General features: G+C 41.3%; 45 protein-coding genes (1 of these 45 running past the window's edge). 9 read left to right on the top strand and 36 right to left on the bottom strand.

The window, feature by feature from the left end; genetic code table 11:
* Both NST25_RS03720 and NST25_RS03715 read left to right on the top strand, forming a co-directional pair.
* Window positions 1–1,567, top strand: the 3' portion of a protein-coding gene (locus NST25_RS03720) for an ABC transporter ATP-binding protein (RefSeq protein WP_076098706.1). It extends 209 nt beyond the left edge of the window; 1,567 of the gene's 1,776 nt are visible here — the last part of the coding sequence; the start codon falls outside the window, past its left edge; it ends in the stop codon at window positions 1,565–1,567.
* Window positions 1,554–3,329, top strand: coding sequence for an ABC transporter ATP-binding protein (locus tag NST25_RS03715; protein ID WP_036684845.1), 1,776 nt, complete (start codon window positions 1,554–1,556; stop codon window positions 3,327–3,329). The genes NST25_RS03720 and NST25_RS03715 overlap by 14 nt, the downstream gene beginning before the upstream one ends.
* A gap of 81 nt (window positions 3,330–3,410) precedes the next feature.
* Here the strand turns inward: NST25_RS03715 and NST25_RS03710 are convergent, their stop codons facing one another.
* The 7 genes from NST25_RS03710 to NST25_RS03680 form a co-directional block, all read right to left on the bottom strand.
* Window positions 3,411–6,776 carry a HEAT repeat domain-containing protein gene (locus NST25_RS03710; protein ID WP_340393345.1) on the bottom strand — a complete coding sequence of 1,122 codons (3,366 nt, stop codon included), beginning with the start codon at window positions 6,774–6,776 and terminating at the stop codon, window positions 3,411–3,413.
* A 175-nt stretch (window positions 6,777–6,951) separates the two neighbouring features.
* A complete protein-coding gene (gene yaaA, locus NST25_RS03705) occupies window positions 6,952–7,704 on the bottom strand; it encodes a peroxide stress protein YaaA (protein ID WP_340393343.1) in 753 nt (250 codons plus the stop codon).
* 96 nt (window positions 7,705–7,800) lie between these two features.
* Entirely contained in the window at window positions 7,801–8,049 is a 249-nt protein-coding gene (locus NST25_RS03700; RefSeq protein WP_076190102.1) for a hypothetical protein, read from the bottom strand.
* Window positions 8,050–8,080: 31 nt separating this feature from the next.
* The gene (locus NST25_RS03695) at window positions 8,081–9,637 is read right to left on the bottom strand and encodes a glycosyltransferase family 39 protein (RefSeq protein ID WP_340393342.1); all 1,557 of its coding nucleotides are present in this window, start codon (window positions 9,635–9,637) and stop codon (window positions 8,081–8,083) included.
* Between the two features lie 672 nt (window positions 9,638–10,309).
* The gene (locus NST25_RS03690) at window positions 10,310–11,131 is read right to left on the bottom strand and encodes an aminoglycoside phosphotransferase family protein (RefSeq protein ID WP_340393340.1); all 822 of its coding nucleotides are present in this window, start codon (window positions 11,129–11,131) and stop codon (window positions 10,310–10,312) included.
* An 82-nt stretch (window positions 11,132–11,213) separates the two neighbouring features.
* On the bottom strand, window positions 11,214–11,603 hold the full coding sequence (locus NST25_RS03685) for a VOC family protein (RefSeq protein WP_340393339.1): 390 nt from the start codon (window positions 11,601–11,603) through the stop codon (window positions 11,214–11,216).
* 141 nt (window positions 11,604–11,744) lie between these two features.
* The gene (locus tag NST25_RS03680; RefSeq protein ID WP_254847754.1) at window positions 11,745–12,632 is read right to left on the bottom strand and encodes a hypothetical protein; all 888 of its coding nucleotides are present in this window, start codon (window positions 12,630–12,632) and stop codon (window positions 11,745–11,747) included.
* Between the two features lie 484 nt (window positions 12,633–13,116).
* On the opposite strand from NST25_RS03680, the gene NST25_RS03675 reads away from it, so the two are divergent.
* The gene (locus tag NST25_RS03675) at window positions 13,117–14,640 is read left to right on the top strand and encodes a flavocytochrome c (protein ID WP_340393338.1); all 1,524 of its coding nucleotides are present in this window, start codon (window positions 13,117–13,119) and stop codon (window positions 14,638–14,640) included.
* 83 nt (window positions 14,641–14,723) lie between these two features.
* Here the strand turns inward: NST25_RS03675 and gnpA are convergent, their stop codons facing one another.
* Both gnpA and NST25_RS03665 read right to left on the bottom strand, forming a co-directional pair.
* Entirely contained in the window at window positions 14,724–16,886 is a 2,163-nt protein-coding gene (gene gnpA / locus NST25_RS03670) for a 1,3-beta-galactosyl-N-acetylhexosamine phosphorylase (RefSeq protein WP_340393336.1), read from the bottom strand.
* A gap of 12 nt (window positions 16,887–16,898) precedes the next feature.
* A complete protein-coding gene (locus NST25_RS03665) occupies window positions 16,899–17,918 on the bottom strand; it encodes a glycoside hydrolase family 88 protein (RefSeq protein ID WP_076128555.1) in 1,020 nt (339 codons plus the stop codon).
* Between the two features lie 422 nt (window positions 17,919–18,340).
* Between NST25_RS03665 and NST25_RS03660 the strand changes: the two genes are divergently transcribed.
* A complete protein-coding gene (locus NST25_RS03660; protein ID WP_340393335.1) occupies window positions 18,341–19,282 on the top strand; it encodes an AraC family transcriptional regulator in 942 nt (313 codons plus the stop codon).
* A 22-nt stretch (window positions 19,283–19,304) separates the two neighbouring features.
* On the opposite strand, the gene NST25_RS03655 is transcribed toward NST25_RS03660, so the two are convergent.
* The 4 genes from NST25_RS03655 to NST25_RS03640 form a co-directional block, all read right to left on the bottom strand.
* Window positions 19,305–20,063: a hypothetical protein gene (locus NST25_RS03655; RefSeq protein ID WP_076305253.1), complete on the bottom strand. Its 759-nt coding sequence runs from the start codon at window positions 20,061–20,063 to the stop codon at window positions 19,305–19,307.
* A 252-nt stretch (window positions 20,064–20,315) separates the two neighbouring features.
* A complete protein-coding gene (locus tag NST25_RS03650; RefSeq protein WP_076305254.1) occupies window positions 20,316–21,038 on the bottom strand; it encodes an MBL fold metallo-hydrolase in 723 nt (240 codons plus the stop codon).
* A 114-nt stretch (window positions 21,039–21,152) separates the two neighbouring features.
* Window positions 21,153–21,722 carry a hypothetical protein gene (locus tag NST25_RS03645; protein WP_076279454.1) on the bottom strand — a complete coding sequence of 190 codons (570 nt, stop codon included), beginning with the start codon at window positions 21,720–21,722 and terminating at the stop codon, window positions 21,153–21,155.
* Window positions 21,704–22,069, bottom strand: coding sequence for a helix-turn-helix domain-containing protein (locus NST25_RS03640; protein WP_076219486.1), 366 nt, complete (start codon window positions 22,067–22,069; stop codon window positions 21,704–21,706). The genes NST25_RS03645 and NST25_RS03640 overlap by 19 nt, the downstream gene beginning before the upstream one ends.
* A 191-nt stretch (window positions 22,070–22,260) precedes the next feature.
* Between NST25_RS03640 and NST25_RS03635 the strand changes: the two genes are divergently transcribed.
* On the top strand, window positions 22,261–22,794 hold the full coding sequence (locus NST25_RS03635) for an NAD(P)H-dependent oxidoreductase (protein ID WP_076190093.1): 534 nt from the start codon (window positions 22,261–22,263) through the stop codon (window positions 22,792–22,794).
* A 73-nt stretch (window positions 22,795–22,867) separates the two neighbouring features.
* Here the strand turns inward: NST25_RS03635 and NST25_RS03630 are convergent, their stop codons facing one another.
* Both NST25_RS03630 and NST25_RS03625 read right to left on the bottom strand, forming a co-directional pair.
* On the bottom strand, window positions 22,868–24,034 hold the full coding sequence (locus NST25_RS03630) for a DUF4317 domain-containing protein (protein ID WP_076185135.1): 1,167 nt from the start codon (window positions 24,032–24,034) through the stop codon (window positions 22,868–22,870).
* Between the two features lie 202 nt (window positions 24,035–24,236).
* Window positions 24,237–25,769, bottom strand: a complete 1,533-nt coding sequence (locus NST25_RS03625) for an MFS transporter (RefSeq protein ID WP_076128539.1) — start codon at window positions 25,767–25,769, stop codon at window positions 24,237–24,239.
* Between the two features lie 249 nt (window positions 25,770–26,018).
* On the opposite strand from NST25_RS03625, the gene NST25_RS03620 reads away from it, so the two are divergent.
* Window positions 26,019–26,471 carry an Lrp/AsnC family transcriptional regulator gene (locus NST25_RS03620; RefSeq protein WP_076128537.1) on the top strand — a complete coding sequence of 151 codons (453 nt, stop codon included), beginning with the start codon at window positions 26,019–26,021 and terminating at the stop codon, window positions 26,469–26,471.
* Between the two features lie 162 nt (window positions 26,472–26,633).
* On the opposite strand, the gene NST25_RS03615 is transcribed toward NST25_RS03620, so the two are convergent.
* Window positions 26,634–27,758, bottom strand: a complete 1,125-nt coding sequence (locus tag NST25_RS03615) for an FAD-binding oxidoreductase (protein ID WP_076128535.1) — start codon at window positions 27,756–27,758, stop codon at window positions 26,634–26,636.
* A gap of 169 nt (window positions 27,759–27,927) precedes the next feature.
* Here NST25_RS03615 and NST25_RS03610 point away from each other — a divergent pair, with 169 nt between their 5' ends.
* Complete coding sequence (locus NST25_RS03610) at window positions 27,928–29,115, top strand: ABC transporter permease (protein WP_076185138.1); 1,188 nt, start codon at window positions 27,928–27,930, stop codon at window positions 29,113–29,115.
* Between the two features lie 46 nt (window positions 29,116–29,161).
* Entirely contained in the window at window positions 29,162–29,701 is a 540-nt protein-coding gene (locus NST25_RS03605) for a helix-turn-helix transcriptional regulator (protein WP_339812181.1), read from the top strand.
* An 80-nt stretch (window positions 29,702–29,781) separates the two neighbouring features.
* Here the strand turns inward: NST25_RS03605 and NST25_RS03600 are convergent, their stop codons facing one another.
* The 16 genes from NST25_RS03600 to NST25_RS03525 all read right to left on the bottom strand — a co-directional run bounded on the left by NST25_RS03600 (window position 29,782) and on the right by NST25_RS03525 (window position 48,023).
* Window positions 29,782–30,768, bottom strand: coding sequence for an iron ABC transporter permease (locus NST25_RS03600; protein ID WP_162164281.1), 987 nt, complete (start codon window positions 30,766–30,768; stop codon window positions 29,782–29,784).
* Window positions 30,768–31,808 carry an iron ABC transporter permease gene (locus NST25_RS03595; RefSeq protein WP_340393332.1) on the bottom strand — a complete coding sequence of 347 codons (1,041 nt, stop codon included), beginning with the start codon at window positions 31,806–31,808 and terminating at the stop codon, window positions 30,768–30,770. Before NST25_RS03595 ends, NST25_RS03600 begins: the two co-directional genes overlap by 1 nt.
* A gap of 70 nt (window positions 31,809–31,878) precedes the next feature.
* Window positions 31,879–32,700: an alpha/beta hydrolase-fold protein gene (locus NST25_RS03590; RefSeq protein WP_340393331.1), complete on the bottom strand. Its 822-nt coding sequence runs from the start codon at window positions 32,698–32,700 to the stop codon at window positions 31,879–31,881.
* A complete protein-coding gene (locus NST25_RS03585) occupies window positions 32,697–33,713 on the bottom strand; it encodes an ABC transporter substrate-binding protein (RefSeq protein ID WP_339189542.1) in 1,017 nt (338 codons plus the stop codon). Before NST25_RS03585 ends, NST25_RS03590 begins: the two co-directional genes overlap by 4 nt.
* A gap of 112 nt (window positions 33,714–33,825) precedes the next feature.
* Complete coding sequence (locus NST25_RS03580) at window positions 33,826–34,938, bottom strand: helix-turn-helix domain-containing protein (RefSeq protein WP_280753638.1); 1,113 nt, start codon at window positions 34,936–34,938, stop codon at window positions 33,826–33,828.
* 213 nt (window positions 34,939–35,151) lie between these two features.
* Window positions 35,152–36,003, bottom strand: a complete 852-nt coding sequence (locus tag NST25_RS03575) for a hypothetical protein (RefSeq protein WP_280753637.1) — start codon at window positions 36,001–36,003, stop codon at window positions 35,152–35,154.
* Window positions 35,996–36,574 (bottom strand): sigma-70 family RNA polymerase sigma factor, encoded by a 579-nt coding sequence (locus NST25_RS03570; protein WP_340393330.1) that lies wholly within the window; start codon window positions 36,572–36,574, stop codon window positions 35,996–35,998. The genes NST25_RS03575 and NST25_RS03570 overlap by 8 nt, the downstream gene beginning before the upstream one ends.
* A 283-nt stretch (window positions 36,575–36,857) precedes the next feature.
* Window positions 36,858–37,391, bottom strand: coding sequence for an NADPH-dependent FMN reductase (ssuE, locus tag NST25_RS03565; protein WP_076190086.1), 534 nt, complete (start codon window positions 37,389–37,391; stop codon window positions 36,858–36,860).
* The gene (locus NST25_RS03560) at window positions 37,391–38,749 is read right to left on the bottom strand and encodes an LLM class flavin-dependent oxidoreductase (protein WP_340393329.1); all 1,359 of its coding nucleotides are present in this window, start codon (window positions 38,747–38,749) and stop codon (window positions 37,391–37,393) included. The genes ssuE and NST25_RS03560 overlap by 1 nt, the downstream gene beginning before the upstream one ends.
* A 137-nt stretch (window positions 38,750–38,886) precedes the next feature.
* On the bottom strand, window positions 38,887–39,894 hold the full coding sequence (locus tag NST25_RS03555) for an ABC transporter substrate-binding protein (protein ID WP_076305265.1): 1,008 nt from the start codon (window positions 39,892–39,894) through the stop codon (window positions 38,887–38,889).
* A gap of 154 nt (window positions 39,895–40,048) precedes the next feature.
* Window positions 40,049–40,819: an ABC transporter permease gene (locus tag NST25_RS03550; protein WP_254857081.1), complete on the bottom strand. Its 771-nt coding sequence runs from the start codon at window positions 40,817–40,819 to the stop codon at window positions 40,049–40,051.
* A 75-nt stretch (window positions 40,820–40,894) separates the two neighbouring features.
* Entirely contained in the window at window positions 40,895–41,704 is an 810-nt protein-coding gene (locus tag NST25_RS03545; protein WP_081387204.1) for an ABC transporter ATP-binding protein, read from the bottom strand.
* A gap of 263 nt (window positions 41,705–41,967) precedes the next feature.
* Window positions 41,968–44,385, bottom strand: a complete 2,418-nt coding sequence (locus NST25_RS03540) for a restriction endonuclease-like protein (RefSeq protein WP_340393328.1) — start codon at window positions 44,383–44,385, stop codon at window positions 41,968–41,970.
* Window positions 44,357–46,546, bottom strand: a complete 2,190-nt coding sequence (locus tag NST25_RS03535; RefSeq protein WP_340393327.1) for an AAA family ATPase — start codon at window positions 46,544–46,546, stop codon at window positions 44,357–44,359. The genes NST25_RS03540 and NST25_RS03535 overlap by 29 nt, the downstream gene beginning before the upstream one ends.
* A 46-nt stretch (window positions 46,547–46,592) precedes the next feature.
* On the bottom strand, window positions 46,593–47,279 hold the full coding sequence (locus NST25_RS03530; protein WP_076308470.1) for a nuclease-related domain-containing protein: 687 nt from the start codon (window positions 47,277–47,279) through the stop codon (window positions 46,593–46,595).
* A gap of 246 nt (window positions 47,280–47,525) precedes the next feature.
* A complete protein-coding gene (locus tag NST25_RS03525; RefSeq protein ID WP_340393326.1) occupies window positions 47,526–48,023 on the bottom strand; it encodes a hypothetical protein in 498 nt (165 codons plus the stop codon).
* Window positions 48,024–48,174: 151 nt separating this feature from the next.
* Between NST25_RS03525 and NST25_RS03520 the strand changes: the two genes are divergently transcribed.
* Window positions 48,175–48,423, top strand: coding sequence for a helix-turn-helix transcriptional regulator (locus tag NST25_RS03520; RefSeq protein ID WP_340393325.1), 249 nt, complete (start codon window positions 48,175–48,177; stop codon window positions 48,421–48,423).
* A gap of 633 nt (window positions 48,424–49,056) precedes the next feature.
* Here NST25_RS03520 and NST25_RS03515 read toward each other — a convergent pair.
* From NST25_RS03515 to NST25_RS03500, 4 genes are all read right to left on the bottom strand, one after another.
* Window positions 49,057–49,311, bottom strand: a complete 255-nt coding sequence (locus NST25_RS03515; protein WP_340393323.1) for a hypothetical protein — start codon at window positions 49,309–49,311, stop codon at window positions 49,057–49,059.
* Complete coding sequence (locus NST25_RS03510) at window positions 49,305–51,023, bottom strand: DNA adenine methylase (protein ID WP_340393322.1); 1,719 nt, start codon at window positions 51,021–51,023, stop codon at window positions 49,305–49,307. Before NST25_RS03510 ends, NST25_RS03515 begins: the two co-directional genes overlap by 7 nt.
* A 205-nt stretch (window positions 51,024–51,228) precedes the next feature.
* Window positions 51,229–53,163, bottom strand: coding sequence for a hypothetical protein (locus tag NST25_RS03505; protein ID WP_340393321.1), 1,935 nt, complete (start codon window positions 53,161–53,163; stop codon window positions 51,229–51,231).
* Window positions 53,164–53,166: 3 nt separating this feature from the next.
* Window positions 53,167–56,196: an ATP-binding protein gene (locus NST25_RS03500; RefSeq protein ID WP_340393320.1), complete on the bottom strand. Its 3,030-nt coding sequence runs from the start codon at window positions 56,194–56,196 to the stop codon at window positions 53,167–53,169.
* Window positions 56,197–57,671: the final 1,475 nt, after the last annotated feature.

Raw genomic sequence — 57,671 nt, 5'->3', positions numbered from 1 at the left:
GATCGGATTTTCTCTACTGCGCACAGGTCTCGCATATTTCACGACCATGCAGTACGAGATATCCTCGCAAAATATGATGTACAATGTCCGCATTTATTTGTACAACAAAATTCAGGGACAGGACAGAAAATACTACGATCATAATCGTACCGGCGATCTCATGACCAAGATGACAGGCGATCTGGACATGGTCCGTCACTCTATGGCCTGGATTTTTAAGACGATCATTGAATCGCTAACGATCTTCCTTGCCGCCGTTATCTATTTTTTCACCATAGATGCGGAACTGACGCTGTGGATGCTTATCCTGTCACCGCCCATTTTTATCGTGGCTTACATATTCGCTAAACGCGTCCGTCCTATGTATATTGACCTGCGTGAACGGCTGTCCCAGCTTAACACGACTACACAGGAGAATATCTCAGGCAACCGTGTGGTCAAGGCTTTTGCCCGTGAGGAATTCGAGGTCGAAAAATTCACAGAGAAGAATGTCAACTATTCTACAGCGAACAAAAAGGCCGCCCTTGTATGGCTTGATTATTTTCCTTATCTGGAATCCTTCGCTCAGGGCTTCAACGTAATCCTTATGTTGGTTGGTGGTTTGTTCCTTATGAACGGCCGGATCACCTTCGGTGAGTTTATGGCCTTCTCTTCGCTTATTTGGGCTATATCGAACCCTATGCGCAACATCGGTATCATTATCAACGACATTCAGCGCTTTTTTGCGAGCTTGTCCAAAATCGTAGATATCTATTATGCCCGGCCAAATATTGTTAATGAGCATACTGTCACTGACAAACGCCGTTATGAAGGCCGTATTGAATTCGATCATGTCCGCTTCAAATATGATAGCGCTATCGTACTGGACGATATTAGCTTTACCGTTGAACCCGGTGAAACTGTAGCAATCATGGGCGCGACAGGATCAGGCAAAACAACAATCATCAACCTCATCCCTCGCTTCTACGATGTAGCAGAAGGGCGCGTACTCGTAGACGGTGTTGATGTTCGGCAGCTGGAGCTTGATGAACTTCGTGGAAATATCGGCATGGCGACCCAAGATGTACTCTTGTTCTCTGATACCATTGATGGAAACATCGCCTATGGCGATCCTGATCTTCCGGAAGAAGATGCAATGGGTTATGCAGAGCTCGCAGCCGCACACGACTTCATTACCAAAATGCCTGAAGGTTATGATACCGTTGTCGGGGAACGCGGAGTCGGACTATCGGGGGGACAAAAGCAGCGTATCGCCTTAGCGCGTGCTTTGGCGGTACACCGTCCTATTCTGATTCTCGATGATACGACCTCTGCGGTCGACCTTGAGACGGAGGAGCATATCCAAAAAAGTCTACGTGAACTGGACTATCCTTGTACGAAAATTATTATTGCGCAGCGTGTATCTACTACCTCGCAAGCCGACCGTATTCTCATTCTGGATGGCGGGAAGCTAGTTGAGGAAGGGACACACACTGAACTGCTAGCGAAACGTGGTTACTATTACGAAGTGTTTAAACTGCAGAACGAGGGTATTGGAAGGCAGGTGACCGCAAGTGGCAAGGAATAAATTTGACGTCGATGAAAATCTTGAATCGCCGTTTAATATAAAACACTTCCGGCGTGCGATGGTATATATCAAACGAAAGAAAACCCCAATGATTGTTGCGTTCGTGCTCAGTGCACTTTCAGCAGCCATTTCACTGTCGGCTCCGCTGATCATGCAACATGTCATCGACGTGACCATTCCGGCAAAAGAGAAGCTTGCACTGCTGGGTTGGGCTGCACTGATGCTTGTGACCATCGTGGTCAGCGTTTATCTGGCTACGATACGCTCGCGCATCATGACGAGTGTTGGGCAGGATATTATTTTTGACATCCGAACGGATTTGTTTAAGCATCTGCAAGAATTGCCTTTCAAATATTATGACGACCGTCCACAGGGCAAGATCCTTATCCGGGTCGTAAACTACGTCAACGCCGTTTCAGATGTGTTGTCCAACGGGATTATCAACTTTATTCTAGAAATCGTGAATTTGCTCTTTATCGCAGCCTTCATGTTCGCTGTCGATGTACGACTCTCATTTGTCATCCTTGCCGGACTGCCAGTCTTCCTTGGCATCATGCTGCTGATCAAAACCCGGCAACGCCGGGCATGGCAAGCAGTGTCCAACAAAAGCTCCAACCTGAACGCCTATCTGCAAGAGAGCATTAGCGGTATTGGTGTGACACAAATGTTCTCCCGGGAACAACGTAACGAAGGAATCTTCACACGTCTCGCGGGTAATTTCCGTAAAGAATGGATGAAGGCTCAACGTTACAACTTACTTATTCCGTTCTCTGTAGACAACTTGTCTACGATCGTTACATCATTAATTTTCCTTGTAGGCCTACTAACACTGAGTCCTCAAGACATGACCCTCGGTGTCATTCTGGCGATGAGCAGCTACGCTGCCCGCTTCTGGCAGCCGATTCTGAATCTTTCGAACCTGTACAATAACTTCATCAACGCCGTTGCCTATCTTGAGCGTATCTTCGAAACGCTGGATGAACCGGTTACCGTCAGTGATATCCCGGATGCAAAAACACTGCCATCTGTACAGGGCCATGTCACCTTCGACGATGTAACTTTCGCCTATGACCCGGGGCTTAATATTCTGGAGAATATCTCCTTCAAGGTCAAAGCGGGAGAAAGCATCGCGCTGGTAGGACCCACAGGTGCGGGCAAAACAACCGTCGTCAATCTGATCTCACGCTTTTATAACATTTCCAGTGGTCAGATTCTGATCGACGGCCAGGATATCTCGCAGGTGACGTTAAAATCTCTTCGCAGTCAGATGGGGATTATGTTACAGGATAGCTTCATCTTCTCCGGTACCATTCTGGACAATATTCGGTACGGCCGACTGGATGCGACCGAAGAAGAAGTAATCGCCGCTGCAAAGGCCGTTTGCGCCGACGAATTCATCCGTGAATTCGATCAAGGCTACATGACAGAGGTCAATGAACGTGGCTCCAAGCTGTCTCAAGGACAGCGGCAGCTCATTTCGTTCGCAAGAACACTTTTAGCAGATCCGCGCATTCTCATCTTGGATGAAGCCACTTCTTCCATTGATGCGAAGACTGAGCGCTTATTGCAAAAAGGGCTGAATGAACTGCTTAAGGGACGCACCTCGTTCATTATCGCGCATCGCCTCTCCACCGTAAAAAACTGCGATCGTATTATGTACGTATCTAACAAAGGCATCGCGGAAAGCGGCTCACATGATGAGCTTATCGCACAACGGGGCCTTTATTACCGCCTCTACACAGCACAGAAGATGGAAGCTTAATTGAATAAACACCAAAAGAGCTCAGGCCGATTTGCAGCCTGAGCCTTTTTGATGCTTTATATTTTCAAAAAATATCAAAAACTAATCTATCGCCGTCCAAATATTTAGCGCAAGTGAGCGAACCGCAAGGTTCGTGTGATCTCTGTACAACCGCAGACGCTCTGCAGGCTCTGGACTCCACAATAGAGCACTTCCGGCAACTTCAAGCAACGAAAGTCCAATATACTGAGATTCGTAACGACTCTCAGACCCTAGAACATCTACAATTTCCAATAAAGTTTCCGGACTCCAGTATCCCGTGCTCTCTTCTAAATTATACGCGACCTGCTTATAAACATCGCTTAATAGCTGGGGTTGATTTGAAATAGTGGTAACCATCCGATTGAGATAATTGACGGATTCCTTCACATTATTCCAATCTATTGCTGCTATATATAATTTCATCACAGCTTGCTGTAAGGTCTCATCAGATGCCAGACAGTCAATCAGATCCGTATACAAAGGGATAAGGTGCATCCGGGTGATTTTTGGCAACGCTATCAGCTGGTTGACTAATTTCAGTAGACGTTGCCGATGAGGCAAATCTCTTTTGGCAGTGGCGTTCCATTCATCCCTTATCGCTGCACTAACCAGTCTCTGACATACACCAACTACAACCTCATTGATCTTACCATCGCGACAGGTTTCTACCAGCGTGTTCATAGCAGTTTCCCATCTAATGCTGTCTTCCAAATCCGTAATAGACTGAGCGGTGGCAGCTGCAACAATCCCTTCATTTCCATTTGTCCACCGCATCATAGAAATGAAAGCATATCTGCCAATATACGCATCTTGGTGCCTTGCGATTTCTAGGATTAATCCTAGATAACGTGGTCTAAAGTCTAGCGGAAGAGCATTAGGCTGTTGAGATAATAAACTTCCTGCAATGTCACTTTCTGATGAAGAAGCCATTGTACTTAACATATCCCAAGCGCGTTCATCATCTAAAAGCTGTTTCGCAGCATGCCCTATGGCTATGATTACATCCTTGTGTGCATTGGGTTTCTCGAACTCATTCATCAATAGTGGAAGGCTGTCATCGCTTCTATAAGCGCCCAGTAAGCGGATGGCTTCTTTTCTGACAGTGATCTTCAGCTTATCCCGATTCAGAAGCTCTTTCAGCATGGTAACCAGTAACACCGGATTCACCCTGCGGATGCATCTGGGTATCGAGTACATGGCTACACGGGCCCGGTCCCCATCCAGATTCTCTAGCAGAACGGGAAGTGCCTTCTCCGGTTCTTCCATAAGCGAAAAGGCATGAAGTGCAGCTTCTACTACAGTTACTTCCTTATCCTGCATAAGCCCAAGTAACCTATCCGAACCGAGATCAGGCATGCTTGCCATGATCTTAATAACGCTTGCACGCTCCCAAAGATTACGTTTGGCATCGTATGCAATTTTTTCTAATAAGGCACTTAAAGCTTGTTGCTGACGTGGCAGCCATCTGTAGAATCCATCCGCGGCCGGCACAAGATAGATAGTTTTGCCTGATAGGAACTTGCCCTTAATGATAGCTCCTGAAATAAAAGGATCGAGCCATTCCTGACGCTTCAGATGCAGATGCTGGAACACTTCATGGATCGTAATATACGATTTATCTATAGCTAATAATTCCTTAACTCTGGCATCACGCGTTGTACGAGGCGCAAGCCAGTATCTGGCCGCTTGTATGGCTGTAGAATCCGCCTTTGCCCTCGTTGCTTCCTTTAACAGATTCTGAAGTTTTATGATGCCATAACCTCTTTTACCGAATGAGCTAGCTAGGCTTAACACCAGATTGTAATCTTCTCTTTTGTTGGCCTGTACAGCTAATGTATAAATTTCGTCGAAGATAATCTCTTCTACTCCCCGGGGTAAATTCTTCTCCAAGGATGGAAGGGAAAGCTGCCCATTCTGCTTGGCCAATTTCTGAATCGTTTTTAAAGAAAACTTAAACAGCTCACCATGAGGAAGTAATGCGTTATGCCGGAGAATAGCAAACGCCAGTTGTTGAACGGAAAATTTTGTGCCATATGAAGTATCTCTGGCCTCTATAACACTATCAACAAGCAAAGTAAGCTCTTGTACATGGGCATCTGTGAACACAGACGCAGGACTTTCCGATAGCTCTTTAAACACAGCGCCCCGGACAGGATCCTGATCATTTTTAATCCGGCCCAGGTACACCAAAGTTTCATTCATGCCCTGTCTCGACAGTACGGTACTTCTGATCAGCTGCATAAGCGCCGTGGCACGTTCGTCTGCACTGGATACCTGTGTTGCTTGTTCAAGTCCCGCTCTTGAATGAAGAATAGAACGGCAAGCAGTAAATCTGACTGTTCTCTCCCGGTCATCATTGATTTCACGAAGGCCAAGCATCCGGGTGGCTTCCTTGTCACGCAAGACATGTGGTAATACATATAGTAATCTTTCCGGAAAAATGCGTTCATTGCGTTTATCTTCTTCATACACAGCATCGAAAATGACCTTGCGGTTAGAGGGTGCAATATTCTGAAGCAGCTTTGCTATGTGCATAGGGTGATCTGCGAGTAGTTTCGCTATCTCCATCCATTGATCCATGGATAAATATTTTTTCCTTTTAAGAACAGCTTCAGGAACACCATAAGAAATCAGATCGCTCCGCGACTCCGTTCGTGTTAACAGCTGATACACCTTATTAGGATTTTGGCGTATAAGCGTGCCAAGCTGTTCTTTTAACGCAGGATGTATGATGCCCATGGGTCCATGATTCAGTGCACACTCCAGCACCAAATCTGCCTTCAGATTGCATAGGATCTCCAGAGCTGATGAGAATCTCCACCAGACATAGCCTTTTTCCCTGAGTGGTGTGCTTTCCAGTGTTGTTGCAAAGTATTCTGCTACTACGTTAAGATGCCGGCTGGATAATTTCTTCCAGTCTTTTATGGCATACCCGATATCAGCAAGCCATTTACTTACCGTAGCCGAATAACAGGCCTGCAATATAATCGCGGCTTCCTCCGCTCCCCATCGGGCATACACTACAGGCAATAAGCGTTCCGCTAATTCCTGACGGTTAATCTGTGAAATACTGTGCAGCAGCTTGCGGCGGCAATCATGGGATAAATGGGGGAGCTCACGTTCAATATCAGCATCCGAAGCCACCTTTGCCAAAAGACCCGCAGCCGTATTTCTGATACTTGCCTTGGGATGCCGCAGTGCTGATAGAATAATAGCATCATCTTGTGTTGCAATGGCGCCGATTAAGGCAAGTCGTGCTTCATAAACACCATCCTCCAGCAAAGAGGCTAGTAATTGGGAGTACTGGACAGATCCGAGATGATCACGGCCTAGGATTGCTACTTTCTTGATTCTGTCGGAATAACCTAGCGAATCCAATTCTTTAAGTAAGCTCTGTTTATCCAATGGATCTCTTTTGAAAATCATAAGTCCTCCTCGTTAACCTGTTCTTATTCCACCCGAACTTTATTCTCTATACCCTAATCTATCCCCTTTAAAAAAACTAGAATTCAGCATCTGGTTTCGTTGATCAAAAAATAAAGGTAACCCTGAAGCTGGTTATTCAACCCCCTTCAGAATTACCCATCATGTACTGCTTGCTCTAGTCATTCTTTTTCTGAATAAACACATACGTACTCTCATCCGACAGCTCATCAGCAAAGCTGAAATCAAATCCGTCGAAGCCTTTGATATCCTCCACACAGCTGATTTGCCGCTCAGCCATGAAGCGTACCATTTCACCTCTGGCCATCTTGACCAGGGTCGCTCTCTCTACTACCTTACCGCCGATCTCCTGCCCGAATACACAACTAACCATGCGAACATTCCCGCCAATGTAAGGGGAGATGCACTTGCTGTACTCCTTAGAGGCCAGATTCAGAATGATGTCAGTCTCCGAAAATAGCTGATCTGCCAGCTTCCTGTTCCAGAACTCGTAGATAGACTTGAAACCAGGTCCGCTAAGCTTTGCCTGCATCTCCAGCCTGTACGGCACAACGCCGTCAAATGGCCGGACGATTCCATAGAATCCGGACAATATCCGTAAATGCTGCTGAAGATATTCCAGCTCCTCCATTTGAAGTACCCCGGGTGCCATGTACTGGTACTGGATACCCTCATAAGAAAAAATAGCCGGTGTAAGATTCCGTGTTACATCCATATCCCGAATCCGCTCCACATTCAGCGTGGCGATGGCATCATTGCATTTCCATAACGATTTGGCTTCTTCATAATTCAACTTTTGTAATAAGGCCAGAAGAGTCTGCGACTCGCTTATGAATTGCGGCATCTGGCGGCAATCCAAGAAATCCGTATCCATCTTCATCTTCTTGGCAGGCGATATAATGATTCTCATGGTGCTCCCTTTTCTTACCCCCGCGGGGAATTTAAATGTAACCTTATCCTATCACACTTAATCTTCGTAGGCTTGGGGCAAGTTCATGAAATTTGTTCACTGCCGCCCACCTTGTGCGCCACCGCCATCTGTACCTGGGTTGCCGTTTCTCCTTGTCCCACCATTCATGTTGGGAGATCCGCCCCCATCTTTCCCCCGCCCGCCGGTGAAGCCCTGTCCCCCGTTCGCTCTTGACCCGGAGTCAGTACTCGTTATCTTCTGTGCGGTAATAGCATCGCAGGAGACGAGCACCATGGAACAACTTAGCACTGCTATGAGCAAAGCGAAATACCGCTTGGTCCGCATCTTTGAATCCCCTCTTTCCGAGCGAACATAGTTAACGTGGAAAACATCTTTTTAACATATAATCGTATACGTCCTTAAAACCCATGTAGGATAATACGATCAGCAGCGGATACACCGGGTAAATATACCGGGACTTGATCTCCCATAAAAGATAGAATCCGATAAAGCCCAGCACCACAAGAATCAAAGAGGTCTCTTCAAATCTTTTGGCTCTTATTCCACCTATTAAGCGAACGAGTATAAATACATACATCAGAAAATTCAGAACATACAGCAGCCACAACATTCCACTTCTATAATTGGAGTCTGCCTTAAACAAATCCGTAGCAGCATTAGTGTAGCTATAACGGTCCATGACAAAGCCCATTCTCCCCCCGTTACTGGATGATCCGTCATTTCCGAGCCCATATCGTTCCATCTGGTAGGTTCCTTCCGTCCATGTCCAAACGATTTTTTTATAATACATCTTCACTAAGTCACTTAGGCCCGCCTCGGAGAGTTTATTACTGATTTCTTCTTTAAATAACTCCGTACTTTCTGCCTTATTATAATTTGCATCCTGCTGATAGATAGCGTAGCTCTCCCGGTTGTCCCAGAACCCAAACGTCTCCAGATTGATCCCCATATTCAGCCACATGTAGACAGGTGCGGAATTTTCGTTCATCGGTTCATCTGCAACATTCGTCGCCTGCAGCACAGCATTTTGCGTCCAGCCGGGAACATTAAACAATATGGCCGTGATAACCAAAGCGCTAAAAACCTTTTTCACCCCGATAGAACGTATGTTAAATAAAAGACCCGCCACCACGGTAATCAGAAAAATAACACCGATACTGCGGAAATAGTTGCCTATTGCCAGTAAGAGAGCTGCGAAGAGAATATCCTTAATGGACCTTCTTTTGATAAATCTTATGGCAAAATATAAAGCACTTGTCAGAAAGGCGGTAGCGATCACATCGTTATAGATAAAATTACTCATAAACAATGAAGGGATATAGGTTGCAGCAAACACGAGGACGCCATAATCCTTATCCTTGGACTTATAATTGAGCTCTTTATACAGCATGTAAATCATTAATGAGGTTAAGAGTGTAAACAGAATATTAAATATTTTGATTACCAGATAATTATCCGGAAAGATCAACAACAACGTCTTTAAATATAAAACGATCGAAAAATTAAACGGAAACATATGCAGATAGCCGTTCGTGTCAAACGACGAATAATCATTCCTGTACAGCATGTCGAGTGCCAATGAAAGGACTGTCTGCGAATCATCCGTCGGCAAGCGTGGAAACAGAAAGATAATCACCATCTGGATTGCAAAAGAAAACAGCAGTGTGGCTGGAATGACTATTTTCCAACTGTACTTATTAAGCTTCAGGCACATTTTATACAAAATAACGCTTAATGCCAGCACCACTGCGATCACTAGAATAAAAAGACCCAGCTGTTGTCTCTCCAAAATTGGCGTGTCCCCATATACGAAATAATTATATTTCGCCCTAATAAAAAAGGAGGATGCGATAAAAAGACCGATAAAGAATGCAAGTATGAGATACAATGTTTTTTGAATTCCTCTTATCATGGAAAACCTCCTTTGCGCAATCGAAAGCCCTTTACAATCCGCTGCCCCGATTCATAAAAAGCATTATAAACACCCAAACTGAAAATCCAATGAAAATCGGATGTTTGGGAATTCGCAAAGAAGAGATTTAGAAAGAGAGGTACGTCCTACAATTGGGAATCAAAAAATCGCAAATGTGATACGGAAGTTTCAAAATGGAGAGAGTTGCGGAGACAAAGAGAGGAAATGGAAAACTACTCCAATCCTAGGGAGTATTATGACAAGAGTCTTAATTCTCTTTCAAACGATTATGCTATACTGGTGGAGCAAATAGAATAGGCTTAAAGGGTCGGTCGGCTACCTCTCACCGAAGGGAGGGACGCCTTGTGACAGTGTTTGAAGCAATGATGCTTATGCTAACCTTTGGTTCGCTTATCGTAGCGCTGCTGTCCAATAAACGCAAATAGACCGCCCACTCACAAAGGCATGCGGTCTATCTGTCGTGTCCTATTTGCTGAAGCCTACCGCCCTTAAAAGCGGCTATTGCCTTGGGAGTCGTGTTACAGCACGGCTCTCTTTGCATTTTACGTCTTTTCTACCTTTAATATACCACAAATAATTTAATAACGTAATAATGTACGGTGTTACATTACATTTCCAATCTCCCAGAAAATCCATCCATCCTTGCGTACATCAGAACAATTTACTATCCATCTTTTTTAAAAACCGATTATTAGCGATTAAGCCTATCACTCTCTTCGTTGTATTAGGCCCTTTCGGTGTGCTACCTCTTCTATTCAGCAAAATCCACCGTAGACATACCCAAGCTTCAAAGATCTCAAGTTCTTCCTGATCCATATCATTTTCCAATAGATAAGCAGTTCGGAACACATCAGCATAACGCTCAGAGATATATATTTTCAGCAGAATAAGTGACCAGGCAAAATCATATCTAGAGTCTCCCAACTGGCCGTTCGTCCAATCGATTATGGTATATCGCTCTTTATCCTCCACTATATTTCCGATATGAAAATCCCCATGAATGATACAGTCTTGCTTCATTGGAGTTTGCTCAACAAGAGCAGTCAACACATTATAAATATCAGATTGTTCTTTGGCTTCAGGGAAAAAATAGCCGATGAAATCGTATTTTGGCAGTTGTATATTTCCAATCTCTTCAACGCGAATCTTATGTATTTTTGCTAATAGGCTTGCGAGTTCCTTCATTTTCCTGGTATTCATTTTATGAATAGGGGTTCCGTCAAAACTTGTTAACAACACCTTATGTCCCTCCGGATTGATTCCCCAGCCCACTGGTTTAGAGACGGCTACTCCTCGTTCGGATAGAACATCCAATAAACGATATTGAAACTGGACATCCGGTCTGGATTCCTTATTCCATGTTTTCAGTACATAGCTCTCTTGATCAGAATTAATCCTCATGACCTCAGCTTCAAATCCTTGATCCATTGTATGCGCAGTTAAGCTGTCTTCCTGATTTAATAAGTCGTTCATGATTTCGTTGTGCTCTAGCCAATTTATGATAGATATAGGAGTTTTCAAAAATGGGTCTTCCTTTCGGATGATTGTATAGACTCTATGATTCTTCTGGAATGCCCGCTACGATCTCAAGCAAATTTCCTTCTGGGTCAGCTACAACAGATTCACGCAACCCATAGGGCTGCGAAATAGGTTCTTTTACAGGAGTCGCTCCTGCCTTTACCAGACGCTCAAATTCCTTGTCAACGTCCTCAGGTGAGGGAACGCCAAATGAAATTTCCATAGTCCCATTTATCCCTCTGGGATAGGTTAGCTGTGACATATTCAGTGCATCCCGCTGACACAAATTAAAGAATACACCACTCTTCAGTTGAACCCCGGTAAATACGCCACCCTCCCATTCTATAGCTATTTTCATGACGTCACGATAAAAGGTAACCATCTTTTCCATGTCTTTCACAAAAAAAGTGATCGCGCCGATTTCCATAAAATACACCTACTATTCTAAAATATTCCTTTTACGGTTATAGAAATAGTAACATAGGCTTTAAAATTATGAAATGAACTATAAAATAATAAAAAGCCCTGTAGAAACTCTACAGAGCTTAGTTACTGGGCAAAAGTATTTTTACAAATAACATAAAATAGATTGTTCTATCCAGTACATAAATACAGTATCCGGGCTTTCCTTTTCAAACTTTTTCATTTTTAAATACATATCCATTCCATCAGAAACATCATGCCATAAATCCGTAAATACAAAATCATATTTTTCCTTAGACATATGTTGTTCTGCATATTCGAAAGCATCTGCTTGGATAAGCCTGATCTTGTGAGCATTACTGAATTGTGGCAGTACATATTTATTAAATAAATCAATGACATCTTGATTTTTTTCAACAACCGTTATGCTTTCAACATTAACTTTTTCAGAAACCATATAAGCATAATAGCCAAGTCCAAGCCCAAATGTAAGAACATTCCCAAACGCTTTATCAACAGCTTCTTTCATTGTTTCTATTTCATTTGGTGTGATCGTCATCCAGATTCTTTCATTCTCCAAGACAGCCGGGAACATGAATTCAGTTTGAAAAAAACCAACCTGAGGAATTTGTCTTCCCTCTTCTGTCCGGATGATATCATTGCAAACAAAACCTTCAAAGGGTTTATATTTTTCATATTTTAATTCACTATTATTAATCTTTATAGTTGGTATCTTGATATTTTTATAATATGGATTGTCATAATATTCATTTGCATCAAGCTTATGAAGCATATTGCTAAAATATTGGTTGAACAATTCCTTATCATCAACATTATCAACCGTATCCATCCCAAAAGCAGCAGCCAGCATTAAACCAAAAGCGTATTCATAAGATACACCACAGTTTACGATTTCTTCAATTTCTTCTTTGTTAATAAAGTCGGGGGTATTATTCAAATAGCGGCTTAGTAAAGCAAACACTTTATAGTTATCTTCTTTTACTTTTTCTTTTATTACATTATTAAATTCCATATTCTCACCTATTAATTAGAATTTGTTTCTATGTCTCATGTTAGTCTTTCCGGATTGACTAGTAGGCAATACTCTCATTTTACCATTTAAAAATCCAGAAGAACAAAAACCGCTTTACTAATCCGTGACAGTTACCACTTCTACAGTGAGAAAATCTTACGTCAAAATCTTCTAATTGCAAGGTTTATGGTCCATTTTTCAGCTAATCTGCTCAATATTTCGTTAACCTATGTTAGAATAGACGACTTGTATAATTTGTGAAAACTTTCACTAATAGTCATGATTGATGGTATACTTAATAAGAAGATGAACTAAAGAGAATAACGATGGAAACTGTGGACGTAACCGTAGAAGATTTGAAGTTTGGAGAACAACAGCGACGCGCGCGCTTCTCCACTTCCAACTCCCTCTGATACTTCCTTTCTTTTTTGTCGGGTTCTTTTGGTACATCTTAATAGAGAAATATAAAAGTGGAGGGTTAACAATGAAAAAGAAAGCAGCTGGTGCTCTGAGTCTCGTCCTCTCTGTCATGCTCGTTACCGCAGGTTGCGGTAATGGAAACGACAAGGTGAACGAGAGCAAGAGTAATAACAACGAGAAAAAAGAAGTTGAAGCCGTCTCCGGGGCATCTGAAGCAAGCTACACACCATTCGATCAATTAAAAGATAAATATGATATCATCATTGTCGGTGCGGGTGGTGCGGGAATGTCCGCGGCGCTTGAGGCCAAAGAGAAAGGCATGAACCCTGTTATTTTGGAAAAAATGCCGGTTGCCGGCGGGAACACAACCAAATCCTCTTCGGGAATGAACGCTTCTGAAACGAAATTCCAAAAAGAACAAAACATTGAAGACAGCAATGATTTATTTTATGAAGAGTCATTAAAAGGTGGCCATGACACTAACGACAAAGAAATGCTTCGTTTCTTCGTTGATAATTCCGCGAGTGCGATCGATTGGCTGGATTCCATAGGAATCCGCTTGAACAATATCACCATTACAGGCGGCATGAACGAAAAACGTACACACCGTCCTGAAGATGGCTCTGCTGTGGGTCAATACCTTGTCAAAGGTTTAGTGAAAAACGTACAAGAGAAAGAAATCCCACTTTTCGTGAATGCTGATGTCAAAGAAATCACTGAAAAAGATGGCAAAGTAAATGGCGTCAAGGTCCTCTTTAACCAAACAGAGGAAAAAACAATTAAGGCAGATGCTGTCGTTGTAACCACTGGCGGATTCGGTGCCAATATGGATTTGATCTCCGAAGTAAGACCTGACTTGGAAGGCTACGTTACTACTAACCAAATCGGCAGTACCGGAGACGGCATCAAGATGATTGAGAAACTCGGCGGCACAACCGTCGATATGGATCAAATCCAAGTTCACCCGACTGTGCAGCAAGAAAAATCCTACCTCATCGGCGAAGCTGTTCGTGGGGAAGGCGCTATCCTTGTTTCCAGTGAAGGTACACGGTTCACCAATGAATTGGATACCCGTGATAAAGTAACAGCTTCCATCAATACACTACCTGAAAAAGCAGCTACGCTGGTCTTTGATTCCGGTGTTAAATCCCGTGTGAAGGCTGTTGAACAATATGACAAAATGGGCTTCGTGATTCAGGCGGATTCCATCGAAGCTTTGGCCAAAGAAATCGGTGTTCCAGAGGATAAGCTGGCAACAACGCTTGATACTTGGAACAGCGCCGTTAAGAATAAAAAGGATGCCGAATTTGGCAGAACTACAGGAATGGACAATGACCTGTCCACTGGTCCTTTCTACGCTATTAAAATTGCTCCTGGGATTCACTACACCATGGGTGGCGTGAAGATCAATACGAACACAGAGGTTCTAAATAAAGATGGTGAAGCTATCCCTGGTCTGTTTGCGGCAGGCGAAGTTACAGGCGGCTTACACGGACAAAACCGGATTGGCGGCAACTCTGTTGCAGAAATCATTATTTTTGGTCGTCAAGCTGGGATCAAATCTGCTGAATTCATAAAAGCAAAATAAGTAGATAACAGATACTATAGGCCTCACAGCAAAAAGCTCAAGCATCGGCAAGTTAGCCGCTGGCTTGAGCTTTTTTAATGGGATTAATCGCCAATAGTTCGGATAATAGTATCAAACGGATCTAATTCCAGGGTTTGTTGTCCATATTCCGTATCAATCGTAGTTTTTTGAAGCTGGTCGCTATTGTTAATCACGACGAGTATTTTACTTTCTGGATAATACGCACACTCTGTATATAAATTATCCGTAATATACTTTGTGTCCTTTAACTCATTCCCGGCATAACGAATCACATTTAACAGCAATCTTGTATTCTCAAAGCTTAAGGTGAAAGAAGGCAGGTAGATCCCCTTTCCTTTACCAAAGGCATGGGTGGACAATGTTATCATCCCACTCTTTTCACACAATACCGCTGCTGAGCCATCCGTAAGATAAATGTTATTTTTAGGTGTTATGCTGGCTCCTTCAGGCACTAAACCTTGCTCATCTCTAGCCTCAAATGTCCATCTTCCATGAGCTACCTTGGAGCCTGTATCCTCATCCAGACCAAGCACATGTGCCATTCTGAAAAAGCTGTCATAACCATCAAGCGCCGAAGGCTGATTGATACCTATAAAAGTACCGCCCTCATAAACCCATTCTGTCAGTAAGTCCACGCACTTATGGTCACTCCAATATTCTCCACCACTCCATGCTGAACCTGCCGAGCCGGCATTGATCACTACATCACACTCTTGTAATACTCCCTTACGGATATCTTCAAAATCAATGAACTGCACCTCAACCGGCAACCCGGACAAAGCCTCATTGATATGAATCAAATCATGCATATACGTTTCATGGAAATGTCCGGACAAGGTCCACGATCTCAATTTGCCCCAAGCGTGCAAAATGGCTACCTTCGTCTTAATGTGATACGGTTTGCCTTTATGATGCAGCTCTTTAATTTCTCTGAATTCATCCGCGATCTTTTCGATATAATCACAAAAATCCGGATAAGGCTCTACAAGATGCAAATATCCGCCCAGTCCAATCCGATCTATAGGCTCTCTGAGCAAGGCGCGCCGGATATTAATCCAATACTTTTTGGCATCGAGCGTAGGGTTACCTCCCTCCATAAACGTAGGAAGCCCTCCCAATCCAACCGGAAATAAATAGGGATGCAGCCGAATCTCATGGGTAGCTACTTTTACACCAGAGCAAAGCCTTGCCTCATACCCTGAGAACACACATTTAATCATCCCGTCAAAACCAAACTCCTCAAAACGGTCATTGTAAGGCTCCATGCCAACCCAACTATCATCATAGAAGACATACGCCAGCTTATCGTGCTTATGCACAATATCAATTAATTGCTTACCAAATTCGATGACAAAATCATTGATAAATGCCATATAGTCCAGCTTCCGCTGCTGCGCCGGGATATGACTGACCCGATATTTCCCACCATTCACAAAATCCTCGGCCGTGAGCGAATACCCATATTTCTTGGCAAACAGATCAAGCGCCCTTGAGCTTACCGTAAAATCATATGAACCCCAGTCCGAGAACAAATGGCGATTGCGCTCATCACTGCCCCAGATCCAGGCGAAATTATAAAAGAGGGAGGTGAACCGAACCACTGTTGTTTCCTTATGCTTATGACACCAATCTTCTATCCAATGGAGTAAATATTTTTGCGTTTCTACATAGATGGGATCAATCTGCATCAGATGCTCTTTTTCCCAGTGATTCGTGGTGTGATTGTACATGGAGATCTCTTCCCAAATCCGGTAGACCATGAAGCTGACTGTGTATTTATGCCAAGGCGTTATTCCGGTAATGACTACATTTCCCGATTCCCGCTCATAATTCCACAGTTCTCTTGGAACCTCTTCGCCCGTCGTTCGGTCAAAAACCTGCCAGTACTTAAACGCCTCTTTGGAATCATTCACTCGGAATTGTTCAGCAAAAAAATCCTCCATCAGATAGATGGATAAATAATCCTGTACCGCTACCTTCGGATTAGTTATTAAAAAACTCTGCTGCAGTTTATCTGAATTCTGGGACGCCCATTCGTTATGATCTCTGATGATGCAGATTGTAGAATAAATGCCGTATCCTGCGTTGATAATCTCATCGGACAACTGTGTGCCGTCACTGTCACGGATGACATCGGCACCCCAACGTTCAGCTAATTCCAGGGTCAATGCCTCATAACCGGATTCTCCCGGCAGTGTAAAGGCCCCCGTTGTTTGTTTGGACAACTTGGATCCCTCCTATTTAAGCATATCGGATAGAAAAGCTAATGCTAAGCCTTGCCCCCAGCCTTGAATCCAGTCTTTTGGAATATTGCGGTATCCTTCCCGATCCTTCATAACCGCTGTTCCGCCAGAGACACCCAGTACCCGTCCATCTTCACTGATATTGTTCAAAATACCTTTCAGGGCTTTTTGCACATATTTGGTATGCAGCGGATTGCCGTTATTGATCATAGCAGCCGCAATGCCGCAAGACGCGGATACTTCTTCATAAGACTCCTCGTCATCGAGTACTGTCCGCCACAGGCCGTTCTCCGTTTGCACCAGCTTGAGTGCGGCCAGCTGATCGCGCAGCGAACACTCCACGTCCATACACTGCGGATACAGATACCATTCTTTCAAAAGCTTTTTAACTTGCGACATGGTGTATGCGCCCCAAGCATTCGCTCTGCCCCAGAATAGTCCAGACATGTGATCCTGCTTCACATTATTATAGCCGTGGTACCAAAACCCGCTGCTAGGATCTTGCAGGTATTTGATATGCCAATAATATTGGTTCAAGGCATCTTGAATCATTTCCTGATCCTTTAATTTGCTTCCTACACGGAGCAGGAAAAATGCCGCCATAAACAAGGTATCCGCCCATGCCTGTTCTGGAAAATCATTAGAAATAGAGACGGTATGCTGCAACACATGATCTCCGAATCTAAGCGCATTGTTCTGCAGATAATCTACTTTGCTCATCACAATATCCCAATATTTCTGATTGCCTGTTTCCTCATACAAAGTGATCAGCATATGGCCCATGGCACAGGTATTTACCGTCCAATCCGGCAGACCCAGCTCGATATATTCATCTGCCCACTGGACAAGCATATCCAAATACTCTTTATTTCCTGTAGTTTCATAAGCTCTGGTTACCCCATAATAAGCCACACCACAAGGCCAGTCCCATGTTAAATCCATCGCCATTGTTTTTCTGACCACTTTGTCGATGACCCTTAAAATCTCTTCTCTGTCATAAGTTAATTGAAGCATCTTGTTTCTCCTCTCTTTCGCACACGCCCCCAAAGGCGCTTGAGAGCTGTCCGTCCATATTGTAAACGCTTTACTAACTCTATTGTAAGTAGTAAAATGGTCTGATTCTAAGCATATTCATAAATAAACTGTGCAATTTCAACCATTAACTTTTGTTCGCTATATCTTGGAATTAGCCGCGACTACAGAGAATATTTGGACTTCCGGCCGCTGTTGTCGTAAGAATTTCTTGATTTGTAACGCTATTAGCGGTTGAAATCCGGAGACAAAGGCGGACGCTACGCCCCTAAAGTTCCAAGATTCTCCTCCGCCACTTTTCCTCAAATTGTATAATATCAAGATCTCTTTATATAGTTGAATTTGATATAACGTTAACCTATAATCTACTCAACCTACGTAATAAGAATGGGAGTATTGAGAATATGCCCAGAAAAAAGAAGCCCATCATTGAATACCGCCACTACAGCTTACCGATAAACTTTCCTATCTTGCTGTTAAGCGGTGAACGTTGGAAGATTTCTGATATTAAAAGTGAACATCTGCATTTCCATAATCATTTGGAGATTGGCATTTGCCATTCGGATAGCGGCATCATGGAGATCAAAGGAGAATCTGTGCCTTTTAAAGCCGGAGATGTGACCTTCATCCCTAGGTATCTCCCTCATACAACTTATAGTTCGCCGAATGAAGCCAGTCTGTGGTCTTATATCTTTTTTTCGCCTGAGGATCTTTTTCAGCAATCCTTCAAGAGCGCTTACAGCAACTTTGAGCCGAATCTGTGGGCAATAAAGGGAATGAACTGTATTTTGAACAAAGAGGAACATCCCAAGGTTTATACCCTTGCGACATCGGTCGTGGAGGAATTGAAACAAAAAAATCCTTACTATCAAGAAAGTGCTTACGGCTTATTATTATCGCTTTATATAGAGCTTCTTAGAATTCATTCCCGGAATGAACCCTTGGTTAATCAAGACACAGAGCATAGCCTGAAGGGCGATTTTGTCATCTCACCCGTTCTGGAATACATCACTAAAAACTACATGATGCCGATTACCATCGATTTTTTAGCTGATCTGTGCCACCTAAGTACCACTCATTTCCGCAGGAAATTCCATGAGATTATGGGGTCCGCACCTCTCGACTTCCTAAACAGTACCCGTATTGAAGAGGCCTGCAAGCAGTTAAAAAGTACGGATGATTCCATTCTCTCCATCTCTGAGCAAGTCGGTTTTCAGTCCATATCCAGCTTCAACCGATGTTTCTCCAAGCTTATGGGTGAGTCACCTAAACAATGGCGTAAAGGCGCACAATCCGAAGCACAATCCGCTAAAGCGTCTATATTGGAATTTACGGGGTGGGTATGATCCATTTATCCATTGGTCTATTCTAGATCATCTTTCTCCCGATCGTTTTATATAACATGGTTCTTATCTTCTTTAACTGCGCAAAGTTTTCTTCAAATGAAATGCTGTGGGTCAGTGCCAGCCCTTTTGAGAAATCTTTTTTATATAGAAAAATTGATTCCAAATACAAACCTATGACATGAATCTGATTCCAAGTAGGATAACTTGAATGATGATAGAAGACAGTCAGCGTTTCTAATGCATAAAAATTATGACACCATCTCGCTTCCTCCATTATGTACTTCATTGCCGGTCCATTATTGTTAATCATTATGTCTCGGAATTCATCTAAATGATTAGGCTGAACATCGACATATTCAATTGCATAAAATGGCTTTACATGCCGTTTTCGCGCGCCTTCCCCTGGTGTAGGGTACGTGCTGTTTGGTGTGGTTACAAGTAACTCCATACGGATTGTTTCGAGCACGAAAGGTATATTCACATTTTTTAAGTTAGGTAAAATGAATTCGGCATCTTCTTTTTCCTTGATCTGCATTAGGATAAGATAATCCCATATAATGAATTCCCCATGTTTTTCGGCTGTTTTGTTATGACTGTAAACTGAAATATCCTCCACAGCATTATTTTGAGTCATGGATCCTAGAACGTCTGTGAGTTGGCTCTTTATTTCTTTTTTCATATGCTTTTTATACTTCTTATCGACTCCGATACTCCAAGCAATATAGTAAGTATCATTTTGTGGTGTCAGTTTTAGATTCTCTACGCTTATTTTCTTATCCATTTCTGTTTCCCTTTCTGTACAAGTCCCCAGCCATCGATGTATAATTCGTCTAAGATTTCTAATAGCTCGGAAGGGGTCTGAAGCAAGGCTGCTTATGGTTAATCGTAACGCTGCTTCCCAATAAACGCAAATAAGCCCCCTCTATGAACTGCCCCATCAGGCACAACAAAAAGGCATGCGTCCGGTACACTACCGAATTCATACCTAACAAGTCGCCTAATAAAATAAGCTGTTATGTGATAAGGCTAGCCTTTACTTGACCTCACAAAATCTATTTAACAAGGGAATGATTTGTTCCTTGCTCATAGGGGCGTCGTGCCCCGGGATATACGTAGTAAATGAAAGAGTGGATAAAAACACAATATATTCTTTCATTTTTATCGGATCAATTTTACCTTCTCCATGATAATAATCCCCGCTATGTGCATCGCCTGCGAATAATACTCCCGCTTCTTTTATATATACAACACAAGAATCGTCTTCATGTGGCCCTCCTACCTTTATAATCTGGCAAGTGGTGCCCCCTAAATCCAGCGTTAAAGCATCCTCGAACATAATATTTCCTGTGCTAACCTTAATCTTATCAAACGTATCATATTCTTTTTTCATACAGTTATAGGCGAATTCTATTTCTTCTTTGGTCTCTAAGCGTTTTACAACAGCTTCTTCATCCCATTCCCATTCTTTCAGGCGCTGTAGTGCCTCATTCGTTGCTGAAGAGACTATAGTTCCCCCGTCAAAAGCATGCATACCAAAGGTATGATCCCAATGCCAGTGCGTGATCAAAGCATATTTGGGACGTGGCAGATTGTTATCATCTAAACACTTTATAAAGGCATCTAAATGCGATTTTGAATTACCACAATCAATCATAATTGAAAAGCTGTCACCTACAACATATCCCAAAACAGGTCTGTCTGTTTCTCTGACGTTTTCTAAATAATAAATAGAGTCATTTATTTTTTTGAGTTCCATCCTATTTTCTCTCCTTTATGGATACAGGCTAAAGTTACGCTCTATGGAGGAGATGATTACCTATTTATAATGGATGAAGCAGGTCCCATTGGGCAAGGGAGAGTTTAGTTATATTCACAATGTACTACGCCGTAGTTCATAAAAATATTGCACAATCGGATGCTTTAACTGCATCTTCTCGCTCATGTTTAAAATCCGCTTTTTCCCAACCCGTCTGTCCACTAAAGCCAGAATATTCAATAAGATATCATCGCTCTCTATGCTTTCCTCTATAGAAGTAGATAGAAACTTATTAGCTATAACGATAAAATTCGATTTACTTAATGAGGTCTGTGCTGATAAAAGCTCCTTTGCAACTTCTGATATCTTTCTGCTTCTTGCAATGACTATTAGACGATCCTCCGGGATGATCCCTTTACTATCTTTTCTAACCGCTTCGATGTCTTCAGGGTGGATTGGAATTTGGAGTTCTGAATCATTCTTAATCTCCTGCTCCGTCTGATACCATCTGATTGAGCTAGTTCTATCATTCATATTGAGTACGTTCTTTTTATCTACCGAAATATAACAGCTCCCTGATTTATCAGGTAAATAACGGTAGCTGCTTGCGCGATATTCAACCTTGCCGGATAACGCGGGACATAGAAAACTCTCCAGTTGTTGCTTTAATTTGCTCCAGGACATGTATCCTCCAACAAGACGATCTCTTCTCCTCGTCCTTGTCTTATTTTTATATTTTCTTTCCCCCAAGAACACATAACATCCACGATCTTATTGGCTGTAACGCCATATTCCGTGAGGCTGTATTCAACTTTTGGCGGCATCTGCTGGTACACGAATCTTTTGACAAGCCCATCCCTCTCAAGTTCACGAAGCTGCTGGATCAGAACCTTTTGTGAGATGCCTTGAATATTACGCTGTAATTCACTTGTTCTTTTGGTACCGGACATCAAAAAGCAAATGATCAAAGCTTTCCACTTTCCGCCGATGATTTCTAGTGTTGCCTCTATCCCTAAATGATATTGTTTCATAGAATAACACCTCGTTCATGCTGATCAAATTAAGCTTACTCAAAACTTCATTGTTGCATATATTTTTTTCGGAGTCCAGTACACACCTCGAAGTAACCATCTTACTTTATTGTGTGTATTTTCTTTTTTTACAACCTGCAAGATAATAATAATATTCATAAATAATATAGGCCTGAGAATGGAGATTCATCATGAAAACACTAGTGATTTTGGCGCATCCGAACCTTGAGAATTCGAGGGTCAACCAGCGCTGGAAAGAAGAACTGCTGTTATATCCCAACGATATTACCCTTCATGAGATTTATAAAGAGTATCCTGACTGGAATATTGATGTTTCTAGAGAGCAGAATCAAATGGAAGCTTATGACCATGTGATCTTTCAATTCCCGTTGTATTGGTACAGTTATCCGCCGCTATTAAAAAAATGGTTTGATGATGTGTTGGCTTACGGATGGGCTTATGGATCAAACGGGAACAAGCTTAACGGGAAAAAGTTAGGGTTGGCCCTATCCATCGGTGATAAAAAAGAAAATTATCAGCCAGCGGGCTCTGTTTCTTTTACCGTAGACGAAGTGATCGCACCCTTTAAAGCCAGTGCCAAACATGTAGGCGCAGAAGCCCTACCGTACTTTGCTGTTTTTGGAGCTTCATTCCAAGCCAGCGATGAAGAAATTAATACTAGCGCAAAAGAATATATCGAATATATCTTTAATCACCGTATTTGACACAAAACAAATTGGGCTATCCTTAGTCTTGTTCAAAGACTTTAAGGATAGCCCATAGCATTGTTGAAGCGGTCTAAAGATTCTCTGTAGTAAGTGTGAAGCCTTCGATCACGGCATCTTCGTCAACCTCAATCAAAATGCAGCGTCTCCCATGATAATTCACTTGCTTCACATATTTTAAATCCTGCGGGCTGACCGAAATCGTAGCTACCTTTGTATCGATCTTAATCGATTTGGTAGTGAATTTCGGCATTACGCTGCTCGCCTTCATCTCATAATGCTTATCGTCAACGATCGTTTCAAACGCCCGTTCCACTTTTTCCATTGTCACGTTCTCTACGCCACTTACCGTTAGTACACGTTCCAGGTCTCTATAATCGAGCTTTGGAGGTTCTTCCTTATCGTCGTTGGTTTCGATGACCTGATGGATCTCCTCGTACACCTGTGCGAGAGTGGTTGCATCAAGCTGTTCGCCCGCCACTTCCTTCACGATGTCTTCGAATATAGCTCTCTCTTCCAGTGCTGTCATGGATCTTTCGGCATTCAAGACCTCTCCGACAAAATGCGGATCTGGAAAGTTCGATTTCCCCGTACAATACAGAATGCGGTTCACATCGGAATAATTGTCCGTCACACTTGGGTAAAAGAAACCTTGCTCCGGTGTGCTTAACTTGACGATCGGATCTACAATGACATTGTACTTGAACTCCCGCTCCACGTAATCAAACAAGAGAGCCTTCCGTTGTTTCTCCGTGGAATTCACGCTGCATAGGATAAAAGGATGCGCGAATAATTCGTTTTTCTCACTTTCCTCGGCTTCATCGTTTCTATCTTTAGTCGGGCGGAAATACTGTCCTCGAACGAAAGTGATCACCGTATCCCGTTCATAATGAGTATCCGCCATCATTCTGTCCACCAACAGTAGCATCAGGTCCTGCCATTCATCTGGATCCCCTGTCACCAAAGCTTGATGAAGCATCACCTGCGCTGGCTCCTCCGCTTCCGCTTGAAACTTCAACTCGAACAATTTCTGATCCAGTTCACCGGTCAGGAGTTTTTTGAAATTGCCCATATACAGCTCCTGCTTCTCTCTGTCCACCATTCCAAATGGCTGGCGCTCCCAATGATAGATCTCGTTGCTTTCCTTCATAATATACACGTTGAGAATATCGTAAATACTCATTAAATCGTGATCCAGCTTAAATTGCTTGCGTATATGCGCGACTTCTTTCTTTATCATGATTCGTTAGACAACTCCTAGGAAGATTAATTGGTCTTTTCAGTATAAAGGATAAAAAAAAGCTTCGCTAGAAGGGGTTTTTAACGTTACTTCATTTCAGTTTTGTTCCAAAGCAATAATACAACGACTTTACGTGATAATACTAGGCGGCTTAATCAGTTGAGACTCACGAATCGCTTGTGGGCGCGATAGTCTTCACTCTCTACTTTTGCAACAATGCTCTCTTGGGTCCAAAAATTATAAAACTGATCGCGGCCAACACCCAGACACCAATACCGCCATAGAGCATCACCAAACCAAAGCCGTGTACAAGCGAGGCATGGACGATAGCTCCAGATGCATCCAGTGAAGATAGTTCTGGAAAACCCTGATTGAGAGACGAAGTGTTTCCGGCAGCTGTTTTTTCGGCCAAAGATCGCAATTGTAAAACATCGACAGTCTCAGGAAAAGCTTTCTTCAAATAAGAAAAGATGCCTTCCTGTAAAATGAAGCCCATTACGGCAATGTTGATGGCTAGACTGATTAATCTGGCACTCATGTCTATGCCGGAAGCCATACCTGCACGAGTACTAGGTACCGAGCCGGTAGTCGTGTTGGTGACAGGCGTGTTGGTTAATCCCAGCCCAATACCAGCCAACAGAGAGCCGGGGAGCATAGTCAACCAGCTGGCGTGATCACCGCTGCTGCCATACTTCATCAAAATGAAGCCCAAGCCGATAACGAATAGACCCAATGGGATAACTATGCGCGGTTGGTAGCGGAGCGAAAATCGCTCTGCCAGAGGCGGAATTACCAGGGTGGGCAGTGCATAAGCCAGAACAGACAACCCGGCACTTACGATGTCGTAATCAAGCCCGCTCTGGAAATAAATTGGAAGATAGATCATGAATGGCCAAAAACTGAAATTCATCCCGACGGAGCCAAGGAGAGCACCAGAAAAATTACGTATCTTGAATACGGAAAAGTCGAACATTGGATGAGCACTGTGCTTCTCCGCAAATAGAAATACTATGAAACTTATTGCCACTGCAACAAGGATGCTGAGGGATGCTGTACCTCTAAAACCAAGTTCCGACCCTTGTGTGATAAAATAGACCAGGCCAAAAACCGTCAACGAAAGCGTGACGATGCCGATAATGTCCAGCTTTTTTGCCTGTGGATCGCTGGACTCCTCCACGCCGCTGAAGACAAGGATCAAAGTAAAAAGGGTCAGCGGGACATGGACCAGAAAAACCCAATGCCAGTTCAATACAGCCACGATCATACCGCCAATGATAGGTCCAAAACCGAGACCGATACCAAACACGATCCCCCATGTGCTAAAGGCTTTGCTGCGTTCTTCTCCTTTCTGAAACCGATGTGAAAGAATGGCTATCTGGCAAATCTGCATCGCGCCAGCACCCACGCCTTGAAGGAACCGGCTGGCGATCAGAACCGATGTGCTTTGCGCCAAGCCACAAATCAAAGATGTAATACCGAACAAGATAAGGCTGATAATAAAAATACGCCTCCTTCCATACCGGTCAGCCAGCGTTCCAACAGCCATCAGAACTGTCGCACAGGCAATGGTGTAGGCGTTCATAATCCATTGCATATCCTTGAGGCTACCGTGCAGTACCTTTTCCAGGGTAGGCAGTATCACAGGCACACTGGAAATTTCGAGGCCAAACATCAATGCGGACAAACATATAGCAGCTAATGTGATTATATTTTTGCGGGAGTGGGAGAGTCTCATTGGGAGTTTCCTCCAGACTCATCAATACGTGCCTGTAAATCTTCTGTACCTACTTTATTTAAATCAAATTTTCTCAATGGTAGCCATCCTCTCTAACTTTCCAAGTGTAGATCATCATTTTGGTGAGAGTCATATTATATAATGTAAATTATTCATTTTACATATTATAATCAATCAATTATGATGATTTAACAAAGTAATTAAAGGAGTTTTAATGAATTACCTTAAATATAAAGGAGGCTATCCAAAGTGGATCATGTAGACAAACAAATTCTCTTCTATCTTCAAAATCAAGCGAGGATTTCAATGACAGAACTGGGGAAATCCGTAGGTCTGTCTCAACCTGCGGTTACGGAACGAGTTAGAAGAATGGAAGAGAAAGGAATCATTGAGGAATATCGCACCATCATCTCCCCTGAAAAAATCGGGAAAAATACGGCAGCCTATATGTTGTTTCGGACTAGAGACTGCCTGGCATTTCTTGACTTTGTCCATGCCTCTCCCCAAGTTGCCGAGTGCCACCGTATAAGTGGAGAACACAGCTATTTATTAAAAGTAGTGACCGAATCTACACATGCTCTTGAAGAGTTTGGCAATCAATGTGATAAGTATGGAACCTATACGATCCTGATTGTTATGTCTTCACCGATAGATCATAGATTTCTCATTCATTCTCTCGAAGAGGCATCTAAAGTTGACTAATGCCAAGCAGAAGGACAACGAGTTTACAGAGAAGTAGCTTTATTAAGAGCGTCTTACAATAAGCAGGAATAAATGTTTAGTTAAAAAAAACGACATCTCTGTCGTTTTAAGGAATACGTATGGTGGCACTTTAGCGGATCGAATCGCTGACCTCCTTTTTTACTACTCATTTATCGCATGCTCTAATGCATAGTCTTCAAGCTGAATATCTACCTGTTGATTCATGGCCAGCTTGGCTAGCTGCTCACCAAGAAAGGGTCCCATCGTTAATCCGGATGACCCTAGTCCATTAGCAACAATTAGTTTATTCCATCCTTGAACCCTGCCCAACACGGGAAGAAAATCTGCTGTAAATGGACGGAACCCTACTCTTATCTCATTTAGGCTACAATCCGCAAGACCGGAAGCCGTTTGCAGACCTTTATTTAGAATTTCTTGCATTCCTCCTGCGGTTACAGCAGTATCATAACCTACGACATCATTTTCGTGAGTAGCACCTACCACGATATTTTGATCCGCAAATGCGAGTATATATTGATCTGTAGGCGGCATTACCACAGGCCATTGCTCTGTACTCGCTTGTTGAGCAAGCTTCAAATGCATAATTTGAGCTTTTTGATAACGCACCTGAAGCATGATCCCAAGCGGATGAAGCAAAGCGTTAGACCAAGCCCCTGCGCACACAATCACTTCATCCGCTGTGAATGTCTGTTCTCCTACACTAACCCCTTTAATTTCATGTTCATCATGTTCTAAAATAGCATCGCCCTCAATCATTTGCGCACCATTACGCTGAGCAGCCCTTAGCAAAGCATCACGTAATTCACGTCCGTTCACTCTTGCTGCACCCGATACATGCAGCGCATGGTAACCTTCCGACAATAATGGAAACTTCTCTTGCGCTTCAAGATCCGTCAGCATCGTAAGTTCCCCTATTTCAGGGGCGTCCTCTCTGCGCAGCTCCGCTCTTTCTTTCATCGCGAGTAACTTTTTCAAATCCTCATGGATACATATCGCTCCAACTTTTGCGTATCCAGTCTCGGTTTCTCCAGCCTCTTCCAACTCTTGAATAAGTGCCGGATAAAAGCTTGCTCCCGCTTTAGCAAGACGATACCATGCTTTGTTTCTGCGTTGAGACAACCATGGACAAATAATCCCTGCTGCTGCATCCGTTGCTTGTCCAACATCCTTACGATCTATAATGATGACCTCAGCACCTAACTTACTTAGCTGATAAGCTGCTGAAGCCCCTAATATGCCTGCACCAATTACAATAACCTTGTTCATATTCGAAGTCCCTTCAGTTATTCATTTTTTTAATCATTCACTACTTACCCATTGTATCTTAAATTTGACATTTCTAATGAATTATCGTACTATAAATTTCACTCAGTTAAAAGTACTTTAATTGAAGTACTAAAATAAAAGCGCTATTCAGAAGAAAGAAGGAATACAGTTGAAGTTTTCACAGTTTTTGAAGTCCAAAGGGGCCATTGGTTCTATTTTTATGGGTGTGTTCTATGCCATTGCGATGCTTGGAATTTTCTTACCAGGGTATACAGCACTTCCAGGAAACATGGATGATTTAAAAATTGCTATTGTCAATGATGATGCAGGTCAATATGGGGCTCAGATTTCGAGTCAGTTCTCGGAGAGCTTACCATTCAAAACGATAAAAACCGATGTATCGAATAAAAAAGCGATGGATGAATTAGAACATAATAAGTTAGCTCTAGTTGTCCATATTCCAGAAGAATTTTCAGCCAACGTTCAAAGCGGTAAGGTATCCGCAAGTATTGATTTCACAGTCAACGAAGCTTCTGCCACCATGGTATCTTCAGCCATGTCTTCCGTTGTAGGAGAAATTAACAAACAATTAAGCGCGAACTTCTCAGAGCAAACCGCAAAAGGTGTGTTAATGAACTTTAACGTACCAGAAGAACAAGCCACCGCAATGGCTACACAAATTGAAAATAGCTATGTCGGGAATTATGTTGTCATCAATGATGTTCCGGACGGCATGCACAACAACATGTTACCTATGTTCTTAACTATGGCTGGTTATGTTGGGGCAATGATTGCCTCCATGCAATTAGTTGCTTCTTTTAAAGCAAACCGCGGGAAAGCAAGCAAGACAAAACTGTTTATGTTCGTTCAATTCACAGCTTTATTAATCGCTGTATTATCAACAGTCGTTGCTTTAACCATTGCCTTCTCTGTTGCAGATGTAGACCTATCCTTACTGTTACCAGTTGCTGCTCAACAAATTCTAATGTATATGGCTGCATTCAACGTGTGTGCGATTATGGTCTTCCTAGTTGGCGAAGGCGGTATGGTCTTAAATATTCCAATCCTGCTCATGCAAACCATCGCCAATGGTGCTACCATGCCTCGTGATATGATGTATACACCATACGATTGGTTCGGCCGCATCACCCCGATGTATTATTCTGTGCAAGCTTATTTGGCACAAATGTTTGGTTCCATTAGTCCAGCACCCTTCTTATGGGGATTAGCAGGCGTATTTGCCGGGGCTATGATGATTAACATTGTAATCGTCCGGTTTGTTCATAAACCTGTACCTGTGACTAAAGAAACTATACTGCCCGTTGAAGTTAAAAATACAGCTGAAATAACCGCCTAGGTTTGGTAAGATAGAGTTTAGCCAACAATTAGGAGTGGGTTCTGTGATGTCAATTCAAATTTATATCTTAAGTAAGTTAATGGATGAAAATAATTATCCTTATAAATTAAAAAAAGAACTATCCACCCCTATTCCTTTTGATAAATTGCTCAATCTATCTGAAAGCAAACTGTATTATCACTTTGAATCTCTTACGAAACAGGGCTTAGTTGAACAGGTAGAGATCATCAAAGAAGAACATCGTCCAGACAAACAGGTGTTTTCCATTACCGATAAAGGGCGCAAGCAGCTCCCGCTCAAAATTTATAAGGTAATAGAAGAGGCAGAATCTATTTCAGATATGATTGTCGCTCTTGTGAATCTTCGTTTTGTAGAGACTGATAAAGTGATCCCGATTATCGAGAAGAAAATTGAACAGTCACTTATAAAAAAAGATCAATTAAATCAAATCTACCAGCAAATAGATGTAGATAGCTCCACTCGTGAAAGTGTAGATTTCATGGAAAGCTACTACGCTTCTCAACTTGAGCAATCTATACACTGGTGGAAAGTTCTTTTAGAAAAGCTGAAAACGAAAACGATATAAAAAAGAATGCCTTGGATTATAGCATAATCAAGGCATTCTTTTTTTATTTCCAGCACCAATCACACAATAGCTTTTTTCAGTTATTCACTTTTAATCAATAAATATAAAAAGTATGGAGCTCCGATTAAAGCCACGATTACTCCTGCTGGTATTTCAGTATTGGCTACTACCATTTTACCAAGCGCATCTGCAATAACAACTAATCCGCCACCGATTAATAAACATGCGGGAATCATTATTTTATGGCCACGAAAGAGTCGTCTAACTAAATGTGGAACTACTAGTCCTACAAATCCAATGCTCCCACTGACAGCAACCGCTGGTGCCGCCAATAATACACTACACACTAAAAACCAAACACGATACTTATTTAGAGATACCCCTAAACTAATGACTACAGGATCGTTAAGCCTTAGTACATCCAATATAAGATGATTCCGAATTAATAAAGGCACAATAAGAAGTAACCAAGGCAGCATAGCATACACGTGACTCCAATTACTATTCCCTATGTTCCCTGCCAGCCACACCTTAATCATCTGATATTGCGAAGGATCTAGTACGAAGGTTAACACAATCATAAATGCACTAATCGCAGCCGCAACAGCAATACCAGTATAAATTAATCGAATGGGAATAATGCCTTGATTGCGATCATAAGAAAGCATAAATAATAGAGCAACAACGATAAATCCGCCCAATAAAGCATACAGTGGCTGAACATAAGTATGTAAGCCGGTTGAGCTATTTTGTAACAGCAAAAATAACATCATGGATAATCCGGCACCAGCATTTATCCCCAATATGCCCGGGTCTGCTAAAGCATTTCGGCTTATGGCTTGCAGCAGCATTCCTGCTATTGCCAACGCGCCACCTACTAGAAAACCCAAGATCATACGTGGAATACGGAACTGAAAAAGTACAAGCTCCTGCCTCGGTGTTCCATTTCCCAATACGGTTTGCCATAACTCTTGTAAGCTTAAGCTGCTTTGACCAGTAGATACACTATATATAAAGCCTAGCAGTAAAATGATTGCTATAATTATAAACTTCCATCTTAGCTTCACTATAGCTCCCGCCTTTCTTTACGAGCCAAATATAGAAAGAACGGAACACCAATAACCGCAATTACAGCACCTACAGGGATTTCATAAGGGGCATTTACGATTCGTGCCACTAAATCAGCAAGCACAACAAGGGTGGCTCCCAGAATTGCGGATAATGGAATAATATAACGATAATCCACACCCACTATGTAACGTACCAAATGCGGAGCAATTAAGCCCACAAAGCTTATAGATCCGGCTAAAGCACATGAAATCCCAGCTAACATAAATGCAGCTAAAAGCGAAAGATTTTTGATAAGTTTTATATTAACGCCTAACCCTTCCGCTGTCTCATCCCCTACAGAAAGTATAGTAATCGACTTTGAAATTACGATGGCAAGGAATAGCGCAAGAAGCATCCAAGGCAACATTTGCTGTAGATGGGCCATGCTAATGCCACTTAAACCTCCTCCATACCAAAAAGCCACCTGCTGAGCCACTGAAAAAAAGATACTTATTCCTTCACTTAGGGCAGTTAGCATAGCAGAGATGGCAGCACCCGCCAATACAAGCCGAATAGGCGTCATGCCTCGTTTACTTAATAAACCAACACTAAAGACTAAACCCGCTCCCAATCCCGCACCTAGAATACAGAGCCAAAGTGTACCTGTGAATGAAATCGTCGGCAGGAAAACCATAGCAATAACTAACGTGACCCCTGCCCCAGCATTTAATCCAAGAATCCCCGAATCGGCTAAAGGATTGCGACTAATCCCTTGAATAATCGCTCCACTTACTGCAAATCCAGCGCCTGTTGCCATAGCGGCAAGTACCCGGGGTAAACGAATCGACTGGATCACCTGATGAGTAGACGCCTTATCATCAAAAGCGATGATCGACATGAATACATCTGCGAAGGGTATTTTTTTTGCGCCAAGGACCATAGCAAGCACTAATACGCCTATTAATAGGAGGAGCATGAGGATTAGCAATAATAAAAAGGAGAACTTTTTTTCTCCTGCTAGTGATGATTTCTGAACATTTGCGGCCAATGTTTCCAACCCTTTCCCTTCACTTTACAAAAAGAGCCAGCCAAGGGCCAGCTCAGATGCAAACGAATATGATTTCTATCTAACTTAAGTCAGAGGATGTGGTAAGCAAAAATTTGACGGCCCGACTAATCGCACCCGAGATTACGCTCACATGCTCCTCTTGCTCAAGCAATGCCCAGCTTACTTCAAAGCTTGGAAGGTGTAAGGCCATCATGCTGTTACATAAATCCAAGCTATCCTTGACCATATAATCCAGCTCTTCTCCACCGGCAATCATAAGCGTTTTAGGTAACTGACTTAGCGTATTGCTGTGTAAATCAGCTTTAAAATTCTCATACTCCTTTAAAAGTGCGTAATCATTCCACCAGATGGAAGCACTGCTTGCAATATAATGTGAGAACAAGGTGGGTTGTGTAAACAACGCATGCAGAACAAATAATCCGCCAAAGGAATGACCAAACAATGCTTGCTTCTGCTTATTGATAACGAACCGCTGGGCAATGGCTGGCATTAACTCTTTTTCAAAAAAAGCTAGCAGCTCATCTGCCCCGCCAAATTCAGGCCAAGGCTCCCCGTTGGGACGTTTCGGTAAATTCGCGAGCTCGGCTGGCATGGTTAAATCATAGGTTCGACGCACGGTATCAAACGCCTCACCTCCAGGATAACCAATGCCAACAACAATCGCGGGTGGATAGCCTTTAGGCTTACGCGTCAGCAATCGGGTGATTTCAGCAGCGGTTTCAAAAAGCCCATTGCCGTCAAGAACATAAATGACGCCGTAGCCATCTTTTGCAGACTCATCCAACGGTTTTGCAATAAAGATTTCATAGTCCTTATGATTAGCTTTACTCGTGATCAACATCGTTTCATAGTTTGGTTTTACGTACGGTTTGATAATCATGGCAGCAGGAACGCTACAATATCGTCCATCGTTTTTTGATAAGCAATTAATCCACTGGATCTCCAGTGATCGCCATCCACCTCGAACACTTTACCTGCTTGAACTGCAGGCAGCGCCTTCCATAAAGGACTAGCTTTAATGTCTGCCAGGAAAGCATCTCCCAGACCATCATTATCGTTAATAAAGATATAATCAGCGTCTAAATCAGACAACATTTCCAGCGAAATATCAGCGGACATTTCTCCTTCTACAAGAGCACTTTGAGCAAAGCCTAGCTCACTCAGCACATAACCCCCGTAATGGAAGTTACCCACTAAAAAGATTGCACGGGCATTCGCATTAATATAAATTGCTTTTTTACCGGCAGAAACGCTGGCTAACTGTGCTTTAGTTGCTTCTAGCTTTGTATCGTAAGCAGCAATAGCTTCTGTTGCTTTATCCTCTAAACCTAGCAATTTCGCAATCGTTTCTGTGGCCTCCACTACATTGCCGAGTGCATTCTTAAACACGTAAGTTGGAGCAATTTGCGAGTAGTTTTCATAAACACCATTTTGTGCATAAAAAGCAGTGGGGAATATAATTAATTCCGGCTCCAAATCTACTACAGATTCTGGAGAGGGAACACCATTAGCGAAGCTGATTTCTTTTACACCACTTAACGTATCCTGTAGATACTGCTGCGGTCTTTCACCCGTGGACCATTGGGCTACTGGGGTTACACCAAGGGTAACTAAGTAATCCTCTAGACCAGGGGCATACACCTTTTGTACAGTCCCCGGAATGTTTACTGTATTGCCTACTTGGTCTGTTACTACAAACGCATCTCTAGCCGCTACTTCCGTTTCTTGTACAGCGGGTTCATCGGTTGCAGTTGCACTCGCTTCACTGGTTGTTACTGGAGTATCTGTTGCTTGCTGATTAGCTGTATTATTGCCGCCGCAAGCTGTTAGTAGAATGGATAATAAACCAACCATTACAACATAACTTATTGTTTTTGTATTAAACCCCTTCATGATAGACCTTCCCTCTTTCCTATATTCTCAATAATAATCATTCTCAGTATTGAGTGTATAAGAGATAGGACGCATTGACCATGTAACATCTTATGATTAGACATGTACATTTTCAAGGTATCATCATTACTGCAACTTCCTCTAGCATCCGCTTTAAAGCTACAGGCGAATATTCAAACCAAGGATCGGAGTGAATAACATAGATTTGTTGCTGCTTAATAGCCTCTAACTGTCTGAACCCAACCTCTCTCTGCAAATGATGCCATGTTGCTCGTGACTCATCATCGGGGCAGATAATCGTAAACAGCTTATCTACCTTCAATTTACCTAATTCATCAAAAGTAATCTCAGTATTATATAGACCGGGCTGCTCATAACTAGATTCCGCTCCCAAATCCTGAAATAAAAGATGCTGAATGCCTGTATTACAATAAGCAAAGATTTGCTGCTGATAGATACGTATAACTAGAACTTTAGGTGGTGTAGAGGTCCAGTCTAACCTGCGCCGAACGTCTTCCAATCTTGCCCTATACTGTGTGATCCACTGTTTCGCTTCTTCTTGTTTATTTAGTCGGGCAGCAAGTTCAGTTAAGGCTACTAAACAATCTTGCTTATCATCCAGCCAATAGATTGGAAAATGATCCTCTATCCGTTTTACCAGCTCTGACGACAAATCTTTGGGAGAAATAAGAAGATCAATTGGCAAATGCAATAGCTCATTGGGGCTGCAATAATTTTTGTTTTGCGTCAAGGTTACCTTATGCTCGATTTCTTGCGCCCACAAATTATAGTAGTACGGTGTCCACTTTGCACTTAAAGGTGCAGCAAACGGGATGATCCCTGCCGCGTGTAGATACCCCATCATGTTCCCAGTTACAACACCGATATTTGATTTTTGCTGGCTGGAATACATCGTTGGCGAGATCCCTTCAACCTTTTTGAACACTCGGCTAAAATAAAACTCATCACTATATCCAACCGCTTCTGCTATAAACTTCAAGCGAACGTCTTCCTTTTGCAATAATTGTTTAGCCTTTTGAATCCGCAGCTGGGTAACATACTCCATTGGACTTTGTATATATTCCTGTTTAAACGCCGAGGAAAAATAACTGGAGCTAAGACCAGAAAGATTAGCTAAATGTGCTAAAGACAGGTGCTTCGTGAAATTCTTTTCTATATATCTTCTAACCTCAGTTAAATCTGTCTTCTGCGATTGTTTTTGCATGCTGTCACCTCTTTACTGCTTATATAAATGCACTTAACTCTTTATTCATTCATTAATTGATAATCATTATCAATTATACTTTTGTTTTTGGGGGGTGGCAATGGTTGGGGAACGTTCTATAAAAGTGTGCTCAAAAAAGAAGACGCTCAGGGGACTAATCCCCTCGCGTCTTCTGTGTGTAACTATAGGCTGCTGCTGCCCAGAGTAAGTCTTTTATTCCGAATCTACAGCCGGAGCCGGAGCTGCAACTGCTGCGCCATTCTTTTGCAAGTTCTCCTTCACTTGACCTTGCTCTAAAGGCTGAACAGGCGCACCAATGTTAAAACTTTCAATGATTTTCCCTAGTGTAGCTTGGTCAAAATCTACTTGGGAATACAACTCTACTGTATAGCCATCCTCTTCCCAAATCACAATTCCATTTGCATAATAAACCTTAGTCCCGTTAATTACTTCTGTCTTCACTTCTTCCGTAGTGCTGATCCCATTGTCCCCGCCCTTGGAGATTAGAAAATTCACAGCATTCTCTCCGGAATTATACTGCACTTCAACCATGCTGGTCCCCTGAAGAACACAATTCACAAACTCATAATCTCCCATCCAGTCGGGTGCCGGGAAGTTCATGCCAAGTGCTGCACGTGCTTCATCTAGGCTCAACTTAGCTGCAACCGGCAATTCAATGACCGCATTCTCCCCACCTTGGGCATCTTCAGATGGAGTCATTGACTGTGCAGCCGATGGGATTTCCTTATCGTATTGTGTGATTTCGAGATTTCCCACTTCAAACTTTGCCATGATCGACTGGAACATATCCTGTGCATAGGAGGTTGCAGAGAATGCTCCACCCAGACAAATTACTGCACTGCCAATCACTATTGCATTTCTCCAGCTGCTTTTTTTCATCGTTATCCCGTCCTTTATCTCTGATTGGGGGTTAAGTGCCCCATGGTCCAATTTGTATATCAAGCGGTTATAGATTCTTTCTTTGGCGGTAGTGCTGCCCTGTTCGGCATTCTCAAGCAGTTCTATGGTTTTGCTGAATTTGGTGAGATCATCTTTCTTATTCATTTTTGAACCCTCCTGCCTTTAAGGAAATATGCAGTTTTTTCAAGCTTCTATATACTACGACACCGATATTGGACTCACTAACTCCTATGATCTGTGCAATTTCGGAATTTTTCAGCCCAGCCCCATATTTCATTGCAATGATATTTCGTTCCTTCTCACGCAGCTTGGAGAGCGCCTTGAACAGTGCTTGATTATTATCCTCACGGATCGCCAGCTCCTCAGGAGACGGCTTGGGAAATATAAGCTCCAGCAACGAATCCAGTGAGGTATAGCTTCTTTTCTTCTGCGCCCGAAAGTAATCCGTCACAGCATTTCTTACAATGGCAAACAGCCACACCTCAAAATTCGATTTTTCTTGTGAAAAACTATAATACTTACACATCACAGTCTCAAACACCTGACTGCATATGTCCTCTGCTGCATGGTGGTTATTAATCCGATAACAGATATATTTGTAAACACGTTGGTAGTACGTATCATACATCCGGATAAATTCCTCTTTGGACATGATAGCTTCACGTGATCTTTCGTTATTCATGTAACGCTCCACTTTACCCTGGATAACCTCCATCTCCACCCTCCTTCCACCTCACCTTCATCGAAAAGCTAAACAAATTGCGCAATTTGTTGTGAAGAAACTTACATATGTTAATACGGAGAAACGCCCAAACCATTAACAAATGTTTTGATGTAATCGTGGGATGGCAAGAAACCATCATACAACTTATAGTTCACCAAATGGAGACTAGGGACCTTTTTCAACGTTGGTTCATGAGATTAACAATCACAACACAAAAAACGCAACCCCGAAAGGCTGCGTTAACGTTAACCCCTAACTTCCTGTTCTCCCTAGTCTAATTAGTTATTTTTGCAGGTGCAAGCTTTAGTAATTCCACGGTTAGCCGCTGCTCCGCTTCCTCATCAATACGATACCCATCAGCTTCTAAACGTTCAATTTGCCGATCCAAGAAATAAACCGTATTTAAAATCTCAGTAGCACCCAGTACAGATAAGACGGGTTTTAATGCATATTCAATCGCTAGAAGATGGCCTAACGAACCCCCAATAGCAATAGGTACAATTCGCTTACCAACCAGCGCTTTTTGCGGAAGGAGATCTAAATAGGTCTTCAAGATTCCCGTATAGGAGGCTTTATAGATAGGCGTTAATACGGCGACAATATCCGCTTCTTCCACTAGCGCATTGGCCCGCAGAATCGCCTCACTGGCGAAATTGGCCGTAAGCAAATCGTCCGCTGGTAACTCATGTACATAGATCGAATTATGCCAAATCCCCTCTTGCGTTAGAAATCTTTCAACCTGCTGATGAATAGCTGTTAATCGAGATTTTCTAGTATTTCCTCCATTAATAATGACTGCTTTGCTCATTACACATTCCCTCCTGTACTCGCACTTGTTAGTGCTTTTTCAAGTGTTGTTACAACAGGTACAGATAGCCCTAAATTTCCTCGAAGCGTATAACTCTCATATTCAGTACGGAATAAGCCTCTACGCTGTAATTCAGGAATCACTAATTCAACAATATCGTTAAAGCCCTCCGGGAAATGGGGAGGCATCACATTAAATCCATCTGCACCATCGTTTAAGAACCATTCTTCTAATTGATCTACGATTTGTTCAGGGGTTCCAACGATTTCCCGGTGTCCGCGTGCTCCAGCGATACGCTCATAGATTGCACGAATAGATTGCAGATTCTCACGTTTGGCGATATCACGAATAATGTTGTAGCGGATCCGCGGATTGGTGTCATCTTCAATTGAACTGAATTCCGGAAGTGGTTCTTCGACATCATACCCTGACAGATCAATGTTAGTGAAAGACGACAAATACGATAGTCCTACTTCAGGTAAAATATAGCTGTTTAATTGCTGCTGCTTCAGCAAAGCTTCTTCCTCTGTTTTCGCTACAGTAATAAACACACCCGGCATAATCTTCAAGTCCTCCGGTTTACGTCCATATTTAGCCAACCGCCCTTTCACATCACGATAAAAGGTTTGCGCTTCTTCAAGCGTCTGCCATGCTGTAAAAATAACCTCTGCGGTCTTCGCGGCTAACTCTTTTCCAGATTCAGACGATCCGGCCTGAACAATCACGGGATGCCCTTGTGGTGTGGTTGATGAATCCAGTGAACCCTGTACCTTAAACCAAGCTCCCTGATGATCAACAGGATGTACCTTTTCTACATCTAAATACCGACCTTGCTCCTTGTCGATAACAAGCGCCTCAGACTCAATAGACAACCAGAGCTGTTTGACAACCTCCACAAATTCCTCAGCACGTTCATAGCGGGACGCATGCTGCAAATGTTTATCTTTACCAAACAGGAGAGCTTCACCCTCATTGGCTGATGTTACTACATTCCAGGCGGCACGCCCCTTGGACAAATGATCAATCGCTGCGAATTTACGCGCAACATGGTATGGATCGTTATAGGTAGTAGTCAACGTGGCCGTTAGCCCGATATTCTTAGTCACTGCTGCAAGTGCGGAGATAATAATAACGGGATCTAGCTTTAATGATGATTGTGCATTTCCGGACAGCTTTTGACCTAATACATCTGCAAAAAATATCATATCGAACTTGCCACGCTCAGCCGTTTGTGCAATCTCCGTTAAATACTCCAAATCAAATGCCCGACTTGCCCCTGAAGAAGGATGACGCCAGCTTGCTACATGATGACCGGGTAGATTAATGAATGCCCCTAATTTCATTTGTTTTTTTGTCATGTTAACCACTCCTATTGTTTGATTTTCTATTAAGGAAATCCGTACACAAAGGCGGATGCTCACGCTCCTACAGTTCCAAACTTCCCCTCTGCCACTCTCCCTTTTTAGATTGTTGTAGATTCAACTCATATAAAAAATTATTTAGCAAAAGGATTAAATTCGTTCGTATATAACTCTTCCGGCTTCACTTGGCCTTCCTTTAGCTCCCCATTTGCCACAAGCCAATCAATCCAGACATCGTATTCCGAAGGTGTAATCACGCCGCCTTTTTCAGAGATGCCCGTACTCTTCCAAAACTTAAGATTATCTGTGGTTTCCTTTCGTTCACGCTTATTAATAATTTCCTCGAATCGTTTAATTACTTCCTCCCTAGGTGTCGTTCGGGCCCATTCAATGGCTTTTGCAACTCCATCTACAAATTGCCTGACGGTATTCGGATTCTCCTTGATATACTGATCTGTAAAGAAATAATCACCCGCAGTAAACTCTGTGCCAAACACATCAATATCCTTAAAAATTTCTGCGACCCCACCTGTTGTTAAAGCCCGATCCCGGGCAATCCCGCTTAACATAACCACATCGATCTGATGATTTCGCAGAATCTGTTCTGCACTAGAACTTGGAACTGTCACTAAGGTTACTTGTTCAATTTCCTTTTCGGTCAAGTTGCCTTGGCGTAAATAATCTTTAATGACGAATTCCGAATGGGCACCGAGAATATTCACCCCTACTTTTTTACCAATAAAATCTTTAGCCGACTTTATAGCTCCCCCCTCGAGGGCATATGCACCTACATACGTATTTTTATCACTGCCGTAGGAGCCAATGACGGACTTTATTTTTACATTCTTGGCGTAGGATTTAATAATGGCTCCATTGAATGCTGCACCAAAGTCAATTTGTTTCGTCGCGGTTAATTGAATACTTTCCGGACCACCCACGCTGTCACCTATAGACTCTAGCTTCAAATCTCCTAGGTAACCTAAATCGGCGGCCAGCTCTGGGAAAGACACACTTCCAGGTGCAGACTGATATTGCAGGATCTGATCTTCTCCACTTTTGGCGGAGGACTTCCCCTCTGAGCAGCCAGATAAAATACCACTAACCAAGCCTACAAGTATAAGCAGTGCTACTGTTTTGTTCATCTCGCTTCTCCTTTTCCAAATGAATTGTATTTTTCTGAGCTACAGTTCCAAACTTCCCTCCGCCACTCTTCCTTTTTAGATTGTTTTAAGTACAATTAATTCAACTTGTTTAGTTGGTATTATTCATAAAAAATATCACTTCATAATCCCCATTCTATTCATTCACCGGTTGCTTCCATTTAGAAAATTTACGCTCGAGCATGGTCAAGCCTTGGTTGATTAGCAAACCCAACAAAGCAATGGTTAATATACCGGCGTACATTTGAGGGATCTGAAAGTTATATTGAGAATAAGTGATTAAATAGCCTAAGCCTTCTTTTGCACCTACCATTTCTGCCGCAATCAATACTAATATCGCCCCTGTTCCTGCCATTCGAATCCCTGTAAAAATAGTTGGCACGGATGCCGGCAAAATGACCTTCAGAAATAATTTGAACGACTTAATATTCATGGATTTAGCCGCTTTAATAAGTAAGGGATCGACGTTACCTACAGCAGCAATCGTGTTTAGAAGAATAGGCCATGTGCAAGCAAATAAGACGATTGTAATCTTAGAGGTTTCACCAATCCCTAACAGCAGCATAAATACCGGAAGTAAAGCGAGCGCAGCCGTATTTCGGAACAATTCCAACACTGGATTTAATAGCTCCCTAGCTAAGGGATACCAGCCAATTAATAAACCTAACGGGATCGCAATCACTAACGCTAATGCAAATCCACTGAACGAGCGAATGATACTCGCTAAGAAATGAGTGAATAGCTCACCTGAAGCTATCAAATTCCATAAGGCGGTGATTACCTCAGAAATAGGCGGGAAAAATGCTGCGTCAACTAAGCCCGTCCGTGGTGCGACTTCCCATAGTAAGAACAATAAGACTAAGACAATGGACTGTTTGAACACCTTAAGCACGCCGGAAAAAGAAATAGGATTTCGTTTCTTTAACTGTAACGTTGAATGAACAGACTTAACGGATTCGATGGGAATCCCCCCCTTTATAGATTAAATATATGCACCTTTGTATTCAGGTTCATGCAAATAACCCCATACCTCATGTCGAGCCTTCACAAAATCAGGATGTGAGCGAATATCCGCATCTTCCAATCGTGATTGAAGCGGAATATCTACAATCTTCCTCACCGTCCCGGGCCCTGGTGTCAGGACGACTACCCGCTCCCCAAGATAAACGGCCTCATCAATGCCATGCGTAATAAATATGATGGTTTTTTGGGTCTTCTGCCAAATCCGTAAAAGCTCACTTTGCAGGGATTCACGTGTTTGGGCGTCCAGTGCGGCAAAAGGCTCATCCATTAACAAGACGTCCGGGTTAAAGGCAAGACTTCTGGCAATGGCTACACGCTGCTTCATCCCTCCGGAAAGCTCATGTGGATAACGGTCTCCGAAATCACTAAGCCCAACTAACGAAAGAAAATGTCCAACCTGTTCGCTACGTTCATGCTTCGGGATCCCCTTTGCTTCCAACCCAAATTCAATATTGCCACGCGCGGTCTTCCACGGAAATAAAGCATACTGCTGAAACACAATACCTCGATCAAGGCCTGGACCTGTTATTGGGTGACCATCTATTAAAATGCGACCCTGTGTTGGGGATGATAAACCACTAATCAAATCAAGCAAAGTTGACTTACCGCACCCGCTTGGCCCCACTATCGTTATGAATTCACCTTTTCTTACGGAAAAGTCCAACTCTTTTACCGCCGTGAATTGCTGCGTTCCCTCCTTTTGCTTAGAATCTCGGACACTGAACGTTTTGGTGACACTCTCAAATCTGATTTTTTCAGCAGCAGCCATTGACTTCACCTCTGTTAGTTATTATTACGGGAAAGTGATTGTTCGCCAAAAAGACTCAGATGACAACGACTAGCGTTTGTCCCCTGAGCCTCTGGTTGAACCAGTCAGCATATTCCGTTTCGTACTCACGATCACTAAAATTTAAACATCAATAATTTGTATTAATCTGATGGGATTACTATATTTTAATCCACTGGGGTTGTCAACAATAAATTCATAATTATGGAATTCATTAAACAAACCTTACTTCATTTTCACTAACTTTAAATATTCCGAACTTCAACAACCTTCCCTAAGTCCACATACTGCTCATGATCCAACTTCACCTTCACTCTGCCCTTTCGGCGCTTCTCACGCCATTCACGAAGGTCACTCTCCGTTTCCAGGCGAAGCTCCGCAATCTCTAAGGCACGATCCATAATATATTTACTCGTATAGAGCACCGTTTGTATTCCTTGACCACCTAGCATGATAGGAGACATAATTCCTTCCCATTCCTCAACCGTAAATCGTACATAAAGGTCCTCTTCTGTACCCGGCCGACAAGGAACCTCCTTAATCTCATTACGCCGCAACACCTTCCAATCCGCTACTTTCCCTACCCAGTGAATCCCCGTTTTTGCAGGATCAATGAACTTTTTACGGGATTGGCACATCGCTACGTATTCAATTTGCGTTAGGATCTTCTGGTTTGCAAGATTCCTTAACGGCATATGATAAAAAGCTTTCCGCAGCGCCACCTCCACTTGTTCGGGTCCCCGGACAGAACCAACAAGCACATTTTTGCCCGCGAGCTGGTTGGTATAGTATTCTTTCGTGCCGCGTGGACGAGTCGAGCGTTCATAAGCTTTTTCCGGACTATCCTGAATAATCTCATCCAAGAATCGCTCCACTAGGCTTGTAGAATTCGGTAGGAATGGCAAAGCGCCAATATTCAATAGCTCGATGCTTTTGTAGAATCGGTGGGTCTTATACCGCTCCTCATCCGGGTAGGGGAATAAAACATAGGCGCCAAACATGCTTCGCTCATATTCTTCCGATCCCTTCTCCTGATACACAATGGCGTCCCGATAGCGGTGCATCGTGTTGATATCATCCTCTTCAGGTCCAGGCTGTCTATAAGTCCCGTGATAGGAAGTGCCTTCATAAGCCGGATTTAAACGGTATTTCGCATCAAAGACATACTTATACTCTTTGATTTTGCCAGCATCCTTCTTCTTCAGTGTCAGCACATTATCCGGACGCTGATTGAGCGTCGGTGTCTTATCCGAGCCAGGAATCGTATTATAATACAGGATGAACTGCTCCCCGTTAACTGGATTCTCGTACACCATATTAGCGCTCTGCGAGCGGTCAAGCGTAACAAAAATGCCGTTCCGATTCACCTTAATGATATCCTGCTTCACCAGCTTATACTTCTGACCCAGGAGTTGGTTCAGCTTCAAGAAACACCAATACTCATAGAGCTGAGCAACATCCTTCATGGATAGGCGCAGCAGATCGCCTTGGATCGACAAGCCTTTGAGCAGCATGAGATAACAGCGGTAGACCTCGCGGTACCCAGGGGCCATCTGCAGCACCAGCGTAACGGACATCTGCTTCAGCACTCCAGCCTCACGCAAAAAATCCATCTTGAGCACCCGCTCTAGCTGAGTGAGCATGGTGTCTATCCTTTTTATTAGTAATGGATCTGGGGTTCGGTTTTTAATCTTCCAGCGACCCTTGAGCTCTTTCAACTTTCCATGAATGCGTTCCAGCATCCAGCGGATGAACCGGTTCTCATTAGTATCATAGGCGAGGCGTCTTCGTGTCTCAATTAAATGTGTGGCTGTGTAATTCCGACTGCCGATGGTCAAGAATCCATGGTTCATGTCTTCTCTTAATCGTTCAGGATGCTTCGCGAGCTCGCGGATGTTCTCTCTTCCGGCCTTTTTGACCCGATTGGCGTCCACTAGTCGGCGATCCTGGAGCAGAGCATAATTAGGATTCTTGTTAATCCGCTCAACCGCATCCAGAAGCTGTCTAAATACATGCTGAAGTATAGTGAAAAACTCCGTCAAGCTCTGATGCTGCGTTTCCCGCAGGCCTGTTAATTGGTAGGTTTTTCGCAAAAAATCAAAGGCCAAATTATAAATCTGCTCATTCACTTCATTTAAAATATTCTGGTAATCCAGCTTGTAATCCATTTTAGAGGGAAAGATCTCCATCTCTACCCGCAGCAAAGCCTGTCCTGAACTACGGATCTCCCACTCCGTCAAACCTACCTCATTCCCAAAGTTCAGAACACCCGCAAGAATAGTCTCACCTAGAGGCTTAATTGCCTGCCGAAGCAGCACATTTTCATGATAAAAAGATAGGTTGTTAGCAGCGGTCTTCTTCTGAATCACCAGCTCATACGACTGTGTCTCATAAAAACAAGGAAACACAGACTCCCTCTGCTGCCAGTCCACCATCCCATGGGCTTCAGGGGAAAAGACTTTAATCTGAACATTACCAAGCCGTTCGGAGCAAAAAATCCCTAGCTGCGCACTCACCCATTCCTGACCTGAAGAACGATGAAGCTGCAAGGTCTCCACCGTAGGATGATAAGGCCGTCCTTGAAGAAAAAGCGTAAAAAGCTCCGTTTCTACACGGAGCAATTCTACCGTCTGATTAAGAGAGCCAGTATGAGGTGAATCCATCTTCCTCTAGCCTCCTAAGCATAAAAGCCAATTTTCGAGCACTTTGTGGATGTTTGGCCGTAGGTGGAGTTTGGCCAGCAGCCCATTTCAGGTAGAGTGGAGAAGCATCATCCATAAAAGCTTGGAAGTCTACTGTAACACCAGATCCGGTACCAAGAGCCCCTTTCATCAAGTTCAACAATACCCGGCGAACCGAAGAATGGCTCCCTTGAAAACGCGGCAGTATCTTTTGCAGCAGTTGCCAGTCAAAAGCTTCTTCCTCACTCATCAGCTTGTACCGTTCGTTATAGATCATATAGAAGCAAATCGCATCTCGTACCCGAAAACCTACATGAGCGTGGATATCCTCAAGCAAAGCATTGATCTTAACCAATCTCTCTGTCGTCCGCACAACAAGCTCTTTGTTGGTATCATAGGCATCCACTAGCTGCAAATAATCAGAGCGCAGAAAAAGATGATTCAGTTCGGCAACGTCAGAGCTATCACTGGTCTCTACCTGCTCACCCAAATCCGGATACTGCTGAAGATTAATATAATTGAATTCTAGTGTATTGGCTCGATCCAGTACCTTTTTGCTAAAAGGATGTGTCGTTTCGTCCATGTTCACAGTCCCGATTAAGAACACATTCTCCGGGATACCCAGGCTACCAAACTTCACTTGATCCTCAGACGTATCCAGCATGGTAGAAGATATGAGATCCTGTGTCTGGATCTTTCCCTCCTGCCAGTCCTGTGTTTCCAGCACACTTAGCAGGTCACTGAAATAATGCTCTACCCGCGCCAGATTCATCTCATCCATGCAGATAAAATAAGGTTTATACTGATTCTCCGGTTTCCGCGCCTCTACTAATACTTCCGTGAGCGGACCCGGTTTGAACCTGCCCGAAAGATCCTTGTACCCCAACAGATCCGCAGGATCACTCCAATCTGGCCGCACTGGGATCAAGGTAAACTGACCGTTAATCCCCGTTGCACCAAGAGCTTCTGCAAACAGCTTTACCAACCGAGTCTTCCCCGTGCCCGATATCCCCGCCAGAATGACAAAAGGCTTAGTCTTTAGCGAGAGGTAAAAGTTCTCAATAAGGTGCTCAGGGAAGAAGAAACCTTTACGGCGGATGTGGGATTGGATTTGGTGGAGCAATGTTGTAATACTAGAATCTGATGGCGGTAGAATAGGAATCACCTCATGCGGGCTCTCCGTATTGGAGGCAGCCTCATCTTGATCTAGAATGGTAAAATCAGGCCAAGTGACCTCTGGAGTTAGCGATTGAAGCACTTGAAGTCCTTGTCTTGAAAAGCGAAACAAATATCCTTGATTAACTCCGCCTCCAGAATGAAGCGGACCTTGGGTTAAGTTCACTTGCATAATTTGCTGATTAAACTGTTGTAGCATAATGGGCGGAATAAGTTCCACATACTCCGTTCTAACCAATCTACCTTCCTCTTGCCAGTTCGTATTCGCCATAGATCCTGGTTTAGGAGCCTCCACCGCTGCATCTGTTACCTGGCTTACATAACGAATAGCTTTATTCGAATAATGAAGGATAATATCTCCTTGTTTGACTTCCTTCATCGTCTCCCAATGATATAGCTTTCGCCCTTGCGAATTCAGTAGTGGAGCCCAAAGAATGCCCTCTTCCTTCTCCGCCTGAATTGTAGCTCCCTGATTCACCCACCACACGTTAGGCTTCGACTTAAACGTTATAAACTCTAAACGGTATTCGAAAGGAACTCCTGTGGCAAAGAAATCTATGTATTCAGCTTGATCTTCAGGAACAACAACCTGAGGTCTCTTCGCATCATCTGCCTGTTGGTTCGTTCTCTCTTGCTTAATGTAGGAATATGAATGCGAGAAGGCTTCAATTAACAAATTCTTCAACGTTTGATTTCCGTTATAACGGAGTTGAAGAGCTTCCCGACCAGCAGATACTTGATCAATTTTAAATAATGTGGCTTCATAGTTCCGATCTTCATGGATCAGCTTAACTTTTCGCCCTTCACCTAAACTAGGCTGTTGACCTTGGTTAGCTTCCAAAAAATCTGGATGAAACTCAACTGGAATATGAGTGCCATCACGAAAAATGGAAAAGTCCACCTTTTTCCGACCAATTAGGTTAGTAATCTCTGTATCCTTCCACCAGCTTCGTAGTTGTTTGATCATTTATGTTAACTCCCTTAGTCCAATGATAGGTAACTTACAGATACTTCTAGTTTTTTTGCTTTATTCTCTGTACGTGAAGCTTGCGAATCTCCGCATCGGTTATATTGGCCTGAAGCAAATGCTCATAAATCGTTTGTATTTGCGCCGGAGAGATAGAAGGTTCAGGAGTTCCTGTTTTTAAACTGATCAGCTTCCTAGAGATAAACTCACTTAGTTCCACATCATAGACAACCAGTTCGTCCGAGTGGATTTTCCGAAGATCCGGATCAATACTGAACCGACATCTCATCGTGAATGAAACCATAGAAATGAACTTCACTGCAGCTATACCTTGAATCAGACTTTCGATGGCCTTAATATGTCCATAGTTTTGCTTCAGCGGATTATACATCTTGTAACGATTGCTCACTGACCATTGTTGATCCGTTCGCCCACCTTTAATTTCTCCATTGTAGTTTTTCGTCTCAATGACAAATAAGCAATACGGGGAAATAACGATATGATCAATCTGGGTGTAACCTGTTCGAGACTTGGGATTAGGGAGCATTAGATCGCTTAATGATTTACACTCCTTAGGTAACTGGTCGAGTTGAATATTGATTTTATGCTCACCTAACTCTCCAATTCGTGTGGAAGCAACCTTCGGTTTCGACTTGGGAGTTTGTGTCTTGCGCACTGCCTGTGGTGGCTTAGTGTCGGATTTTCTAAAGAAGGACTTTAGCGCTCTAAACATAGCAAAACCTCGTCTGATATAGATTTACAATATGTATGGTTATTCGACAAAATGGGAAGGTTTACTTTTATTCGGATTATGAATGGAAGCCTACTCACTTTTTGGATGAACAGCATTGAAAAACAACAACAATTCCAAACATATATACAAAAAAGACTGTCGCATGAACAGTCCGAAAATAAAGTATGTGTTTATCCCCTTTGATTCCGATCCCTATGTGCTTTTCCGTCAGCAACAGGGCAAGTCTTAGTCCATGAGAACTGAAGGGGCATTAAAGCCATTTGCAAGCTGCATGCCATCCTTTAGTCCTTGTAGATATAGACGTTCATAAAGAACGGCTTGCTTCAATTGAAGCTTGTCCTCCCAGTACTCAAACTCTGGCATACGTGCAATGTCCACGGAGTCAAACAACGCTTGAAAAGCTTTGCGCTCTTCTTCAAAAACATGTCTAGGCTCAGATTGATGTTCAATCTGTGCGGTCACCTCATCCAATCGACCTTGAATCATCTGTAAAAACCATGCCGGAAAGCCCACCACATCCCCTCCAAGATAAAAGTTCAAGCGAAATGACGCTGTATGTCCTCCTTTTTCTTGATACATCCGATTAATGAGTTCGTCAACCTTACGACTCTGGGCCTGAACCGCTTCATTGCTGCTTAACGGAATTCCCTGCTCCAGTGATTTCTGTCCGATTTCATTCAGCTTACGCTTTTCCTCCTCATATTTGCACATCAGATGTTGCATTGCATCCCCACCTTCCTGGAAAAGCTATGTCTGTAGACGATGTATAGAAATTTTAATGCGTTTATCGGTTTATTTCATTTTAATTCGATATCCGCATTAAAACAATACTTACCTCGCATACAATTTGGTTAAATTGTGAGGTGAGACCAAAATGAGGCATCGCAAAGAGCCCCCGGGTGACAAAAATATCATTGGAACCCAAGTTGTAGCCATTCGAAAATCTAAGCGTATGAAGCAAAAGGATTTCCTCGCCAGGTTGCAAACCTTCGGCTTAGATATCAGCCCAACCAGTTTATCGCGATTGGAAGGTCAATATAGACTTGTGCAGGATTATGAGGTGGTTGCCATTGCGAAAGCGCTGGATGTTTCTGTTGGGGAGTTGCTGGGGGAGGGTGGGTAAAGGGAGACTTTAGGATAAATATTCTGCTGAAAGAGATTTGGCAATCAAGCGTAAGTACGTATCTATAACGTCCCAAAAGATGGAGAACTGGAGCAACTTCTGGTTCTTACTTTGTGTTTCGGTCGCTTACAGGGGACAACCATCTTGTCAGGTAGAGCATTTTGAATAGAACTTCTTTGGCTGAAAAAACAACGAAACTTTTAAATTCTTACGTCCGATTTTTGAGAAAATGTGTGTTGACCGATATTTATAACAAGGGCACCCTTATAGCTATTTTCCCCATTGTATCCTATGAATCTTAATTTTCGCTTCCTTGTGAAAGATAAAAAAATACCCTCTCAATTAAGAAAGGGTATTCCAAATAAGTGCAGTCTTAGAAAAAATAGCTTAAATACAATTTCAAGTTATAGCTTGTAATTTTCGTCCTTAGATAGCTTTATAACAAGAGGATCCAAACCATAAAAATCCTAATCTAAAACTCTAGATTCTAGTCCAAATGTTCCCACTACCTACAAACGGATCAAGAACAGTATTTTTATTTTATTTTTTAGAATTACTAGTAAAGATATATCTGGGTCTGTTTTTGCTATTGTCCAAAAATAAAGTATCAGGCTCAATGTCAGTGTAAAAAAGTCATTTGGAAGATACTTCGTCACTCAACTCCCAATATCCGTTATTTTCATGTTTTTTAAGAATACCTTTTTTTCTTAGTTCTGTCGCCTGCCATCTGTAAACATATTGCCAAGTATAAAACAGGTCCCCAGATTGTCTGAGTTCTTTTTCATAATTAATCCAAATATATTTACTTACTTCTAAAACAGTCGCTCTTCCATTATTCTGTTTACTACACTCAATAATAAAATTACTGAGGTCATATTTTGTTAACATAAATCTTCCTCACTTCGTTCAGCCTTAATAATAGCATTATCTTTTGAAGCATTTTTTCTAACAACAATTATATGTTCTTGCATCATTGTTTTAATTTCATTCTTTCGAGTGATAGTAGAATTAATATGATGTGGCAATCGTTTAAACGAATATTGCCGATGAAGGGTAGTAATTTTATCATAACCTAAATATACAAACCAATCATTTAGTATACCCGCCATATCGACTGTTATTGAACCTAAAATAGTTCTATGACCAACAATCCAAGCTTGTATACCTTGATCATCTAAAACTTTGTCTGTTTGCTCTACAACTAAATACAGTTCTCTAAAGAAATGAAGAACTGATTTAATACGGCGAGGTATTGCTTTAATTCTTCTATTTATTGTTTCTCGAACAGATGGTATTCTGTTCAAAATTTCATCCAGTAGCATTTCATTCTGGGGTTCTTGTCTGAGCTGTTCAAAAAATTCGTCTCTCCTGCTTATTGCTGACTTTTTTACATCTCTATTTTTCAAGGTGGTTTCTGCATTAAGCTTTCTAAAATACTCCAAACGGGTTCTTTCTTTCAGCAATTCGAAAACTATGTTATTTTCCTCGAAATATTGATATTCAAATAATCCCTTTTTGATATTATCTTGCAGAATGTTTAAACTGATTTTAGCATTAACTAAATCTTTAATATCTATCTTACAAACTTCCCTCATTGTTTTAAATAATTCTTTAAAGGTATTTGATCTACGTAAAATCATCCTTAATGAAATACTACTTAATGATTTTTTTCCACCCAAAAGATGCTCGTCTACATTTTCTGCCTCTGTTCGGATATCTAAATACTTAGCTAAGAGATCTTTTGACCATTGAAGTGATAGTTTAGAGAATTCTCCATATGCGACAGTGCTTTGAGAATCGCCATAAGGGGGGGAAGTAAGTATTAAGTCAATTTTCTTATTATAGAAAACTGAAAGATCTTTAGCATTTTGCATCTTTATTTCTGTTAATGCCTTATTATACGAATCTTTGTTAGCTTCAGCTAACATACTCATTAAATTCGATACCTTCTCTTTAAAAACTAATAAAGAGTCGATTTCAAATTTCTCTACATCATTAGGTGACATACGATATAGCTTAAATTCACTATTTCTCGTTAAAGAGCTTTCTCTAATTGTAGAGCTAAAGGCAGTTAACAGAATCAAAGCATAAGTTTCCCTGTTTTTCTTGGAGCAACTAGCCAGAAATTTATGAGATTGTGCTTTAATAAATGAAAGTTCTTGAATATTTTTCGATTTAAACCAAAAGTTAATTTTTTCAAAAAAAACTAAATCAACTAATTTATGATCTGTATAAGTTATGATTAATTTCTCAGCAAAATTAATTAATGCCTTTTCTACATCAGCAGCGTTATTAACAGTTAAGGCTTTGGTTCTCGATAATAAAATTGAAAGCGGATTAAGATCTGAACCGTAAAAATCTAGACCTAAATATCTAGCTTCTAGCGCCACAGTTCCACTTCCCATAAATGGATCTAAGACTTTATTTATCCCATATTGTTCTTTCAATTTTTTGAGTAATGAGAGTATCATATCAGGAACAGCCTTCGCTGGATAAGTATGAATATTGCCCTCAGATGAAAAGAACGATGCAAAGTTATTTTCCCCCACATAGTTAAGATCCAAATCTTTCCACCATTCATTGTCCACAATGGCTACCATTAATCGACACCTCCTAGTGCATCCAGGATTGAGCCGTACATCTTGAGATGTACGGCTCAATTAGAATAAATATAATACGTGATGAGAATCAAAAGAAACACAAAAAGAAAAAAATTAATAATCTCAATTATACAACTAAACTAAAAAAAAGAGCAATGCTTTGACCAAAAACAAATTCCATTTCTTTACTACATTACAAAGACCTTTAAAAATCCATAGGTAGTCCAACATTGCTTTGGGTAAGACCATAATAAGCTTGTACAAACGCTTGATGAGGCATATTCAATCGCCCAATCCTGCGAATTCGATAGTCTACTACATTTCCGTTTTTTGTGAAATTATTTATTGTTCTTTCTTCAATTTTATTTTTAAATCCTTCATTTCTTTCTTGAGCATGAAGAGTTGCATCTAAAAGACTATTTAAATATTTTTGATAAAATTTCGGATAAATGGTGACTATTTTCTCTCTTATATTATCAATATCATCTAAATTAACTTTGCCTTCTCCAAGATTATTAAGCATACAAATATCCAATATCCTAAAGTCAATATGTAGAGTTTTTCTTAACATAAGCATTGCATTACTGTACTCAGTACCCATTTTAAAAGGTGCTAAAGTTAGTCTTTTTTCATTATTTGCAGCGGCGGCTTGTTTATTAGCCTCAGAGAAGACTTCCTCAAGTACCAAACGTTTATCATCAACGGCGCTCTCACCTTCAATTTTACCTAATAACTCCGTTATTTTCCCCTCTAAGTCGCTACCAATATTATCTTTTGTAAGCTTCATTTCGACTAGAGAGGCAACCCCAACGCTTCTGTTGATTTTACTTCCATTTCTTCGTATAACACAATCACATTCTTGCGTTACAAGCATATGATACTTTTTAGAATTTTTCCCTTGTCCTGTTTCAGACGAATATGACTCAAAGATATCACCAGTCATGACAGGTTTAAACAACGTGTTTATGTTGTAATCAAATTTTTCCATAGTAAGCAACTCTTTAAAATCAAGATCAGCATCTTTTGAGGGTTGCACTTCTTGCCATGATTCTATACTTCTAATTAACTGAAAATAATCCTCTCGTCTTGACAATTGATCGTTAAAAGCCTGATTAGAATAAATTTCATTAATTCTAATTAAAGTATTACTTATATTAGTACCGTCATTTATAGATTTTTGCTTTAAATGCTCAATATCTTCTAATTCAAGTTGAGTAGTATAAAGCAAGCCATTCTTCAAGGCGGCTTTTCTCTCAACTGTGTGAATTTTCAATAGTTTATACAATTCAAAACCATGTTTTGCCTTTTGGATCATGTTTTCAATTTTAGTGTAGTCAAGAAAGTTTTCTTTTCCCATGACCCATACTAAATTATTAAGATCAGTTTTTGATTCATACAATTGCATAAATAAAGTAGACATTTCATTAATTAAACTATCATCCTCTAAAAAAGGACTGCTTTCATTTTCATTTTTTATTGAAGTGAAAAAATTCTTAAGATGTGTATTTACATTCCCTGGCTTACTGCCTTCCACTATGTCTTTAACATATTTATAGATATCTGATTTAGTTTTTAGAGCCTCTGTCTTTCCTGAATATATAATCCCAATGGAATCATTTTTTATGGATAAAATATTCAGAAGTGATAGTATATCTTTATCTCTATAGTTTTCTTCTCCAAGTTCTCTATCAAGAAACCAGAGCTTTAACGAATCAGTTTCTGGAATTTGCGTTTCTTGTTTTATATGTTCTATGGCTTGCTGATAACTTGTAAATTTAATAGGCTTAGTCGGTAGTTGCTCTAAGAACGCATACTCATCTTGATAATGCTCATTTCTCCAAGTCACTTCCCATTTGTTACGACCACCATCTATGTACCACTCATTTAACTTCACCAAAGAATCTGTATAATGGCCTTCAATGAAGTCTTCCAATTCAGCCCTCGCATCTTGTTCAGTTACTTCTGATTCGATTTTATCCCACAAATTTTGATAAGTTAATTTGGTATCTAAAAAAGCACTTTTTAAATCAAGTGCCTCCTCCTCTACTAAAGAATCCGGAAAAACTAATGCTGATTCATGATTAGTGTGTAAATTGTCCTCAACAATGTATACTTTAGATATATTAGAAAACCAACTCATTCTTCAACCTCCATTATGACTAAAATCCATAACAAATTTATATCTTCTATTATAGAAGTTACGTTCGCTATCTAAATATATCTTTATATTCATCATTTCTAATACCGTTCTTGAAATATAAAGACCTAGCCCTCGTCCTTCATTATTAGGTTTTCCTGACTCGAATGCATCAAATAAAACAGCTTCAATGCTTGTATCAATACCTCTTCCGTTATCCCAATAAGTCACTTTTTTATCTTCAGAGTCAACTAATATATGTATCTCTTTTTTATTTATCAGACCTTTATTAGCAGCATCATTCAACCAATATTCTGAATTGAGATACAAGTTATCAAAAGTTTGTGTAAGCAAACCTTGATTTCCTAAAATGACGAATTGCTCATCTCCTTCAATAAAAATATTTATATCATTTCTTAATGCCCTTGAATTAATAAAACCTCTTGAGTCTTCGCCAAAGATTGTTTTTAAAAGAAGCCCTATCTCCAATCTTGACCTACGTTGCCTTTCTTTCTGAAAAGAGGGTGCAAGATAATTAATGTAGCCATCCATTAATTTTAAAATTGATTGCATGGATTGGAATGATCGTTTTAATTTGTTGTCTATGGAATACTCTGTAGAAAGATTCTTTACAAGTCCTTTAAGCTTAGAACTTTGCAATTCAAATTCATGAGTAAATGCTTCCACTAACATGCCTAAACTAGCTAATTCAGTTAACTTATCCATATCAATTAGCAAATCATCGATAGTAGTCTTTAATACTTTATTTTGCTGAGCAGAGGCATTAATAAAAGTATTGACTTGATCAGTAAAATTAAGCGCAGTAGAAGCTATGGATTTATTACTTTCATATGATGAAACGTCATTAGGATTAGTTGCAGCCTCAAGAAGTGTTTTCCTCATATTTTCGAGTTCAATTTTATTCTTTCTTTCTTCACTTTCCAATTCTTCCTTTATTTTAATATTAATATCCTTACTAATATTTCTTAAGAAATCCGCTTCTCTTTTAATATGAGTATTCGCTAACTTTACAGCTTGATTGCAAATCTTGAAAAAAACTGTACTATAAGAGTCACTAATAAATCCCTCTCTATTCGTTTTTTCTCTTAGATTTTGATTATCCTTTCCTGTAAGAGCAACAAATCCCGTTGTGTTTGAACTTTTAAGATCATCATAAGAACCAGATGATGTAGCAGACTGATCCAAGCCTAACCAGTCATTTTTCTCTTCTCCGTATGGGAAAATTCTAAACCCATCTCTATAAATCTTTACACCTTTAATAGAATCGAAGTAATCTTTTGCTGTCATTGTTTTTGCTACGTTATCTTTAAAAAGTTTGGCAAGACCTTCATTAACTCTATCTTTCATGCTTTTATCACGTGAAAATCCATAAAGAACCATTTTGAATCTCCCAGGACTTTGTAATCCGAAAAGTTGTGTTTCCCACAGATCCTTAAAATTATTAAGTAATTTATCTTGATTCCATAAATCAGGAAACACTCTCTCTGATTTAGGTAAATTCGCTCTTTCAAGATATTCTTTGAGCCATTTTGATTCAAACTCGCTCAAATTATTCTCCAAGGGTTTGCTTTTTAAAGCGTAAAAGTCCGGGTATAGTATGGTTTTAATTTCTGCTTCCCATTCACCATTCGAATTTTGAGTAAAATCAAGCTCTAACTTTGTTGTGCCTATTGTTTTTAAAAAATCCTCATCAACATTATCAAGTTTTAGAGGTATCCCATTGACTTCTATATTAAGTGCGAAAGCTTTCTGAATGTCTTTGTAGGGAGATATCATCGAAAACAAAGCTTTTTGCAGCTCCGTTTTAGATTTAGAATCTTTTGTTGATTTTGAATCTTTAATAAGATTACACCAAAAATCAGAATTTCTTAGTTTCGTTATTGTTAGCGTAGTGTATTGCTTTTCTATATTTTCAGTTGCTTCTGATAACAGAACATCCACAGAATCAATAGGCATATCCGGATCATATTCAAACTTTTCCCAATCTACTTCCAAATAAGTTTTTTTGGCCTCGTTTAAAATACTAGTCTCAACCACCAACTTATGACCTAATCTATGTGCTGATAGTCTTCCAACACCTTTTTCTCCTAATGGAACATTTTCAGTAGATTTATTCTTTTTTTGCTTCAACTTCATACTAGTGGATATCAATAACCAGTGATTCTTAATTACATCCACCGTCATACCTATCCCTTTATCTTTAATTTCGATTTTCCCGATTTTCACTCCTCTTTCTTCGTAGTTAGTATCAACAATGATATCTACTGAGGGGGACCTAGCATCATAAGAATTCTTTATTAACTCAGAAAGGGCTACTGTTTCATTTTCTATCATCTGCTCTCCAAGTTGAATTAAGAGCCTAGCCCCCACTTTGAAATGTTGCTTTGTAGGAGGACTTTCCAATAAGAATCTATCTATTAATAGATTTAACTCATTAGATAAGTACTCTCTTTTTTCTTTAAGTATTTTGAAAATCTCTAAAGCTTCATTATGTTTTCCATTGTTCCTTAGGAATACTGCATAATCATATTGATGGATTGGATTATTAGATTCAATATTAATAATCCTCTCAAATGTTTTTCTACATTCCTCTACATTTTCATTTCTCTCTAATATTCTACACTTCAATATTAATAATTGAAGGTTTGAAGAGAAATGCTTTAGACCCTTTTCCACCTCATTAAGAGCTGCTTCTAAATTTTGATCAATTATAAAAAGATTAGCTATCCTTAAAAATATTTCAGGTGATAATTCTAGACTTAGAATTTTTTCTAGAATCGTTATAGCGCCATTGTAGTCATTTTTCAGTTCTTGTAACTTAGATAACATTAACAATGCATCCACAGAATTGGAATTAATTTTCAAAGCCTTTGCAGCATACTCACTTGCTTCAGACCAGTTACCCAATTCTAGATATTTATTTCCTAATACCAAATTATATTGAATGTCGCTTTCACTTAAAGCTTTCATCTTAAGCAGTTCCTTTAGGCTCATGTCCCCATACTCTCTAGTCAAGGCACCACACCTCCCTGAAGTTAACGAAATACTTACTTGTATTTTCCAAAAATATCATGTTGCTCACCCATGACTATTATACTATAATTACACGTTTTGGAAATAAACTTAAATACATCGTTGTATTTCATCATACTATTAATTAGTTTGGATATTTATCTTTCCTCCTAATCTGTAAACCCAATCTAAATGATATCCTACGATAATGCTTAACTTTCTCAATTTAAATCCAACTGCAAAAAACAAGAACATATTGATCCCCATTTTCAACAAGACCTTAAAGGAGTAGCCTAATGTTCTGCTGGATTTTAATAAGTTATAATTTCTGATTAGGCTTGAAAACCAGAATAGAGTTCTACCAGTTATCCGGTCTCGTCCCCTCAATAACATACTGTAGCGGGTACATTTACAACCCGAACAAATTAGAACATGTACGGCGTGTCCATTGGGAGCTCGTTGATAACCGTTCTCCATGGGGAATTCTTAATGCTGCAGAAATTATTTCATTTTGAATAACGATTCCAGATTAAAAGCCCCAGTAACAGGTATCGTTTTATGTGTGAAAATCGATAGGAGGCGTATCACCACCAACAGTTGAATTTTAGGTCTGAGTTTTCCTCTTCCTATTCTAACTATAGGTGTCTCTTCCTGTATTCGAACGTTTAATATTTTGCTTTCTAGTCGTTACAACTGGAGGGTTAGAGAAGCGCATATAAGTGGACTGGCATCTAACACACCTTGGTTAATATCCTCTTTGGTATTCTTGCTATTATCATTCAATATGTACTCATCCTTCTCGGGCTTTGGGGTTAAACGTACATGTACATGTCTACTCTCGTTCTTAATTTCAATCTACTTTTTGATGGATGCCAAAACATCATTTTCACTTGCGATGCGTAAATCTACTGAACCCGGCAATCTCTTTTACCAGAATATAATCAAAGGCTTTCCCTTCAGGAATACGAACATACATCTCAATAGGCTAGAGATCAGGTAACTCGACATTTAAAATAAATCCCTTTCTTAAGAGCAGCATTGAAATATTGCAGAGAACTCTTGATTGCCTGACTAAAGATATGCTGATATATAGAGTCCCACTTAGCTCTTACTCTGACATTACTGTATATCCATGACATATGCTGCACATTGCCTTTTGCAGCCAATTTCTTGAAACTGGCTTACTCATATTAAAATAATGCATTCTACCATTAACTCCATTCCTATCTACCAGCTACAATGATTCATGGGGCTGAAGTAAATGCGTTGCTATGTCTCTCAACTTTTTAACATTAACTAAATATGAGCTTGATGACTGAAAAAAATTAAAATAATACAAAAGAAAAAGTAACCCAGGGTTTTGCCCCGCGTATCCCACTCCTATAGTAAATAAGATTATGTAGTTTATTGTAAAGTGCTCATAACCCATGCGTTATCTATTCTGGTTAAGCCGTACTTGACAGGGGTTGGTGATAATA

It is taken from the genome of Paenibacillus sp. FSL E2-0190 (assembly GCF_037992965.1).
GTDB classification, from domain to species: domain Bacteria; phylum Bacillota; class Bacilli; order Paenibacillales; family Paenibacillaceae; genus Paenibacillus_AQ; species Paenibacillus_AQ odorifer.
Note: the sequence above shows the minus strand (reverse complement) of the source record. Positions and strands in the feature narration are given on the sequence as shown.

Coding starts and splice junctions, on each gene's coding strand:
- NST25_RS03665 (WP_076128555.1), bottom strand. CDS start 17,918: ATGCTTCAATTAACTTATGACAGAGAAGAGATTTTAAGGGTCATCGAC.
- NST25_RS03690 (WP_340393340.1), bottom strand. CDS start 11,131: ATGAACGACTTATTAAATCAGGAAGACAGCTTAACTGCGCATACAATG.
- NST25_RS03540 (WP_340393328.1), bottom strand. CDS start 44,385: ATGGATTCACCTCATACTGGCTCTCTTAATCAGACGGTAGAATTGCTC.
- NST25_RS03580 (WP_280753638.1), bottom strand. CDS start 34,938: ATGCAAAAACAATCGCAGAAGACAGATTTAACTGAGGTTAGAAGATAT.
- NST25_RS03685 (WP_340393339.1), bottom strand. CDS start 11,603: ATGGAAATCGGCGCGATCACTTTTTTTGTGAAAGACATGGAAAAGATG.
- NST25_RS03640 (WP_076219486.1), bottom strand. CDS start 22,069: ATGAAACAATATCATTTAGGGATAGAGGCAACACTAGAAATCATCGGC.
- NST25_RS03645 (WP_076279454.1), bottom strand. CDS start 21,722: ATGTCCTGGAGCAAATTAAAGCAACAACTGGAGAGTTTTCTATGTCCC.
- NST25_RS03630 (WP_076185135.1), bottom strand. CDS start 24,034: ATGATAAAGAAAGAAGTCGCGCATATACGCAAGCAATTTAAGCTGGAT.
- NST25_RS03675 (WP_340393338.1), top strand. CDS start 13,117: ATGAAAAAGAAAGCAGCTGGTGCTCTGAGTCTCGTCCTCTCTGTCATG.
- NST25_RS03695 (WP_340393342.1), bottom strand. CDS start 9,637: ATGATAAGAGGAATTCAAAAAACATTGTATCTCATACTTGCATTCTTT.
- NST25_RS03680 (WP_254847754.1), bottom strand. CDS start 12,632: ATGGAATTTAATAATGTAATAAAAGAAAAAGTAAAAGAAGATAACTAT.
- NST25_RS03555 (WP_076305265.1), bottom strand. CDS start 39,894: ATGAACAAAACAGTAGCACTGCTTATACTTGTAGGCTTGGTTAGTGGT.
- NST25_RS03545 (WP_081387204.1), bottom strand. CDS start 41,704: ATGGCTGCTGCTGAAAAAATCAGATTTGAGAGTGTCACCAAAACGTTC.
- NST25_RS03570 (WP_340393330.1), bottom strand. CDS start 36,574: ATGGAGGTTATCCAGGGTAAAGTGGAGCGTTACATGAATAACGAAAGA.
- NST25_RS03615 (WP_076128535.1), bottom strand. CDS start 27,758: ATGAACAAGGTTATTGTAATTGGTGCAGGCATATTAGGGGCTTCAGCA.
- NST25_RS03510 (WP_340393322.1), bottom strand. CDS start 51,023: ATGGTAGCCATTGTGGACAATGAATGGTGGAAAGATTTGGATCTTAAC.
- NST25_RS03635 (WP_076190093.1), top strand. CDS start 22,261: ATGAAAACACTAGTGATTTTGGCGCATCCGAACCTTGAGAATTCGAGG.
- NST25_RS03700 (WP_076190102.1), bottom strand. CDS start 8,049: ATGCGGACCAAGCGGTATTTCGCTTTGCTCATAGCAGTGCTAAGTTGT.
- NST25_RS03590 (WP_340393331.1), bottom strand. CDS start 32,700: ATGATTATCAAACCGTACGTAAAACCAAACTATGAAACGATGTTGATC.
- ssuE (WP_076190086.1), bottom strand. CDS start 37,391: ATGAGCAAAGCAGTCATTATTAATGGAGGAAATACTAGAAAATCTCGA.
- NST25_RS03625 (WP_076128539.1), bottom strand. CDS start 25,769: ATGAGACTCTCCCACTCCCGCAAAAATATAATCACATTAGCTGCTATA.
- NST25_RS03575 (WP_280753637.1), bottom strand. CDS start 36,003: ATGAATAAGAAAGATGATCTCACCAAATTCAGCAAAACCATAGAACTG.
- NST25_RS03515 (WP_340393323.1), bottom strand. CDS start 49,311: ATGTTAACAAAATATGACCTCAGTAATTTTATTATTGAGTGTAGTAAA.
- NST25_RS03525 (WP_340393326.1), bottom strand. CDS start 48,023: ATGCAACATCTGATGTGCAAATATGAGGAGGAAAAGCGTAAGCTGAAT.
- NST25_RS03605 (WP_339812181.1), top strand. CDS start 29,162: ATGTCAATTCAAATTTATATCTTAAGTAAGTTAATGGATGAAAATAAT.
- NST25_RS03520 (WP_340393325.1), top strand. CDS start 48,175: ATGAGGCATCGCAAAGAGCCCCCGGGTGACAAAAATATCATTGGAACC.
- yaaA (WP_340393343.1), bottom strand. CDS start 7,704: ATGAGAATCATTATATCGCCTGCCAAGAAGATGAAGATGGATACGGAT.
- NST25_RS03560 (WP_340393329.1), bottom strand. CDS start 38,749: ATGACAAAAAAACAAATGAAATTAGGGGCATTCATTAATCTACCCGGT.
- NST25_RS03660 (WP_340393335.1), top strand. CDS start 18,341: ATGCCCAGAAAAAAGAAGCCCATCATTGAATACCGCCACTACAGCTTA.
- NST25_RS03655 (WP_076305253.1), bottom strand. CDS start 20,063: ATGGATAAGAAAATAAGCGTAGAGAATCTAAAACTGACACCACAAAAT.
- NST25_RS03585 (WP_339189542.1), bottom strand. CDS start 33,713: ATGAAGGGGTTTAATACAAAAACAATAAGTTATGTTGTAATGGTTGGT.
- NST25_RS03710 (WP_340393345.1), bottom strand. CDS start 6,776: ATGATTTTCAAAAGAGATCCATTGGATAAACAGAGCTTACTTAAAGAA.
- NST25_RS03505 (WP_340393321.1), bottom strand. CDS start 53,163: ATGAGTTGGTTTTCTAATATATCTAAAGTATACATTGTTGAGGACAAT.
- NST25_RS03650 (WP_076305254.1), bottom strand. CDS start 21,038: ATGGAACTCAAAAAAATAAATGACTCTATTTATTATTTAGAAAACGTC.
- NST25_RS03530 (WP_076308470.1), bottom strand. CDS start 47,279: ATGTTTAGAGCGCTAAAGTCCTTCTTTAGAAAATCCGACACTAAGCCA.
- NST25_RS03535 (WP_340393327.1), bottom strand. CDS start 46,546: ATGATCAAACAACTACGAAGCTGGTGGAAGGATACAGAGATTACTAAC.